The organism is Kluyvera genomosp. 3 (genome assembly GCF_011765685.1).
Taxonomy (GTDB): Bacteria; Pseudomonadota; Gammaproteobacteria; order Enterobacterales; family Enterobacteriaceae; genus Kluyvera; species Kluyvera georgiana_A.
On the sequence record NZ_CP050321.1, the window covers coordinates 3,945,818 to 4,003,488 of the forward strand.

Consider the following 57,671-nt stretch of genomic DNA (forward strand, 5'->3'; position numbering starts at 1 on the left):
TCTTGTCGTCGACCGGATAGGTTTTGCCGTTCATCTGCTGGCACACTTCGGCGAAAAACTCGAAGTTGTGCGACGCGCGGGGGATCAGCACGTTTTTGGTCTGATGAATCGGCAGGCCGGTGTCGGCGGTTTCCATCGCCGCGATTTCCGGCACGTTCTGGTCAATCAGGTCGCCCAGACGACGCATCAGGCGTGCGCGCTCTTTCATCGGCAGATTGGCCCACTTCGGGAAAGCCTCTTTCGCCGCGGCTACCGCCTGATTCACTTCCGCTTCGCCGCCGGAGGCGACTTCCGCCAGCACGTCGCCGGTCGCCGGGTTGGTGGTGTGGAAATAGTCATCGCTGGCAACGCTTTTGCCGTTGATCCAATGGTTAATTTTTTTCATTTTGCAGACTCCTCGCTGACAATCCGGTTCACCAGGCGACCGACGCCTTCCACTTCCACAATCACTTCATCTCCCGGCACCACGTCGGAGAGCCCTTTCGGCGTGCCGGTGGCAATCATGTCGCCCGGTTGCAGCGTCATAAATTGGCTCAGGTAAGAGACCAGGAACGGTACGCTGAAAATCAGATCGGCGGTGGTGCCTTCCTGACGCAGCTCGCCGTTAACGTAAGTGCGCAAGGTGAGGTTATGCGGATCGGGAATCGCCGCTTTTGGCACGATATTGGGGGAAACGGGCGTCAGCCCGTCGCGGCTTTTTACCCGCAGGTTCGGGCGATAGTAGTTTTCCAGGTAGTCGCGAATGGCGTAGTCGTTGCAGACCGTGTACCCCTCGACGTAGTCCATCGCTTCAGCTTCACTGACCTTGCGCGCGGTTTTGCCAATCACCACCACCAGCTCCGATTCGTAGTGCATGTACTCGACGTTGTCCGGGCGCACCGAGGTCTGGTTATCGCCGGTAAGGGTGTTCGGCGCTTTGATAAACACCAGCGGCTCTTCCGGCGGCTTGAAGTCCAGTTCGCTGGCGTGGTCGGCATAGTTCAGCCCCAGCGCAAACAGGGTGCCGTGGTCGTACGGACGTGGCACCGGGCGAGCGTCCGCTTCGGCGACTACCGGGTTTTCCAGCGGCGGGAAACCTTCTGCCAGTACGCGGACCCGATCGCCGGGACGCAGCGCCACGCGGTTGTGCGGGGTGCCCAGCAGAATGGCATCGCCCGGATTCAGCGTGGCGAAATCGCTCAGGGCACTCAGCAGCTCGGCGGCATTGCGCATGAGGTCGGCGGTGCTCCACTGGTCGGCGTGACGACCGTTGATTTCGGTGATGATGGTCAGGTTGTCGACGTTATCAACGCTCACCATTTCCCCCAGCGGGCAGAAGCCGTCACGGCATTTGGCTTTAATCGCCGGGCGATAGAAGCTCTCTTCCGGCAGGCTGACTTCGTTCGCCAGCGCGTATCCGGCGATATAGTCCACCGCGTCTTCAACGCTAACTTTACGCGCCGTTTTGCCCACCACCAGCGCCACCGTTGCCCCGCTGAATATCGCCTCTCCCTCCGGGTACGGGATCGGCTGGCCGCCTTCGGTGACGGTATTGTGCGGTTTGATAAACCAGACGGCGGTTTTAGGCGGTGCCTTATAGGGGGCCTGCTCGAACGCGTCGCGCCAGGCATCAAGCTGGCTGCGATGGTTGAGCGCCACGGCGAAAACGGTACCTTTCATTTACAGCTCCTCAGAGACAGCATTTATTTCGTTAATATATTAATGATCTGTTTTATGCCTCCGCTGCTCATTTAGCAAACACAAGTAATTTTTTTGTGACTCGATTAACAATAATTTTACACAAACTAAAAATAGTTGTTCATAATCAATGAACTAATGAAATTTCATTTCAGCAACGTCGGGTATCATCAAAAATATGCTGTTGATAAAAGCAACATTGCTATATTGTTCATATATTAATGATGAGAAGTGGCAGGAGGCAGAATGCACGATTCTTTAACCATCGCCCTGATGCAGGCGCGGGAAGTGGCGATGACCTATTTTCGGCCGATCGTGAAGCAGCACAATCTGACGGAGCAGCAGTGGCGGATTGTTCGCGTGCTGGTCGACAACCCTTCAATGGACTTCCACGATCTGGCTGCCGCGACCTGTATTCTGCGCCCCAGCCTGACCGGGATTCTGACGCGCATGGAGCGCGATGGGCTGGTGTTACGCCTGAAGCCGGTCAACGATCAGCGCAAACTTTATGTCTCGCTCACCAAAGAGGGGTACGCGCTGTACGAGCGCGCGCAGGCGAAAGTGGAAGAAGCCTACCTGGAAATTGAACAGAAGTTCACGCCGGAGAAGATGAAACAGCTGACGGCGTTGCTACACGAGTTTATTACTCTCAACAAATAGCCCCTTATCTGCCTGTTTTCACAGCAATTCGGGCAGAATGAAACCGCCCTTAACGGTTCATTACCTCATTACTTACCCCGATACACTTAAGTGGTACGCCATCCTAATAATTTTGAATCAGATCACATAATTTTCTGAAACACAGGTTTAATATTCAGAAAAAATGTGACACGGATTCACTAATTCTCATAAAAGGACCGCTGTGTGCCGCCGTATGGCTGGCGATTTATCTTCTCTCTGTATGACCGCAGTTGCGCCTGTTCACCCGCAGGCCGTCTCATATCCTAAGAAGTAAAGGAACGTTTTATGCGCACTACTGGTCATACGCGCTGGTTTATGGTGGCTCTTGTCACGCTTGGCACGATTTTATGCTATTTAACCCGCAATACTATTTCGGCCGCTGCGCCGACGCTTCAGAGCGATCTTCATGTCACTACCCAGCAATATTCCTGGATCGTGGCGACATTTTCCGCCTGCTACACCATTGCCCAGCCCATCGCGGGTTATGTGCTTGATACGCTGGGCACCAAAGTAGGTTATACCCTGTTTGGCGCACTGTGGGGCATCTTCTGCATCGGTGCCGCCTTCACCAACAGCTGGCAAGGCCTGGCGCTGTGTCGTGGCTTAGGGGGTTTTGCCGAGAGCGCGATGATCCCCGCCGGGCTGAAATCGGTCACCGAATGGTTCCCGGATCACGAACGTTCCGTCGCCGTGGGCTACTTCAACGTCGGTTCTTCGATGGGCGCCATCATTGCGCCGCCGATGGTGGCATGGGCCATTTATATTCACAGCTGGCGTCTGGCGTTCGTGATCGTCGGGATTGCCAGTATTGTGTGGGCGCTGGGATGGTACCTGGTCTATAACCGCCCGGGCCAGTACAAGAAACTGAGCAAAGAAGAGTACAACTACATCACCGAAGGCCAGCCAGAGAAAAAAACGGTCGATAAAGTACACATCGGCCAGCTGCTGAAGCAACGTAAATTCTGGGGCATCGCCCTGCCGCGCTTCCTGGCGGAACCGGCGTGGGGGACCTTCAACGCCTGGATCCCGCTGTTTATGGTGCACACCTACGGCTTCAACCTGAAAGATATCGCCATGTTTGCATGGATCCCGATGCTGTTCGCCGATATGGGCTGCGTCATCGGCGGCTATCTGCCGGGGATCTTCCAGCGTGTCTTTGGCGTCAATATTGTGGTTTCACGTAAGCTGGTTGTCACCATGGGCGCAGCGCTGATGATCCTGCCGGGCATGGTCGGTCTGTTCAGCAGCCCGTTCGTGGCTATTGCGCTGCTGTGCGTCGGCGGTTTTGCCCACCAGTCGCTGTCCGGCGCGTTGATTACGCTCTCTTCCGACATGTTCGATCCGGGCGAAGTGGCCACCGCCAACGGTTTTACCGGCATGGCTGCATGGACCGCCAGCACCTTATTCGCCCTGGTGGTTGGCGCGCTGGCGGACACACTGGGCTTTAGCCCACTGTTTGCCGTGCTGGCAGTATTTGATGTGATTGGGGCGATTATTCTGTGGGCGCTGCTGCGTTCGCCAGAGCCTGAGCTGGAAGCGAACCCGGCCAGCTGAGCAAACCTCCCCTGCGGCGCTTCGCCAGGCCGGGCTAACGTTTATGTAGCCCGGCCTGCGCTAGCCGACTCCATGGGAGCCGCTACCCCATAATGGTCGCGACACCCATATGCGTGAAGGAAGATTTCACCGTCTGCCCGCTGACGCTTTTCACCACGGCATAGGCGCCGGTGGTGTCGTAATCCGTGTCGGTGATGCCAATGCCATTGTCGTCGTAGAATGCGCTTTGTGGCGCATTAATGGTAATTGGGTGCCCTACTTCGCTCGCGGTCACTGTGTGGATCGAAGAGGTCCACGTCTGGCTGCGTGGGTTATAGGATGGGCCGCCATCATCGCCGTATACCTGGAAGTGCAGCACAATCTGGTCCCCTTCCTTCATACCCGCATAAGGCGTTATCTGGAAATCAACGCCGCCGCTGGATTCATTGATATTGACGACATCATCCGATCCAATCCCCAGAGGAATCGGCCCATCAACTTGACCAATAGATTCAGCGATAAAGTTCGATGTGAAGCTCATCTGGTGCTCGCCGACTTTCGCCTGCACCTGGACGTCTTCCGCCGCTGTATCCGCGAAGCTGATATACGCATTTCCCTTCGCGTCCGTCACCGTTGTTGAATGTTTAATCTCTGCCTTAGAGGACGGCGATACCAGAGACCAACTCACTGTTTCACCCGCTGCTGGTTCGTGCTGACCATTTTCAACCGAAACCTGCACGATATTCTGGTGAACGCCATCGGCAATGACGCCATTTTTCACTGCGGACATCTCTACGTTAGTAATAATCTGCGAGCCCTGAATAAACGTCACGCTGCCGGAATCGCTAATATCATCCATTTTCGCCGTTACGGTCACTTTCTCCGCAACGGTATCCGTTAAGGCAAAAAGAGCCACGCCGCTATCATTGGTGATGGTTTCCGTTTTATTGCCCTTTGCCGTATCCGAGCTATCGGACCAGGCCACGGTCTGATGGCTCATCGGCTTACCGTTTTCATCGGTGACGACGGCTTTCAGTATTCCGCGATCCTGGCCATCAGCGCTTGCCGCCCCCCTCACCGTGCTGACCACGATGTGCCTGGTCTTATCACCACCACTTCCCTCAACAAACGTGGCTTTCGAGGTCTTCGTCTGCTGCTCTACGGTCGCGGTCACGTCCACTGTTTCTGCGACAGCATCAGTTAAGCCCACGGTAGCAAGACCGTAGCTATCCGTCGTGCTGGACGCTCGTGCCAGCTTCGCAGAACCGCTAACAGACCAGTTAACGGTGACGTTGGCCATCGGCGTACCGTCAGAATCGGTGACCCGCGCCACGGCGAAATCTTTGGTCGTACCGTCAGAATCCACCCCATTACGCACAATTTGTATCGCTAAATCCGTGGTAGGCGCGTCTGGCGTCGGTTTTTCCTGCTTGCGGTAGTCCAGCACGATTTCATTATTACGCTCGACAAGATCGTAACGGCTGCCTGCGAGGCTTCGACGATACGCCACCTGATCGCCCGACAATTGTGATGACAAAGATTGTCCCAGCACATAGTGGAAAGCCAGGGAGAACTGGGTGTCATCCACCGAATCCTGACCGCGTTTATAGTCTATGCCTGCGGTCACCAGCGGAATCGGCGTATAGTTCAGACCCACCGTGACCGCAGAAGGATCTTTTTGCAGGTGGTCGGTATCAAATAGCGCAACATTATCGCCATAATACTGTTCGTACATGACCTTTGCGCCCAATTGCGGATAAGTCGGTAAATAGCCTTCAGCACGAATATCAAAACCATTTGCAGGCTTTTCATCGTAATCATCAAAATCACGTGAACTGTGCCAATCGGTAATACCGACATAGCCGTTTGCCGATAGTTTTAAATCATCGGTCCAGGCTTCGCCGCCAAATCCGGCGCGACGGTTACCACCGGTAAAATCATCATCAATAAAGCTGTTAATACCAAACATCCAGTTCGATGCATTAAATGTTCTGACGCCAAAACCAAGGTTTCCAGTAAAACGATCGTCCGGTGCGCGCATCCCCAATTGAGTGAAGATCACCGTTTTTTTGTTATCGTAAAACGGCAGCAGAAAATCAAAGGAGCTATCGTCCCAGTTGCCGTTGTTATCCACATTTAACTGCACGCGGGCAGTACCGAACTGCGAGAGCCAACCTTCCACGGAGGAAGATGCATAGCTTGATGCGGCGGACGCCGCTGCACCTGCCGCCCCATTTGATTCGGTTGATGCCAGTGTGGAAGCCGTCCTGCTCAGCGTATCACTATAAGGATTAACGTCAGTATTCTCCGTCGCAGATGCGTTTGCCATCGATTGCAGAGGGATCAACAACAGCATCGGAGACAATACGCGCGGGACCTGTTTCAATTGAGCTAAAGAATAAGACACGCCATAACGACACAATAAAGATAATTTATTCATTTTATACAATGTGAATTTTCAGAAATGACAAAAATAGAGTATCAAGAGATACTCCGCGTTTTATTTAATTATTTCCATTTATTTGAAATGCAATGTGTTAACAGAAAGAAATATTGTAGTTACAAACCAGGATATAATAGTTGTTATCGAATAATATTATTTGGCGCAAGGCTTATTTGGTTGGTATTTTATCCAATTAAGAATAAATTGGCTCGATGTTTAGGTATCCGATTTTGGACACCCTATGTAAATATAAAAAAATGTGGCAGAACAGTCGGTAAGGTATAGCAAAAAAAGAAAGGGATGCTTAAGGCGGTAATTGGGAGGATTATTATGTGGGCGCTGCTGCGTTCGCCAGAGCCTGAGCGGGAAGCGTACCCGGTTAGCTGACTGAACCACCCCGGCGGCGCTTCGCCTGACTGAACCGGGATGGTTAGAAAGCCTATCTCTCAAGCAGCTTTCGATGCACTTTCACCACCGCTTTCTTTATCTCGGCGGGCGTCTCTCCCTGAATACCCGGTTTATGCGGCTCACCGGGGAAAAACACCGCAAACATCCCTGCCTGCAACGTAACCGACTGCTGCCCCGCAATCTCATCACACAGTTGGTAATCGTCTTCGTGGTGCCATTCATCACACTGACGGGCACTGTCAGCAAGCCCGAACTCGATGCGCTCTTCTCCCGCAAGCAGGATCTGCACATCAATATATTCCGCGTGCAGCTCGGCCCGCTTAGCGTGCGCAGGTTGCGTCATAAACTGCATCACGTTCATAAAAATATCTTCCCCCTGCAAAGCGTGACGGCCCGGCTCACAGCGTTGCGGGTCCGCCTTCAGGGCCAGGGTCAGCGCCGCGAGCAGCGGTGAAGGTAACCCGGCACGCTCAGGGCAACGAATATCGCCAAAAATCATAAGATGTCCTCTTCTGCCAACATTGCCGCGCCAAGTAACCCCGCGTCATGCTGATGATGGGCGGCGACAAGATGCGTGTGATAGGCCGCCGGCTCTCGCGCCAGATACCCGGCGACCAGGGATAAATAACCGTCCGCCAGACCGACGCTGCCGCCAAGAACCACGCATTCGCAGTCATAGCCAGCTTTCAGATCGGCAATCAGTCGCGCCACGGTTTGGGCCGAGCGCTCAATCAGGCACGTCGCCTGCGGATGCCCCTGCTGGTGTAGCGCATAGATTTCTTTCGCGGTCATGCCGTGGAGAGCGTCAACCGCCTGCGCGCTAATCCCGCGTCCAGAGGCAATCGCTTCCACACAACCGCGACGCCCGCAGCCGCAAAGCGGCCCGTGCGGGTCGGCCAGCGTATGTCCGATATGCCCGGCCATCCCCTGACGGCCGGTGAGCAGCTTGCCATGACTGATGATGCCGCCGCCAACGCCTGTCGACACCGTGATAAACGCCATGTCGCGAACCTCGCCCGGCAGCGCGCGATATTCCGCCCACGCCGCAGCCTGCGCATCATTCACCGCCAGACAGGGCAGCCCGGTCAGCTGAGCGAGGGTATCTACCAGCGGAAACTGCGCCAGGCCGCCAAGGTTATCCGGGTTGAGCGCCGTGAGGATGCCGTGACGGATGATGCCGGTTGAGGCTACCGCCACGCGCTGCGCCTGCCCGGCAAATGGCGCAATCAGCGAGCGCAGCGCCTCACGTAGCGCCTCCGGCGTGCGGCTGGCGGGCGTCGGTAAAATCCGGCGGTCGATAATCTGCTGTCGGGGATCGATAAGCGCCGCAGCGAGCTTGGTGCCGCCGATATCAATCGCCAGCGTGCTCATACCGCTTCCTCCACGATCGCGTCACGATACCACTGACAAATATGCTCAAGGCGCGTAATCGCCGAGCCGACGGTGACCGACCAGGCGCCGTGCCGCATGGCCTGTGCGGCCAGCGCCGGTGAGTTATAGCGGCCTTCAGCAATCACACGGTAGCCTTTAGCGCTTAACGCCGACACCAGCGCCAGATCGGGCTCCTGCGGCACCACATCGGTGGTATAGCCGGAAAGCGTCGTGCCGATAATATCCGCGCCGAGGCGGTGACAGTCAGCGGCGTCCTGCTGCGAGGAACAGTCGGCCATCGCCAGGCGCTGATGATGATGAATCCGGGCAATAATTTCCGCGACCGCCGTCGGACGTACGCGGTCAGTGCCGTCAAAAGCAATGATATCGGCACCGGCCTGTGCCAGCGCGTCTACATCGTCAAGGTAAGGGGTAATACGTACCGGGGAATCCGACAAATCACGTTTCACGATGCCGATAATCGGAACGCTAATCAGCGGGCGTGTCGCTCTCAGATTTTCAATGCCTTCGATGCGGACCGCCACGGCCCCCGCCTGTACCGCCGCCAGCGCCATCGCCGCCACGATATCCGGTTTATCTAACGGGCTGCCGGGGACCGGCTGGCAAGAAACAATAAGCCCACCCTGCTGTTGAATGCTTGTATCCAGATTCTCTAACAACGACATAAGTACATCCTTAACTTCAATTTGCGCCCGGCGCGTCCGGGCGCCTGTAATTAATGCTTACCGCAAACGGGAACCGATTTGTCTGTCTGACGGGTCAGCGCGCCGCTAAACGGCTTACCGTCGATAGCATCATGCGTACGCAGTGCTTCCGGACGAATCCAGCGCTGCACGCGAGACGGCATATCCAGGCCAATCAGTAAAATCACCACGAACGTTAAACCAAAGGAGAGCGACCCCAACGCCGAGCCAAGGCTGAGATGCTGCGCCACCAGCGCGCCAATCACCGGCGCCGCCGCCCCGCCCAGCGCCCCGACGTTGTAGGTAAAGCCGAGGCCTGCCGCACGCTGGTCGGTATCGAAATAGCCGCCGATCAGCTTCGGCAGAATGCCGGCAATGCCCTGGCCTAGCATCTGCTGGAAGAACAGCAGGATACCCAGGCCCCAGATGCTGGAACCGCCGATGGCGAATACCGGGATAATCAGAATCTGCGAGGCTAGCAGGCTGTAAACGTAGGCTTTACGCGTTCCCAGCCAGTCGCCGAGGAAGCCGCCGACAATGCAGCCCACCGCTGCGCCAAAGCCGCTAAAGAACAGCACCTGCGCCACGGTCGCCGGGTTGTATCCCAGCTCGCTTTTGAGGTAGGTCGGCAGCAGCGCCTGAATCGGCCAGGAGTAGAGGAAAGCAAACAGCACTACGACCATCAGCATCACGCCGGTTGGCCAGCGTTTGCCGCTGCTTTGCACCATGAAGCTGACAAAAATCACCGTACACACCAGCGCCAGCAGCAGTACGATCGCCGGGTTATGCAGATTGCCCGCAAAACAGAACCATAGCGCGGCGATAGCGGCGCAGCTCATCGCGATATTCAGCAGCCGCAGCTTGCCGCGATAAAGAATGTCGACCATCGTACGGACCGGTTTTTTATTCGCCTGACGCTCTTTCCAGTCTTCGGTTTCAGGAATATTTTTCCGCAGCCACAGCGCAAAAATAATCGGCAGAATGCCAATGAAAAACAGCGCGCGCCAGCCCCACAGAGGAACGATCAGACTGTAGACCTGCGCCGCCACCACCGCGCCGACGGAAAAACCGGAAATCAGGAAGCCGCTGGCCTTGTTGCGGAGATGTTTTGGCCAGCTTTCAATCACATAAGTTGCGCTGGAGCCGTACTCCCCCGCCATCCCCATACCGATAACCATACGGGCGATAAACATCGAGGTGTAACCCGGCGCCAGGCCGCAGGCCAGCGTACCGACCGAGAAAAGAATAATGCTGGTGACCATCGACAGACGACGACCGTAGCGATCGCCCATCGCCCCCAGCAGCAACCCGCCTAACCAGCGCGAAATAAACGCCGCGGAAATAATACTCGCCGCCTGTACGGTAGTGAGCTGGAACTCGCTCTGTACTTCCGTTAATACCAGGGCAATTAAGACAAAATCAAAACCATCAAGCAAATAGCCAAGCCATGCGGCTGAGAAAGCCCGCCACTGGGATTTATTAAGGTGTTTGTACCATGGAATGGCTTTTGTTATTCCACTCATGTTGCTCTCCTGTGATGAGCAAATTGCAATACCTACGTGCCTAAAGAGTGAGTGCGACACACCCAAATGAAGTAAAACTCCATTTAATAATTTTACAGGAAGCAAAACACCACAAGTGCATAGACTGAAATGTGTGAACACCATCATAGAGGTAAGCATGACGGAGGATAAAAAATCGATCTGCGTCACAACATGCCGTCGTCATCGGTACAGGTGTGCGCAAAATGGCGGCTATTACACGGTTTTTACACCGATTTTCTTGCCTGACCGCAGGCGCTGCCCCATCATTACCCACTCAGTCAGCGTGAAGAGCAGGAAGCAATGGAGAGTCCGAACTCACCGGTTAAGGCCGGAAAAATACTTGATACTCTGGGGGCGATGCAGAGTAGTCTGACCCGTGTGGGGCAGCGTATTGCCAACTACATCATGACGTCACCCCATAAGGTGACGCAGCTTTCCATTGCCGATCTTTCACAGGAGATCAACGCTGGCGAAGCGTCGGTGATCCGTTTCTGCCGCCTGCTGGGCTATAAGGGCTTTCAGAATTTCAAAATGGAGCTGGCCATTGAGCTGGCGATGGTTGACAGCGATGACAGCAGCACGCTGCTGGACGCTGAAGTGGTGGAAAACGATGACGCCCACACGATTGGTCTGAAGCTGCAAGGCGCGATTGCCAACGTGCTGTCCGAAACGCTGAATCTGCTGGATATGCGCCAGGTCGAACAGGTTGTCGATGCGCTGCACGCCTGCAACAGCGCCTATATTTTTGGCGTGGGCGCGTCCGGCGTCACCGCCGAAGATATGAAGCATAAGCTGATGCGTATCGGTATGCGCGTGGATGCGCTCACCAACAATCACTTTATGTACATGCAGGCTTCCCTGCTCAAACCGGGCGATGTCGCCGTCGGCATCAGCCATTCAGGCCACTCCCCGGAAACCACCCATGCGCTGCACCTTGCCAAAGAAGCGGGCGCGACCACCGTCGCGCTGACCCATAACCTGGGCTCACCGCTGAGCAAAGTCGCTGATTTTACGCTGATTAATGGTAATCGACAGGGGCGCCTGCAGGGTGACTCCATCGGAACCAAGACCGCGCAGCTGTTCGTGCTGGATCTCATCTACACCCTGCTGGTGCAGAAAGATCCGGAGCAGGCGAAGGCCAATAAACTGCGCACCATGGACGCCTTAACGGTTCCTCGTCAGGCCTAATTTAGTGCGGCCGATCACACTCTGATACTCTCGTTTTTCTCTATGGGTATCATTTGTCCGCAAAGTGGAGTTATGCTTCATTTTAACTTTCAGTTAAGAAGAAAAACACCACTTGAGGTTTACATGGAAAAGCTAACAGGTCTTATCGCTGCGCCGCACACCCCTTTCGACAGCCACGGTGAAGTAAACTATCCGGTCATTGATCAGATTGCCGAGCATCTTATTGGCCAGGGCGTGAAGGGCGTGTACGTTCTTGGCACCACCGGCGAGGGCATCCACTGCTCCGTTGCTGAACGTAAAAAGATCGCCGAGCGCTGGGTAGCGGCGAGCCACGGTAAGCTCAGCATTACGCTCCATACTGGCGCGCTGAGCATCGCCGACTCGCTGGATCTAAGCCGTCATGCGGAGACGTTAGATATTTTCGCCACCTCGGTGATTGGCCCCTGCTTCTTTAAACCGTCCAGCGTCGACGACCTGGTGGAATATTGCCGGCTTAACGCCGCCGCCGCGCCATCGAAGGGGTTCTACTACTATCACTCGGGCATGTCCGGGCTGAGCCTCGATATGGAACAGTTCCTGATTGCCGCTGCGGATAAAATCCCGAACCTGTCCGGTATGAAGTTTAACTCCAGCGACATGTACGAGTTCCAGCGTTGCCTGCGCGTTAACAACGGCCAGTTCGATATTCCCTTCGGCGTGGACGAATTTTTACCGGCGGGGCTCGCCTGCGGAGCGATTGGCGCAGTTGGCAGTACCTATAACTATGCCGCACCGCTCTATCTTCGCCTGATCGATAGCTTCAATCAGGGCAACCACCAGGACGTGGCGGCCTGCATGGACAAAGTGATCGCCATCATTCGCGTGCTGGTGCAGTACGGCGGCGTGGCGGCCGGGAAGCAGGCCATGCAGCTGCACGGTATCGACGTGGGCGATCCGCGCCGTCCGCTCCGCCCGATGACGGCGGAACAAAAGCAGGACGCGCTGGCGAAATTCCGTGCGGCGGAGTTTATTTAACGGTTACGGTCATCGCCTGTACGGAGGCCGTGCGCGCTGAACCCTCACCCCGGCCCTCTCCCTGAAAGGGAGAGGGAGAAAACCCTGCATTAAGCCCACCAACTCTACCGTACAGTCCCTCTCCCCTTTCAGGAGAGGGCAAAACCCTGCATTAATCCCACCAACCGCACCGTACAGTCCCTCTCCCCTTTCAGGAGAGGGCAAAACCCTGCATTAAACCCACCAACCGCACCGTACAGTCCCCTAGCCCCTTTGGGGAGAGGGTTAGGGTGAGGGGGAGCCCCATCCCAACACCTGAAACCGATTTCATTACTGTACAAATACAAGACAGATCACACTTCTTTACATCTCACTTTGCATCCGACTAAGTGTTTCTATAAAAGAAACACTAACAACAATCATATGACGCCTCTTACCTTTTAAACCTTAAAATGATGAGAACACCTCTATGTCAGAACAACCGATAACAAGATCTGCCGCCCGCTCGACCGGTCGGGTACGCTTCTTTGTGCTAGGCCTGGTGTTTATTAATATTATTATCAACTACATGGACCGAACGAACCTCTCGGTCGCGGCCACGCAGATGTCCGGCGAGCTGCAGTTTACCCCGCTCCAGATGGGGCTTATCTTCTCCGCATTCGGCTGGATCTACGCCGCATTGCAGATCCCCGGCGGCTTTCTGATCGACCGTCTCGGTTCTCGCCTGGTCTACGGCGTGGGGCTGTTTATCTGGTCGTTGATTACCGCGCTGCACGCCGTCGCCAACAGCTTTGGCGCGCTGGTTGGCCTGCGTCTGGGCGTCGGGGCGTTTGAAGCGCCGGTGATGCCGTCAAACAACCGCGTGATCTCCAGCTGGTTCCCGGAGCAGGAACGCGCTACGGCGATCGGTATTTACTCTTCCGCCCAGTTTGTCGGCATGGCGCTGATGACCCCGGTGCTGTTTCATATTCAGGATCTCTTCGGCTGGCGCGGGCTATTTCTGATTACCGGCGTGGTGGGGATGATTTGGGGCGTGTTGTGGTACTGCGTCTACCGCGATCCGCTGGATCACAAAACCGTATCGAAAGCCGAACTGGATCACCTGCGCGACGGCGGCGCGGTCATGGAAAGCCGCGAGAACGCCGCTAAGCGTCCGTTCAGCTGGCAGGATCTGGGGCTGATGTTTAAAAGCCGTAAGCTGATTGGCATCTACTTCGGCCAGTTCACCATCTCGGCCACCTTTTGGTTCTTCCTGACCTGGTTCCCGACCTATCTGGTGCAGTATCGCCATATGGACTTTATTAAGTCCGGCTACGTCGCCTCCGTCCCTTACCTCGCGGCGTTTGTCGGCGTGCTGCTGGCAGGGTTTGTATCAGACCGTCTGATTCGTCGTGGCGTCTCCGCCAGCTTTGCCCGTAAAGCACCGGTCATTCTGGGGATGGCGTTGACGCTGTTTATCCTTGGCGCCAACTACACCGATGACCCCACGCTGATCATCCTGTTTATGTCCATCGCCTTCTTCGGCAACGGTCTGGCGACAATTACCTGGGTGTTTGTGACAGCCCTCGCGCCGCGTCATCTGATTGGTCTGGCGGGCGGCGTCTTCAACTTTACCGGCGCGCTCTCTTCGATCGTCGTGCCAATCGCTATCGGCGCGCTGATCGACGGGCATAACTTCGCCCCAGCGCTCGGTTTTATCGCCGTACTGGCCTGTCTGGGGATCTGCTCTTATCTGTTCGTGGTCGGCAAGATTGACCTCGACAGCGACAAGGCTACGCCGTCAGTCGGTCGCAAAGCGTGATGAGTTCGGCCAGCCGCGCGGCGGTCTGTTCCGGGATGGGATCATACATCCCGGCAAAAGCCAGCGCCGCCTTGTGTGAACCGAACTGAATCGGCCTGGCGAGAGAGACTTCGCCGTCGTCGTGCGGCCAGACCACATGGCCCAGCTGACGCTGCTGCTGAAGGTACGGCGCAATGCGCGCCATCTCTTCCGCGCTAAAGCGTTGGGCCAGCATCTCGTCGTCTTCGGCGGCGAGCAGCGCAATACCGATGACCGACTCGCAGGCCGGCATCATATGAAAACCCGCCAGCGCCTGGCTGATATGGCTGCCGGGGCGGGAGTGGAAGATATAGATAACCTGGTCCTCCCACAGGACGCCCATCGCCACCACGATATCTTTCGGGGCGTAGGTTTCCAGCAGCGGGAGGGCTTTTGAAAACAGCGTTGAACCGCGGATCGCCTGTGCGGCCAGCGCGTGAATACCAGGCCCAGGCAGATAGCGACGCTGCTCGTCCTGGGTGGTCAAGCCGATGGCCGCCATGGTCATCAGCAGACGGTTCACGCGGGTGGGGTTAATGCTCATCAGCCGCGCCAGCTCGCGACAACCGATAGCCCGATCGCTGGACACCAGATACTGCAGGCAGCGAATACCGTCGATAAGGCTTTGATTAGGTTGAGACGACATAGCGGGATCCCGTTTTTTTAAAGACTATTATTTTATCGCCAGAAAGGCAGGAATTACAATTTATGCAAATTTTCCAGCAAACCCATGAACGTGATTTTCCCCACCAGACCCTACGCACCGATCTGCTGGTCGCCGGCGGCGGCCTGGCCGGGCTATGCGCCGCGCTCGCTGCCGCCCGCGACGGTTTGCAGGTCGTGCTGGTGCAGGACCGACCGGTACTTGGGGGCAACGCCTCCAGCGAAGTGCGCCTGTGGGCCAACGGCGCAACGTCGCACATGGGTAACAATAACCGCTGGTCGCGCGAAGGCGGTATTATGGGCGAGATTCTCGAAGAGAACCTGTGGCGCAATAAAGAAGGCAACCCGATGATGTTCGACCTGCTGCTACTGGATTTAGCGCAGCGCGAAAAGAACCTCACCCTATTGCTGAACACCGCCATTTACGCCGTTGAGCGCGAAGGCCAGCGCATTACCGAAGCCACCGGCTTTAACGCCGTCAATGAAACCTTCTATCACATTCAGGCCGCGCAGTTCTGCGACGCTACTGGCGACGGCGTGCTGGGCCATCTGGCGGGCGCAGAGTACCGCGTCGGCGCGGAAGACGCAGAAGAGCTGGGCGAAAAAATGGCCCCCGGCGATAACTTCGGCCACAAGCTCGGCCACTCTATCTATTTCTACACCCGCAAAAGCAACGGGCCGGTGAAGTTCGTGCCGCCCTCTTTCGCGTTGCAGGACATTGAAGCTATTCCGCGCTACAAGCGTCTGACCTCAACGCTGAACGGCTGCGATTTGTGGTGGCTGGAATGGGGCGGACGCCTTGATACCATCCACGACAGCGAGCAGATCAAATGGGAGCTGTGGAAGATTGTCTGGGGCGTGTGGGACTACATTAAAAACTCCGGCGAATTCCCGGAAGCCGAAAACCTGACCATCGAGTGGGTCGGTTCAATTCCCGGCAAACGCGAGAGCCGCCGCTTTATCGGCGACCATCTGCTGTGCCAGCAGGACATCATCGAGCAGCGTGACCACTACGACGCGGTGGGCTACGGCGGCTGGTCTATCGACCTGCACCCGGCGGACGGCGTCTATAGCAAACATGACGGCTGCCGCCAGTTCCACAGCAAAGGCACCTACACCATTCCGTATCGCAGCCTCTACAGCCGGTCGCTGGATAACCTGTTCCTGACCGGCCGCCTGATTTCCGCCTCTCACGTCGCCTTCGGCAGCGCCCGTGTGATGTGTACCTGCGGTCTGCTGGGTGAAGTGGTGGGCCGCGCGGCCGCGCTCTGTCAACAGCATCAGCTCAGCGCGCCGCAGCTGGCGGAAGCCAAACACATCGACAAACTCCAGCAGCATCTCCAGCAAACCGGTTGTTACATTCCGCGTCAGCATCTGCGCGACCCGGCGCGCGGCGCGCGAGTGAGCGCCAGCAGCGAACTAGCGCTGACCGCCCTCCCCGCCAGCGGCCGCTGGATGGCGCTGGAAGAACGCATGGCGCTGCTACTGCCGGTCAAAGCCGGTGAAGCGCTGCCGGCTCTGCGCTTTACCCTGCGCGCCGCCAGCGCACAGCCGGTAAACATCAGCCTGTTGAGCAGCCAGAAGGCCGCCAACTATTGCGCCGATACGTTGCTCGACGAACGGACGTTAACGGTGCAGGAAGCCGGGGAATATCTCGTTGAGTTTGGCAGGCAGAGCGACGTTGACCGCTATCTGTTTATCGCCTTCGAGCGCAACAGCGAGGTGGAGATAGCGCTAAGCGACGTGGCGCTGCCGGGTATCATGACGGTATTCAACAGCCAGAATGCCCGCGTGGCCAAGCACCCGCGTCAGGTGGTGGACGGGGATTACGGTGTCGAGGCGTTTGATTTCTGGGTGCCGCGCCGTCGCCCGCACCAGATCATGCCCGCGATCCAGTTCGCCGCGCCGCTGCGCTGCTACAACGTGCAAAACCTGCTGAACGGCCGTCTGCGCCCGGAACAACAGATTAATGGCTGGGCACCCGCGCTGGACGACGCCGCGCCGCGCCTGACCTGGCAGTGGGACACGCCGCAGACCGTGCAGTCGCTGACGCTGATGCTGGACAACGACTTTGATAACGCGATGGAAACCGTACAGATGGGCCACGCAGAGGCGGTCACGCCGCATTGCACCACCCACTATCAGCTGTGGGCCGACGATACGCTGATTGCCGAAGTGAGCGACAACCGTCACTCGGTGTGCCAGCACACGCTGGAAGCACCGCGCACAGTGTCAAAAATCACCCTTGAGCTGGTGAAATCGGCGGGGGGCGTGCCCGCGGTTTATTCGCTTAACATCATGTAATACCAGCCCCAATTCCAACCGCATTGCGCGGGCTCTCTCCCCTGCGGGGGAGAGGGAATAAGTTGACTCACTAACGCAATACGCTTCTCAATCTCCTCCGCCGTTTCCGCCAGGTTAAACGAGTTCTGCCTTTTATCATTTAACGCCAGAATTCTTTTTTCACTGTCATAACCTGTCAGAGACCTGCTCTACCTTGTGGTATCGCTCCATAAAAGAACACCCGCTTGATCTTAAGTTTTGGGTATTCCGGCCGTTAATAATGTTTAAAGGGCGAGTAAAAGGGCGCGGGCAGGACCGTCTGCGTAATGATTTTCTGAATCACACTTTTCAGGATCATAATGAAAAAGAGCTCCGGAAAAAAGAACAGGCTACTGATAGAAAGAGTATGCGAAACGTTTAGCGCACTTTATCAGGGTTCTATTATTGATAAAGATTGGCTCTGTTCCCATTTTGATATTGCCGAGCGCACGGCCTATCGGGATTTAGCCAGACTATCCCCGCTGCTGGATGATATGGGTAACGGACGTTTTAAGCTTAGCAGTCATCTTATTCCTTCACTCCACTCCGGTCATCTGGCGGAATTTGCCCACTTCGCGGGCGTATCGCAACTTTTCCCGCAGACTGATGGGAAGTCGCTCCGTAATCGAATGAAAAAATCGGATAACATAGAAATCGTCGGAATAAAAAGCAGAGATAATAAATCACTTAGCAAACTATTCGACCATCTTGATAAAGCTATAACCGCACGATGTATAGTCACCTTCAGCTATCGCGAGAAACCACGCCGCGTACAGCCTTATAAACTCATTAATCACTACGGTTTGTGGTATCTGGCAGGCGTTGACGATGGCCGACTTAAAGCCTTTGAGCTGGCGCGCATTGGCGACTTTTCACTGTCGGAGACGAGTTTCAGTCCAACCGATGACGTGATAGCTGAGCTCAATAACGCAAGCGGGATTCGCTTTGGCCAGGGTATCCAGGCGACACTGTGGGTCTCTGCTCATGCCGCGCAGTTTGTCACGCGCCGGCCACTGTTTCCTGAGCAACGCATTGTCGAAAAACACCCAAATAACAGTCTGAATATCACCTGCGTTGTTAACGACAAGGATACCCTATTTCGCTGGCTACGCTATTGGATGCCGGATATCCACATTACAGCACCCGCAGCGCTTAAAGACGATTTTGTTAAAGACTTTCACTCGCGTATCGCCACGGCCAACGTTGCTAACGTTACCGAGGCATCTTCTTAATCGCCTGTTAACCGAATGAGAAACGAACTTATGGTTGATTTAACACAGTCTCAGCACACACAGCTATTACATAAAGCAGATGCTTTACTCGCCCAGAATAGTACTGCGGGTAAGCCCGTGGTTGTCGCATGGGGATTAATGAACGCGGGCAAAAGTTATCTTTTAAATATGTTAACCGATCATCTCCAGAGCGAGTGTTTTCGGACAAATGACGTCCGCGAAACGGCGGAGCTGAAAGAATTCGAAACCAAAGACTTTATATTCCTCGACACGCCAGGGCTGGATGCAAATAGCAGCGACGACTTGATTGCCGGAGAGGGTGCGGCAAAAGCGGACATCGTCCTGTTTGTTCATCAGCCGCAAGGGGAACTGGAGAAAATGGAAATCGATTTTCTTCGCGAAATGAAAGCGTCGTTTGGCGAGTATGCCGAGCAAAATATCATTCTGGTTCTTAGCAAATCAGATGTTGAATCGCCTGAGAAGATTGAAGAGATCAGGCAACGGATGCTCGAACAATGTCGCGATATCCTGGGATTCAATCCCCGATGCTTCGCCCTCTCCGGCTCGCGTTTTCATGCAGGAATGCTGCAGAAGAAAGAAGGCCTGGTGCGCGCCAGCCATCTCAATGACTTAACAACAACGCTGCATACACTAAATCGGGATGCCCACGCCGTGAAACAAGAACGCCAACGCCTGGCGATAGAGACGCTGCTTGAGGAAATAACCAGGGCCCAGCACACCATTCGTAAGCAACGGCTGCAAACGCAAAAAACCATCCGCATTGCGCTTGAGCCATTCGACCTGGCAATGAATGACTTTCGTGAATTAATGGCGACTCAACTCAGTAAATTCCCGGCTGCGTAAGGAGAAAACACATGGCATTACCCTGGTTAATTGGCGCCGCCGTCCTCGGCATTGGTGCAATCATCGCGTCATCCGGCGACGACAGCAGCTCAAACAACAATGGCGATGATGAAGAACGCCGTCGTAGAGAACGGGCCGAACGTGAACGACGAGAGCGAGAAATCAACGAACAGCGCCAAACCATTAAAGAAACACTGCTGAACGAAGGAGAAAAACGATCGGCTGATTTTCAACAGCTGTTATCCGGCTGTTTTAACGCCGAGTATCAGAGCCAGCCGCCGTTTAAGGCGAAAATCCTCGAAACGGGAACGCAATATAAACGCATTATCGCCGAGTACTACACTGACGCTCAGCAACTGTCCCTATTGTATGAAAAAACGCGTGAAAACCTGAACGAGTTTGAAGCCTGCTATGACGTTAAGCTCAGTATGACGGCAGACCTACGTGAGAAAGTTAACGCATACGCCCAGGGTCAACGTCAATTGGATGAATTGCAGCAGTATCGCAGCAAACTGGAAGCACGCCTCCAGAAACTCAAAAGCTAAGCGAGCAGGGATAAAAACATGCACAACGAGATGCTACGTGAGGAACTCCTCGCCTCTTTTCAACAGCTGCAAAATCAGTTCAATTCTTCCCTGGAAGAGGCGAAAGAATTGGATCGCGAATTTGCGAGTCGCTATCAGCAATTTAAACACAACCTCTCCGGCCAATTGGCTGAAGCACGCGCAAAGCTGCCAAAAACCAGCCCGCTGAGCCAGTCGCTCACGGAGTTTATCAGCGGGCTGGAAAAGCAAGATAGCGCATGGAAAGCAAAACTCGAAAGCCAGGATAAGGGGCTGAGTTTCCGCAAAAACTTCGAAGACTCTTTATTGGTCTACGTGTACGGCAAGGTCAAATCAGGTAAAAGTTCGCTGGGCAATTATATGGCCTGGGGATACACCGATCCCACCGAGCAGCAGCAACAGCAGCATGGTCAGAGCCCTCTGGAGTATAAATCCTACGAAAACTCCGACGCGGAAAATGGCGACGCTCGCCATGAAGCCGAACGTCGGGAGAAGTTTCGCGTAGGCGCTACAGAAGCCACCAGCTCGATCCAGAGCTTCCGTCTACCGGGGCTAACGTGGGTCGATTCGCCGGGCCTGCACTCTGTTCGCATGCAAAACGGCGCTCTCGCCAGAGAACATGCCGATCATGCGGATCTTATCCTCTATACGATGAAATCCGACGCGCCCGGCCGGGCCAGCGATCTGGCAGAGATCCGCACGCTGTGCAGCAAAGAAAAAAATATCATGCTGTTGCTGACCGGTAGCGACAAAAAAGAACACGACTGGGATGAGGAAAATGATGTATTTCTCGACCGTCTGGTAATGAAACCGGCGAGCGATCGCCAACTGCAATGTGAATACGTCAAAAAAGAACTTATTGCCGCCGAACTGGATGCTGACAACATCGAAATTCTCTCTGTGTCTGCACGCTATGCCGAGCATAACGCGAATGATGCTGCCAGCATTCGTGAAAGCGGCATGGGACAATTGTTCTCCACCCTGTACCGTATTTCGCAAGAGAAAGGGGTACGGATGAAGCGGGCTGTTCCAATCCGTAACTTCACCCACTTCCTCAACAGTTGTATCAAAGAGGTTGAACAATACCGTACGCTGACGGGCAAATTCAGCCTGCTTGTTGCGGAGATGAAAACCCGAACCGACCAACAAATGCGACCGGCCATTCTTGAAGCACAGTCCACGATGCGCAGGAATATTGAGGCGCAATTCAATGCGTTGACCGCGCATCGTGACAGCAAGGATCGGATCAACAACGCGCTGACAGCAGCTAAACACACGTGGGATGACGAAGCGGAGACGCTGATTACGCAAGCGCTGGATCGCATTTTAAGCGATGTGATGACCAACTTTAAATCGAAAGTGGTAGCAACCTGGACCGCATCTGAACTCAAGCTACCTGAGTTTTCCGTCCAGACGATCACCGAGAACATTCCGGATGGCTACATCAAAAGTACCCGGGGCCGTCGAAGCGGCATTGGCGCAGCACTCGGCGGTATTGCCGGTAGCTTCCTGGGGCCACTGGGCACCGTTGCCGGAGCAAGCCTTGGAGGGGCGCTCGGCGCCGCGGCGGGAAGCAGCGCCAGAGTCAGCACGCGTTCAATTGAGATTGCTATAGGCGATAACCTGAACGCTCTGCATGTCCAGGTTCAGAGTCTGTATAACGATGTCGTTGGCAAAGAAATTGAACATCGCGTTAATACGCTGCTCAGCACACTACTCATCGATATGAGTGATGCCTGCACAGAAATCAATAATGAAATCAGTAACTTCAAAGCTGCACTGGTGAAGCTCCAGGCAACCGCAAAAGATAAATTAATCAGCGAAGAGGGCTAACGCTATGGAAATCACCGCCTCTGCACTATTCAACGCCTATGACCGCACCGTTGAGCTGGTCAAGCAGCATCCCGCATTGGCCGCCGATTTTGCCAACGTACAGCGTCAGTTTGACGACAAACGCCGCCAGCCGGATGCTAGCATTATGGTGTATGGCGTTTACAACGCGGGTAAAAGCACGCTCATCAATGCGCTTATCGGCGATAACGTGGCGAAAACCGGCGATATTCCACTCACCGACAGCGTCGACGCTTACTCCTGGGGCAATATCCGGATTTTCGATACCCCAGGCGTTGATGCGCCCCTGGCGCATGAACAAGTGACGCGCGAGCAAATGCTCGCTGCCGATGCGATTATTTTTGTCGTTAATCCCTCCGGGGCCGCGGAAGAAGAGAAAACCCTTCAGGTGTTGGTCAATATCTTACAGGCCAAAAAAAAGCTGTTTCTGGTGCTGAACGACAAAGACAATATGGATATTGAGGTCCTGACGCGGCTCAAAAATGATATCCGTATTCGTCTACAAACGTTAGCGGAAGCACGCGGTATGCAGGAAGTCTTGCATGATATTCCGATCCTGCGCGTGAATGCAGAAATGGCGCTTAAGGCAAAGCTCGCCAACAAGTCGGGGTTACTCCAGGTGAGCGAATTTCCTGCCTTTGAAACGGCACTGACGACATTTATCGCAGGGATCGATACGCAGCATATCAATCGCCGCCTGGCCGCCACGCTATACCAGTTTCTGGACGGCGTACTCCAATCTCTTGATAAACAAACCACTAGCGAAACCGTGCGCAGCTTTGATGCCTTAATCAAAAGCATCGTAGAGCAGCAATATACGTGTAGAAAAACCCTGATGGCTGAAATCAAGCGCCAGAGCGAAGAAATGTACTACGGCAGTAAAGCCGCCCTGCGTCAGGGAGCGGGAAATGCGCAGCAGAAGATTGAAGCCATCTTTAATCAGGCCTGCGAGCGCATCGACACGTTACAGCGACAGGAGATCGAGTATCTGGTGACGCGCTTCAAACGCGATCTGGATCATCTCGAAACAGTTATCTGGGAGCAGGCGAAAACGCATCAGGATGTTCCACACATGCCAGAGGAGCAGGTCTATAAGGACACTGAACGTACGGATGAGCCCAACGCCATTAACGCCGATATGGTTAGCAATGCGGTCACAACGCTGGGATCGCTGGCCAAACCGGAGCACATCGTATCAGGCCTGAAGCTGGTAAAAGAGTGGGCCCCCTCGCTGATGAAAGGCATTGGGACCAAAACCATGGAAAAATGGGGCGCTGCTGTCATTGGCAAATGGATTCCTTACGTTGGGCCAGCGGTCACCGTGATCGGCTCACTCTGGGATATTTTCGCTGAGGATAGCGAAACCAAAAGAGCGCGTGAGCAGAGCGAGCAGTATCGACGGGAATGGGAACGCTATCAGCAGGAAGTTGAAGATTTTGCCCGTACCACGGCGGCACAGTTTGAATCTTCGGCCATCAAGCAAATGAACAGCTCGCTCGACCCCTGGTTTAAAACGCTGCTGGAGGAGCTCAACGCATCGCGTGATATCGCCAGCCAGCAAGACCGGGCCATCAGCGACACCGTACTCGCCACCCAACAGCTTGCCTCAGAGCTGAAGGCTTACGCGTGACGCTCTCGCCATTTCCCTGTAACGCCTGCGGAAAATGTTGTCGCAGGGTTCATGCCAGCGAGCAAACCGCATTCCTCGATCGCGGGGATGGGGTTTGCCGCCACTTTGTCGAAGAGACGCACCTGTGCGCTATCTACGACATCCGTCCACTGGTGTGCCGTGTGGAAGATTACTACCGCGCTAATTTACAGGACGTCATCGAGTGGGATGCGTTCGTCAAGCTGAACGTGGCGATTTGCGAGAAGCTCTAAATCGCGACCAGTTGTCTGACGCCCTGCGCCTCCATGTCTTCACCGCGCCCACGTTGAATAATTGTGCCGCGCGACATCACCAGATAATTGTCCGCCAGTTCGGCGGCAAAATCATAAAATTGCTCAACCAGCAGAATCGCCATATCACCGCGATTGGCGAGACTGCGGATCACGGCGCCAATTTCTTTTATCACGGAAGGCTGAATACCTTCCGTCGGCTCATCGAGAATAAGTAATGACGGCTGACAGGCCAACGCACGGCCAATGGCTAACTGCTGCTGCTGGCCGCCGGAGAGATCGCCGCCGCGTCGCTGCTTCATTTCGCGCAGCACCGGAAACAGCGCGTAGATCTCTTCCGGTACGCCTTTCGCCTGGCTTCCAGAGAAGCGTGATAACCCCATCAGCAGGTTCTCTTCGACCGTCAGACGCGGGAAAATCTCGCGCCCCTGCGGCACGTAGGCAATCCCCTGCTGCACCCGCTGATGCGGTTTACTGGCGTTAATCAGCTTACCTTGCCAGTGGATGGTGCCGGACTTTGCCGGAATCAGCCCCATCAGGCATTTCAGCAGCGTGGTTTTCCCCACGCCGTTGCGCCCCAACAGGCAGGTGATTTCACCGGGCGTGGTGTCAAAAGAGAGGCCGCGCAAAATGTGGCTGCCGCCGTAATACTGATTTAAATCATTAACCTGTAACATATCAGCGCCCCAGATAAACGTCGATGACCTGCTCGTTAGCCTGCACTTCACGCAGCGAGCCTTCCGCCAGCACCTGCCCCTGATGCAGAACGGTGACGTGGTCGGCAATGGTTTCCACAAAGCCCATGTCGTGCTCCACCACCATCAGCGAGTGCTTACCGGCCAGCGTGCGGAATAGCTCGGCGATATAGTCGGTTTCCGCATCGGTCAGCCCGGCGGCAGGCTCGTCCAGCAGCAGCAGATGCGGCTCCTGCACCAGCAGCATGCCGATTTCTAAAAACTGTTTTTGCCCATGAGAAAGCAGCCCGGACGGGCGATGACGATGCGCGGTCAGCCGCAGCAGCTCCAGCACTTCGTCAATGCGATCCCGCTGGACGCCGGTGAGTTTGGCCCGCAGGCAGGTCCACACTGACTTATCCATCTTCAGGGCGATTTCGAGGTTTTCCGTCACGCTCAGCGCTTCAAATACCGTCGGCTTCTGGAATTTACGCCCAATCCCGGCGCGGGCAATCTCCACCGATGACATCCCCATCAGGTCGATATTCTGGTCGTAGGTCACCGTGCCGCTGTCGGGCCGCGTTTTACCGGTAATCACGTCCATCAGCGTGGTTTTTCCCGCACCGTTTGGGCCAATCACGCAGCGCAGCTCGCCGACGCCAATCTTCAGCGACAGGTTGGTCAGCGCGCGAAAAGCGTCAAAAGTGACATTGATGTTGTTCAGCTCCAGCACCGGATCGGTGGTATCGCGATAGCGATCCTGAAGATGCGGTTGGGTAAACAGTGAATCAGTCATGCTTCCTCCGTTTAAGCAGGCCAATCACGCCGCGCGGCAGGAACAGCGTGACGAGGATAAACATCAGGCCGAGGAAAAAGAGCCAGAAATCCGGGAAGGCGACGGTGAAATAGCTTTTGGCGCCGTTGACGATCCCCGCGCCGAGAATCGGGCCAATCAGCGTGCCGCGCCCACCGAGCGCCACCCAGATAGCGGCTTCAATCGAGTTGGTCGGCGACATTTCACTGGGGTTGATAATCCCCACCTGCGGCACGTACAGCGCCCCCGCCAGCCCGCACAGCACGGCGGAAAGGGTCCAGATAAACAGCTTGAAGCCTTTCGGGTCGTAACCGCAGAACATCAGGCGGTTTTCCGCATCGCGCACGGCGGTGAGCACGCGGCCAAACTTGCTGCGGGTGAGCAACAGGCCGATGGCCAGCGAAGCGGCCAGCAGCAGAACCGTGGCGACAAACAGCGCGATTCGCGTACCGGTGGCGGAGACCGGGAAGCCCAATAGCGTGGTAAAACCGGTAAAGCCGTTGTTGCCGCCAAACCCGGTTTCGTTGCGGAAAAACAGCAGCATCCCGGCGTAGGTCAGCGCCTGCGTCATGATGGAGAAGTAGACATCTTTAATCCGCGAGCGAAACGCAAAGTAGCCAAATACCAGCGCCAGCAGACCCGGCACGAGAATAATCAGGCACAGCGCCCACGCGAAATGCTGGGTGCCCGCCCAGAACCAGGGTAGCTCGCTCCACGACAGAAAGGACATAAAGGCTGGCAGGCCATCGCCCGCCGCCTGTCGCATCAGGTACATCCCCATTGCATAGCCGCCCAGCGCGAAGAACAGACCATGACCCAGCGACAGCAATCCGGCGTAGCCCCATACCAGGTCGAGCGCCACCGCCACCACCGCGTAGCAAAGGATCTTTCCAATGAGCGTCAGCGTGTAGGTTGAGATAGCCAGCGGATGTGCCGCAGGCAGTAGCGCGAAGAAAGGCAGCACCAGCAGCGCCGCCAGTACCAGCGCCGCCAGCGAGCCGGTAAGACGCGGCGCGCGACGGGCGATCGTTAACGTAATAGGTTGGCTCATCAGTCAATTACCCGCCCTTTGAATGCGAACAATCCTTGCGGCCGTTTCTGAATAAACAGCACGATCAAGACCAGAATGGCTATTTTGCCCAGCACTGCGCCAATCTGCGGCTCCAGCACTTTGTTGAGTACGCCAAGCCCCAGCGCCGCCGCCACGGTGCCCGCCAGTTGCCCCACGCCGCCGGTCACCACCACCAGGAAAGAGTCGATGATGTATCCCTGCCCCAGCTCCGGGCCGACGTTGCCCAGCTGCGACAGCGCCACACCGCCGAGCCCGGCGATGCCGGACCCCAGACCAAAAGCCAGCATATCGACGCGACCGGTCGGCACGCCGCAACAGTCGGCCATGCGACGATTTTGCGTGACCGCGCGTACGTTCATCCCCAGGCGGGTTTTATTGAGCAGCAGCCAGGTCAGCGCCAGCACGCCAGCCACAAACACAATCACCGCAATACGGTTGTACGGCAGCACCAGATTTGGCAACGCGTTCCAGCCGCCCGACAGCCAGGCCGGGTTCGCCACTTCCAGGTTCTGGGTGCCAAACAACACGCGCACCAGTTGGATCAGCATCAGGCTGATGCCCCAGGTGGCCAGCAGCGTCTCCAGAGGACGCCCGTAAAGGTGACGAATAATGGTGCGCTCCAGCGCCATTCCCACCGCCGCGGTGATAAAAAACGCGACCGGCAGCGCCACCAGCGGGTAAAACGCCAGCCACTCCGGGGCCAGGCGCTGGAAGGCGTCTTGCACCAACCACGTGGAATACGCGCCCAGCATCAGCATTTCGCCGTGAGCCATATTGATAACGCCCAGCAGGCCGTAGGTGATCGCCAGCCCCAGCGCGGCGAGCAGCAGAATTGAGCCCAGAGAAATGCCGCTAAACGCCTGTCCCAACCAATCGCCCCACTTCAGGCGCTGCTGCACGTGCTTGAGGCTGTCCGCCGCCGCCGCGCGCACCGCCGCATCCGGTTCGTTTTGCGGCTGCGTCAGGCGACTGAGGCTAGACTGCACCTGTGGATCGCTGGCCTCGCCCAGCAGTTTTACCGCCTGCAGGCGCTGCTCGGCGCGGCTATCAGAGAGCTGGAGGTTGGCGACAGCAATGGCCAGCGCGGTATGAACGCGGCTGTCATGTTCGGCGGCCAGACGCTGTGTCAGCATCGGCAACTGATCCTGCCGGGCGCTGTTTTGCAGCGTCTTCGCTGCGTTCAGACGGACTTTATCGTCCTCGCTCACCAGTTGATGTGAGGCCAGAGCACTGGCTACCAGTCCTCGGATGCGGTTGTTCATAAACACTTTTTTGGTATTGTCCGCCGGTACGGCCTCGCCTTCGAGCGGCATCAGCTTGCCGCCCTGTTCATTGAACAAATGGCCCTGCGCGTCGCTCACCACCGATTCATGGCTAAGGGCTTCCAGCAGCGGCAAACGCGAAGGCTGCGGATCCACAGCCCAATGCTGGAGCAGTAGCGCCTGCTCGCTGCGGCTGGCCTGCCCGTAATCGGCTGCCGCGCCAGCCCGCGCCGGGGAGCTGAGCATGGCGGCGCAGAAAAAGAGAATGGCTAAAGCCGACCATCGCGCCGCCCGCGATGTGCTGATGCGAAATGTCATCGTTGAATTCCTGTTGGTATACAAGATGGAATTCATTTAGCAAGGCATGTGCCAAAAATTTAACAGACTGTTTATAAAAGGCTTAACGGTAAATCCACTTGTAGAGGTCGTCAGCGCGCGCACCGAAACGGCACATTCGCGCACGTTATTAGCGCAATCCGTCACAGGGAAAGAATATCACCGCCTTTTCCTTCCAGATGGCTGGCTTATGGCTACCCATCTCAGCGTCATGGCAGCGGTTCATAACACCCGGTAAAGCATAAAAATATTTTAACAAAACTCGAAACAATTATTGATAATAAGAAACATTCTCCGCACAATTCGCATTCGCGGCTCTGCGCTGCTTTTCACTCACTTAACGCATTTTTGGGCTGGCCTTTGTCAGCCCGTGCACAGGAATGATGATGATGACTAAAAAGCCTACCCTCTGGGCGCTCAACCCTCTGCTTCTCGCCATGATGGCTCCCGCCGTGGCGCAAACCACCGATGACGAAAACATGGTGATCTCCGCCAACCGCAGCAACCGCACCGTGGCGGAGATGGCGCAAACCACCTGGGTTATCGAAAACGCCGAACTGGAACAGCAGATTCAGGGCGGCAAAGAGCTCAAAGATGCGCTGGCGCAGTTAATTCCCGGTCTTGATGTCAGCAGCCAGAGCCGCACCAACTACGGCATGAACGTGCGCGGTCGTCCACTGGTGGTCCTCATTGACGGCGTGCGCCTCAACTCATCGCGTACCGACTCTCGCCAGCTTGATTCTATCGACCCATTTAATATCGAACACATTGAGGTTATCTCCGGCGCGACGTCACTGTACGGCGGCGGCAGTACCGGCGGTCTTATCAATATCGTGACCAAAAAAGGCCAGCCGGAAACCCAGGTGGAATTTGAAGCGGGGACAAAAAGCGGCTTTAACAGCAGCAAAGATCACGATGAGCGCATCGCCAGCGCCGTCTCCGGCGGCAATGATCATATCGCCGGGCGTCTGTCGGTGGCTTATCAGAAATTCGGCGGCTGGTATGACGGTAACGGCGATGCCACGCTGCTCGACAACACCCAGACCGGGTTGCAGTACTCCGACCGCCTCGATGTGATGGGCACTGGCACGCTGAATATCGATGAAACCCAGCAGCTACAGCTGGTGACGCAATACTACAAGAGCCAGGGCGACGATGACTACGGGCTAAACCTGGGCAAAAATTTCTCAGCCATTTCCGGTAGCAGCAAACCGTACGTCAGCAGCGGGCTGAACTCCGACCGTATTCCAGGCACCGAGCGTCATCTGATCAGCCTGCAATATTCCAACAGCGACTTCCTCGGCCAGGAGATGGTTGGCCAGGTTTACTATCGCGATGAGTCTCTGCTGTTTTACCCCTTCCCAAGCGTAAACAAGCAGCAGAAAGTGACCGCCTTATCGTCCTCACAGCAGGACACGAACCAGTATGGCGCCAAATTAACGCTGAACAGTACGCCGCTGGACGGCTGGCAGTTAACCTACGGCCTCGACGCCGATCATGAACGCTTTACCTCCAACCAGATGTTCTTCGACCTGCCTAAAGCCAGCGCGTCAGGCGGGATGAATAACCAGCAAATTTACACCACCGGTCGCTATCCGGATTACGACATCAGCAACCTGGCCGCCTTCCTGCAGTCCAGCTACGACATCAACGACATCTTTACCCTGAGCGGCGGCGTGCGCTATCAGTACACCGAGAACAAAGTCGATGATTTTGTTGGCTATGCTGTGCAGCAGCAGATCGCCGCCGGAACGGTGAAATCCGCGGACGCCATCCCGGGAGGCTCCACTGACTACGACAACTTCCTGTTTAACGCCGGGCTACTTATGCACCTCACCGAGCGTCAGCAGACGTGGTTTAACTTCTCTCAGGGCGTGGAACTGCCCGATCCGGGGAAATACTACGGCCGCGGTGATTATGCGACAGCCGTTAACGGCCATCGCGCGTTGACCAACAGCGTCAGCGTCGACGGCAGCAAACTGGAAGGGATCAAGGTCAACTCGTATGAGCTCGGCTGGCGTTACACCGGCGACAATCTGCGGACGCAGGTTGCTGCCTATTATTCCCTGTCCGATAAGAACGTCGTGGTTAATGACGATCTGACCATCAGCGTGGTGGACGACAAACGCCGCATTTATGGCGTGGAAGGCGCGGTGGATTACTTTATTCCTGATACCGACTGGAGCGCCGGGGGTAACTTCAACGTGCTGAAAACCGAGTCGAAGGTGAACGGTAACTGGGAGAAGTACGACGTGAAGGTCGCCAGCCCGTCCAAAGCCACCGCCTATATTGGCTGGGCACCGGAGCCATGGAGCCTGCGCGTACAGAGCACGACGTCATTTAAACTGCGCGACGAAGCCGGAAATGAGATTGAGGGTTATACCACCGTCGACCTGCTCGGCAGCTACGCGTTACCGGTGGGCAAGCTGAGCTTCAGCATTGAAAACCTCTTCGATCGCGACTACACCACGGTGTGGGGACAGCGCGCGCCAATGTACTACAGCCCAGGCTACGGCCCGGCGTCACTGTATGACTACAAAGGTCGTGGACGGACGTTTGGGTTGAATTATTCGGTGCTGTTCTGATAGTCAAATCCCAGGGGGAAGGCGTTAGCTGGAGAAAGCAGAAATATCTTTAATTACTGTGCGTTAACCCTCACCCCAACCCTCTCCCTTAAAAAGGGAGAGGGAGTAGATTGTGCCAATACGCAAGAACATTCACCGTAAGGAAAAGTGTCGCCGTGCGGTTCCCTCTCCCCCTTGGGGAGAGGGCCAGGGTGAGGGGGCAGGCACTCAGCCCCCTTTACCCGCGAGCGAACCTTACTTCCCACCCGTTTTCACCGGCGTATCCGGCTTCTTATCATTCCCCGGAATGTACGGGCTCCACGGCTGCGCGCGCACCAGCTTATCCGTGTTCCACACCACGTTAAACTGCCCGTTATCTTCAATTTCACCAATCATCACCGGTTTGTGCAGGTGGTGGTTGGTCGCATCCATAGTCAGCGTAAAGCCGTCTGGCGCGTTGAAGGTTTGTCCCGCCATCGCGGCACGCACTTTATCCACGTCGGTGGTCCCCGCTTTCTCGACCGCCTGGGCCCACATATGAATGCCCACGTAAGTGGCTTCCATTGGGTCGTTGGTCACCACGCTATCGGCGTTCGGCAGCTTGTGCGCCTTGGCGTAAGCGCGATAGTCAGCGACAAACTTCTCGTTCACCGGGTTGCTGACGGACTCAAAGTAGTTCCACGCCGCCAGATGACCCACCAGCGGTTTAGTATCAATACCGCGCAGCTCCTCTTCACCTACGGAGAACGCCACCACCGGCACGTCGGTTGCCTTAATGCCCTGATTCGCCAGCTCTTTGTAGAACGGCACGTTGGAGTCGCCGTTGATGGTGGAGATCACCGCCGTTTTGCCGCCTGCGGAGAATTTCTTGATGTTGGCGACGATGGTCTGATAGTCGCTGTAGCCAAACGGGGTGTAAACCTCTTCGATGTCTTTATCCTGAACGCCTTTGGAATGCAGGAAGGCACGCAGAATTTTGTTGGTGGTGCGCGGATAAACGTAGTCGGTGCCGAGCAGGAAAAAGCGCTTCGCGCTGCCGCCGTCTTCACTCATCATATATTCCACCGCCGGGATCGCCTGCTGGTTTGGCGCCGCGCCGGTATAGAAGACGTTCGGCGACATCTCTTCACCTTCATACTGTACCGGGTAGAACAGCAGACCGTTCAGCTCTTCAAACACCGGCAGCACCGATTTACGCGACACCGATGTCCAGCAGCCAAACACCACTGCGGCCTTGTCCTGGCTTAACAGTTGTCGCGCCTTTTCGGCAAACAGCGGCCAGTTGGAGGCCGGATCCACCACCACCGGTTCCAGCTTTTTGCCCAGCACGCCGCCTTTGGCGTTAATTTCATCAATGGTCATCAACGCCACGTCTTTCAGCGGCGTTTCCGAAATCGCCATGGTCCCCGACAGGGAGTGCATGATCCCCACTTTAATGGTGTCTGCTGCGTATGCCTGCAAAGAGAAGCCCATGCTCAAAAAGGTGGCTGACAGGGCAAATGCTTTCAGTAAAGAACGTCTTTTCATGACCAAAACCCCTAAATGATATTGAGTGATAAATGTTGCCCGCCACTACGGTGAAACGGGTTGTAAACGTGCCTGCTGCAGCCGGTGTAAGGTTATTTTTCGGACCTCGGCTTTACTCTGGGAAATATGCGCAGTGAGGATCCGCTGCGCCTCTTCCGTCTGTTGTTGCGAAATTGCCTGGAGCACCAGCGCGTGCTCGCTGTAGGTCGCCTCCACCCGATCCTCGCGGGTAAAATCGAGGTGGCGGATGATGCGCATTTTCTCGCTCAGCTCGACATGGACGCGAGCCATCTCGCTGTTGCCGGTGGCGCGTACCAGCGCGGTGTGGAAGGCTTCATCCTGCAGCGACAGCGCCTTACCCGGCGCCATACGCGGCGCTTCGCACCAGAAAGCCAGCAGCGGCGCCAGATGCTCGCGGCGGGCCTCGGCAGGCAGAGCGCACAGGCGTTTCACCGCCTCCATTTCCAGCACGATGCGAAAGTCGTACAGCGCCTCGAAGTAGGTGAAATCGAACGGTTTCACCTGCCAGCCGCTGCGCGAGTACACCTGCACATAGCCTTCATGCTCCAGCCAGAACAGCGCCTGACGTACCGGCGTACGGCTGGCCGCCATCCGCTCGGAAATTTCGTTTTCGCTGAAGTGCTCGCCGGGCATAAGCCGGAAATCAAAAATATCGTTTTTCAGCGCCTGGTAGATGCGCTCCGCCAGCCCGGCCTGGCGCTTTTTGCCGTTGCTTTCCGTCATGCGGCGCTCCTCTCTTCCAGCCACAGCAGCACATCGCCGGGGCTAACCGGGCGGCCCGGCTGGCAGCCGATGTGTTTCACCCTCCCCGCCTGCGGCGCGTGAATCGCCAGCTCCATCTTCATGGCCTCGACGATGATTAAGGTCTGCCCCGCTTCCACCGTATCGCCCGGGTTAACCAGCACTTTCCAGATATTGCCGTTCATATCGGCGGTGACAGGTAGCGCTTCCTCGTCAACAACCACCTCGTCGGTCGGCATCAGGCTTTCACTGACGGGCTGTTGCTCATCGCGCTGCCAGCGCTCAACCTCGGCGTCAAACGCCGTCGACTGGTGCTGACGGAAGCGGGCGATATCATCGGCATGTTCTTCGAGGAAACGCAGGTGCGCCGGGAAGTCGAAGACCGTCTCTTCAATGCGAATCGCGGCGCGGCCTTCGCGGAAATCTTCGCGCAGGCTGTCCAGTTCACTCTCGCTGACTGGATAGAAGCGCACCTGATCGAAGAAACGCAGCAGCCAGGGTTCGCCCGCGCTGAACTGGTCGTTTTTGAGAAACTTGTTCCAAATAGGCAGCGTTCGCCCCACCAGTTGGTAGCCGCCGGGAGAGTCCATGCCGTAGATGCACATGTACATACCGCCGATGCCGACGGTGCCTTCGGCGGTGAAGGTGCGCGCCGGGTTGTATTTGGAACTGAGCAAACGGTGGCGTGGATCCACCGGCACCGCACAGGGCGCGCCAAGATAAACATCTCCCAGCCCCAGGATCAGGTAACTGGCGTCGAATATCGTCTCTTTTACCGCTTCGCGGTTCGGCAACCCGTTGATGCGCTGAATAAAATCAACATTGTTCGGCAGCCAGGGGGCGCTAGCACGAACGGTATCGGCGTAGCGGCTGACGGCATCGAGCGTGGCGCTGTCTTCAAAGGCCATCGGCAAGTGCACGATGCGTGACGGCACCGTCATCTGACTGACGTCGCCAATACGCGTTTCCAGCTCCAGCAGCAGCGTCACCAGCGCCTGCTGACTGATGTCGCGGCTGTCGTAACGCACCTGTAGCGAACGTACGCCGGGTGATAGCTCTTTAATACCGGGGTGAGCCCGTTCGCGCAGATGGGCCATCAGCACGTGAACGCGCAGGCGTAGCGCCAGATCCAGCACATTTTCGCCATACTCAATCAGGATGTAATTGTCCCCCGCCTGGCGGTAAACGATAGCGGGGGTATTGCAGGTGGCCGGCAGTGACACCAGACTTGCGGCGGACACACCGTCGCGGTCGGCCAGCGACGGCATAGCAAAGGTCGGCAGCGCGCTGGTTTGCAGCGTCTCAATGCTGCGATCCATTGCCTTCTCACGCGCCACCGCGTCTTCCACGCTCATCGGGTAGAAGCGAATGCGGTCGCCCGGCTTCACCTGCCCCACTTTCCATAATTCGGCTTTGGCGATCGTCACCGGGCAGACAAACCCGCCGAGGCTGGGGCCGTCGCGGGTGAGGATGACCGGGAAGTCGCCGGTAAAGTTAATCGCGCCAATGGCATATTCACAGTCATGAACGTTGGACGGATGCAGCCCCGCCTCACCGCCGTTTGGCCGCGTCCAGCTTGGTTTTGGACCTACCAGCCGCACGCCGAGGCGGTTAGAGTTATAGTGCACCTGCCAATCGCTGGCGAAGAATTCGTCGATGGATTCCGGGGTGAAGAAATCCGGCGCGCCATGCGGCCCGTAAAGCACGCCGATGCGCCAGACTTCACCGTAGGCAGGAATCAGCGCAGGCGACAGCGCTTTAGCCTCGCTAATGGGCGCAGGCGTGGTGCAGGCCGCCAGTTCCGGGCGCGAGATCGGCAGCTGATCGGCTACCCTGAGCGTCCGCCCGGCGTGACCACCGAACTGCCCCAGGGCGAAGGTGGAACGGCTACCAAGGTACTCCGGCACGTCAAAGCCGTTACGTACCGCCAGATAGGCGCGGCATCCGGTCTGCGCGCGACCCAGCGCCAGCGTTTGCCCGGCCTTGACCGACACCGGTTGCCACATCGCGACCGCGTCGCCATCGAGCAGCGCCTGGCAATCAGCTCCGGTAAGTGCAATCAGCGCATCGCTGTGAAATTGCAGCACCGGCCCTTGCAAGGTGAATTCCAGCCCCGCCGCCGATTCGTGGTTGCCGACAATACGGTTCGCCAGGCGGAAAGCAAAATCGTCCATCGGCCCGGACGGCGGTACGCCGATATCCCAGTAGCCCTGGCGGCCAGGATAATCCTGCACGCTGCTCCAGGTGCCGGGCTGAAGCACCTCAATCACCGATGAGCGCGCGACCACGCTATCGAGCATTCGCGTCCACGCGGTGCCGCTGATAAAGGCTTCGCTGGCGGTTATCTGGCGCAGGTAGTCAAGGTTGGTGGCGATGCCGTGCAGACGCGTGGCGTTCAGCGCGGCATGCAGTTTGCTCAGCGCGGCTTCGCGGGTGTCGGCGTGGACGATCAGTTTGGCGATCATCGGGTCATAAAATGCCGACACTTCACTGCCGGTGGCCACGCCGGTATCAATGCGTACGTTGTCCGGGAAGACCACTTCCGTCAGCACGCCGGGGCTTGGCTGGAAGTTTTTCAGCGGGTTTTCGGCATAGATACGCACCTCGATGGCAGCCCCCTGTGGCGCTTTCGCCAGGCGCGCCCAGTCGATCGTTTCCCCCGCCGCCACGCGCAGCATGCACTCCACCAGATCCAGCCCGGTCACACATTCGGTCACCGGATGTTCAACCTGCAAACGGGTATTCACTTCGAGGAAGTAGAAAGCGTCTTGCCCGGCATCGTAGATAAACTCCACCGTCCCGGCGCTGCGGTAGTTAACCAGCTTGCCGAGCTGCACGGCGGCATCAAGCAGCGCCGCACGGGTGGCGGCAGGCAGATTCGGCGCGGGCGTCTCTTCAACAACCTTCTGGTTGCGCCGCTGCAGCGAACAGTCGCGCTCGCCAAGCGCTACCACGTTGCCGTTGCCGTCACCAAAAATCTGCACCTCGATATGGCGCGCACGGTCAATGCAGCGTTCAACAAACACGCCCGCGTCGCTGAAGAACTGCTCGCCCAGACGGCGCACGCTCTCCCAGCCCTGCGCCAGCGCTTCGGCATCGGCGCAGCGCGTCAGGCCAATCCCCCCGCCGCCTGCCGTGCTTTTTAACATTACCGGGTAGCCTATCCGCTGTGCCGCCTCCAGCGCGTCATCGAGCGAATTCAGCAGCCCGGTGCCCGGCGTCATCGGCACGCCGGCTTGCGCCGCCAGCTCACGGGCGCGGTGTTTTAGGCCAAACTCGCCAATCTGCTGCGCGGTGGGGCCAATAAAGACAATGCCGGCTTGTTCGCAGGCGTCGGCGAACGGCAGGCTTTCAGAGAGAAAGCCATAGCCTGGCCAGATAGCCTGCGCGCCGCTTTCGCGCGCCGCCTGGATAATGCTGTCGATTTTCAGGTAGCTGTCGCTCGCTTTCTCGCCGCCCAGCGCCAGCGCGATATCGGCCTGCCTGACGTGCTCGGCGTTTTTATCAGCGTCGGAGTAAACCGCTACGCTGGTGATCCCCAGGCGTTTCAAAGTGCGGATAGCGCGGCAGGCGATTTCGCCACGGTTAGCAATCAGGACGGTGTTAAACATGGGGGGTCTCCTTGCGGGCAATCCAGTGGCGCCAGCCCTTAAATTCGGTAATGTCCGTGGCATCGTTAAGCGCCGCCGGTTCACAGATAAAGCCTTTCACCCAACGACCATCGCTTAGCTCCAGCGAGCCGATGCCCAGCGGGGCCGGAATTTCAGCGACAAACTCCCCGAATCGCGCCAGTGGGATATCCCACAGTTCCACCTCGATCGCCGCGCCGCTGGTCGCGCGGGCAATGCCCGGTTTTTGCGGCTGGGTATTGGCCAGCGCATACAGGCGGTAGCGCGGTGCGGTATGGGTTGCTTCGACAAATACCGCCCGGCGAGTGGTGAGCTGGAAGTTGAGCGGCATGCCGCGCAGATGCGCGCCGACCACGGCCACGCGCACGTGCCGGGAAGAGACCGGCAGCGTGCCAGCCTCCGCAGCCAGCGGCTGTCCGGTGGCACCCAGCGGCAGCGCCAGCTGTTGCTGCCAGCGCAGGCCAAAATCCGCCAGCGCGCGGTCGTGCCACGCGGGGGCAATCAGCGTGATGCCCGCAGGCAGGCCGTCGGCGCGGAAAGGCGCGGGTAGCGCCAGCGCGCTGAGATCCGCCAGATTGGTGAAATTGGTGTAGGTGCCAAACTGCGAGTTGAAACGCACGGGCTCCTGCTTCATCTCTTCGAGGGTATGGATCGTCGGCGACGTGGGGACCACCAGCGCATCCACCTCGCCTAACGCGCGTTGAATTTTTTGCGCCAGTTCGGCACGCAGGTATTCCGCTCTGAAGGCATCCACCGCGCTGTAGTTCAGCCCGGCGGCGATAATCGCGTGGACGGTCGGATCCATCTGTTCGGGGTGTTGTAGCATCTCGCCGACGGCCGCCGTGCGTTCGGCCACCCACGGCCCCTGATACAACTGTTCCGCCAGTTGAGAAAAGGCGCTGAAGTCGATCGGTTTAAGGGTGGCGCCGCTGTCATGCAGGGCATCCAGCGCCAGCTCCCAGGCCGTTTGCGCGTCGATATCGCCAAAGAAATTCAGCACTTCCGGGATAGCGAACACCGGACTGGACGGCATGGCGGCGGGCGTGGTCGCCGGATGTGTACGGGAATAGGCATCCTGAGCATCGTCACCGCCCGCCAGCGTGGCGATGGCGAATGCATCCTCCACCGTCAAGGCAAACACCGACAGCGTATCGTTCAGGCGGCAGGCAGGTACCACGCCCTTCGCCGATAGCCAGCCTTTGGTCGGCTTTAGTCCAACGATGTTGTTGAAGCCGGCCGGTACGCGCCCGGAACCCGCGGTATCGGTACCGAAGGCAAACGGCACCAGACCGCGCGCCACCACGGAAGCGGAGCCGGAACTGGACCCACCGCTGACGTAGTCGGCGTTAAAACTGTTCACCACCGCGCCGTATGGTGAACGCGTGCCCACCAGCCCGGTAGCAAACTGGTCAAGATTGGTTTTGCCAATCACGATGGCCCCGGCGGCTTTCAGGCGAGCCACCGCGGTGGCATCCTCCTCTGCCACATAGGCAAACGCCGGGCAAGCGGCGGTGGTGGGCCAGCCTGCGACATCGACGTTATCTTTAACCGCAAAAGGAATGCCGAATAACGGTAACGCTTCAGGATTGTTGCGGTAAACAGGCGTTAATGCGTCTAACTGCGCACGTAGCTGGGCGTCGTTGGCAATCATTAACCATGCGTTATCGTCGGTCGCCAGCGACTGAATATGCGCCTGTAATAATGCGAACACCGCATCGCTATTTTGCCTGATATGCTGACGCCAGCCGGCCAGCGTTTTTCCGGTCATAAAAGCCATCGTTGAATCCCTGTTGGTATACAAGATGGAATTCAATTAGCAAGGCCTATGCCAGAAATTTAATGCATTGTTTTATATTGAATTAAAATAAAACCCGGAAATTCACCTGATATTTCAACGCACCGTAAAGGCGCATTTTTGTACATTATCGGTGCAATGGTCATAGCAAAAACAAATAGTAAAATAAACAGCTAAAATAATTAGTTATGAAATAACTGACCCGGGATTAACAGCAGGTTCTGGCGTCTGCTTGCAATATAAAAAATCATCGCCTAACCGAAAATGCCTGTTTCAGAGTAAACTGTCGGCCAATAACAACGGGAGTGGAGAATGATAATGAAGCGTTTTTTTCCTTGTGCAGTGCTGTTTTTCACCTGTGCCAGCGCCAGTGCGGAATGCTGGGTTGTCACTAACGTGCAGGGAACAGGTGCTTATCAGTATAACCAGTACACTATCGAGAACGATGGTTTTACCGGAAAAGTGTTTGCGATCAATATCGATAAAAAATCGCCATCCGTGACCGACAGCCTGATGACCTATACGGTAATAAGCCCCACCGCTATGGTTGGAGAATATGCCACCGAGTTGGGCCTGACTCTCCAGACATGGCAAATTTCAACGGATCGGACCAAAGCGTTTATGACCATCAATCGGACCAACACCAACAACATCATGCAGGATGCTGTGGCTGCATTTGTCGGAGATGTGAAGGGAAAGTGTGCCGCCGTACAATAATTAAGATTAAGAAAATCTATTAAAATAATGTCTTCTGGGGGATATTTATTTTTTGTGTTTAACACATTTAGCTAAATATTATTAGAACAAGAAGTTAAAAATCTGCCATAACATGACAGATTTTTAATTTAAAATTAGAGATTTGCAACGTTATGATATACTTTCTGAACATCATCGTCATCTTCAAGGGCATCAACCAGTCCTTCAAAGATTTCTAAATCTTCCGGCGAGAGCTCAATTTCTGATTGGGCAATCATTTCTAATTCTGTCGTTGAGAATTCAGTAATCCCAGCGGCTTTTAACGCTGCAATACCTTTATGAAGGTCTGTAGACTCAGTATAAATAACGATGTTACCTTCTTCTTCGGTTACATCGCGAACATCAACTTCCGCCTCAAGCAGAATTTCAAAAATACGGTCAGGGTCTGTTCCTTTAAATACAATCACGCCGGTATTGTCAAACATATAGCTGACAGCACCTGCCGCTCCGATATTCCCGCCTTTTTTATTGAAAATTGTGCGGACGTTGGCAATCGTGCGGTTAACATTGGACGTCAGCGTCTCAGCGATGATCATCGAACCACTTGGACCAAAGCCTTCATAACGCCCTTGTACGAAGGTTTCATCACCGCCGCCCTTGGCTTTATCAATTGCTTTATCAATAACGTGTTTCGGAACTTGAGCTTGTTTCGCACGTTCAATAACGAACTTTAAAGATGAGTTTGATTCTGGATCAGGTTCACCTTGTTTAGCAGCGGCATAGATTTCCACACCGAATTTTGCATATACTTTAGACGTTGCACCGTCTTTAGCCGTTTTTTTAGCAACAATATTTGCCCACTTACGTCCCACTGGAATGGTCTCCTGGAAGATTTATTTACATTGCTGCCAGAATAATAACCTGACAACTTTATCCAGCATATTATATCATGAGATATAAATTCTCGTCCATGAGAATTAAAAACACCCTGACTTACGCAATGTTACTTTAAATTTATCAATAGTTAACAAAGTGGAAAACTATTGATGAATACATCTGCGGCTCTTTTATTTTTATTATTAATAATCAAACCACAGCAATAATACATAAGAAGAAGAGACAAATTTGATAATCCTGATGAGGAAGGGCTGATGGGAACGAGCACCGCGCTTCTCAGAGTGGAAGCTCACCTCTTCCATGGTAAATCCGTCATTGTGTTTACGGTTGCCCTACTGGCGTTTATAAACCTGGGGTGAGCTTCTTATTTTTTAACGACGTGTCAGAACGATCCTACGATGGGCATATAACGTTTCTACTGATAGCTGAAACTGATATTCCCCGGCGATGAGTTTGCGTGATTTTAGCATCTTCATCGTCACGCCACTTATCTGCCCCGCATCAACCCTTCGCTGAATTTCAGCCGCGCTCAGCATGAGCTGCTGTCGTAAAATAGACAGCAGGCTAACCTGAAAAGAACGGGTAATTCTGACGCTGACCCGAACCCAACGGCGAGGGAAGATGCTGACAGACCATCGTTCCTGCACACAAAAATCAGGCCGCCCCGATAGCTCAGCGTTGTTTCGCTTCAGCGTCGCGATGTCATAGGCAAAGTGCTGTACCGTGGTGGCATCGTTGGTCATCAGCCGGTGATGAAGCTGACGATCAATTTTGCTGACGTGCAGACGAGAAAACAGGGAGATATTCCAGGTGTAATCGCAGTGAGTACATTTATAAATACTCCAGATATCCAGCAACTTCTTTTGCGAATTTACCCGAATCGTCCCCGAAGGTATAAATTCACGTTTTACACAGCATGAAGGGCAGCGTTTCGCAATGCGCTGGTACCCCACGGGGGCGACGCTCCATGTAACTTTCATAACGTACCTTTTTTAACCCATACAAAACCGGGCCCGTATTGAACGGACCATAAATGTTTATGTATGAAAAATATTTATGAGATATTTTTCAGTGGGTTAGAAAAAGATTTCCAACGTTACAATCCTGTTGTATCGCCCAAAATATGGGCAGAGACTAGCAAAATGACATTCACCAGGTAAATGAGTTGAGTCAACATTTATAATGCTACCGACAGGATCTCTTGATCTGAGCCGCTAAATACCGCGCACCAAGTCTGTATATTTAATAAACAATCACACGACAGAAGGAGCGCTTTATGACACAGCACGAACAGTTTTGTCAGGCCTGCGGAATGCCGATGTCCGCCCCTGATGCACAAGGGAGCAGCGATAAATATTGTGTTTACTGCAGCGACGACGACGGTAACCTCAAACCGTGGGAAGAGGCCGTTTCCGGTCTGGCGAGCTTTCTTGATTCCTGGCAAAAGGTCGGCGAAGAGGAGGCACGCAAGCGGGCAAAACGCTACCTGACGGCAATGCCCGCCTGGGCGCACAAAGCGGACGAGTGAATCTCAATTCAGTGGTTCACCCCAGATTAAAGTGGATTCCGTGAGCTCGTATCGGGCACAACACTCAACCAGCCAGGTCACTGGCTGGTCATAAACCGACGGTCACGCAATCAAAAGACGCGTTACGCTTGCAGCATTCATCACCGGCAGGTCGTCAACAAGAGGGAGTGAGGAGAGTTTATGTTTTCTTACATGATGCTGGGGACTAACGATCTAGCGCGAGCCATCAGGTTCTACGACCCGCTGATGGAACTGCTTGGGCACCCAAAGGCAGGTCGTAACGAAGAAGGCGCCTCCTGGGGGACATTCAATAGCAACACCACCACCGGACTTTGTGTTGGAAGGCCCTTTGACAGACAGCGTGCCGGAGTGGGAAATGGCACGATGGTGGCGCTGAATGCGCGCTCGTTGGAACAGATACAGCAACTGCACGCGCTGGCGCTCAGTCTTGGGGGCACGGATGAAGGCGCACCGGGGCACAGGCCGCAATACGGGCAAGGATTTTATAGCGCTTATGTTCGCGATCCGGATGGGAATAAGCTCGCGTTTGTCTATTACGATCCTGCGCGCTGACACGTTCATTTCACGGCTATATGAATTCAGTACGACGCGACTTTAGCCCGGTGTTTCGATAGGGGCGCTCTCACAGGCTCCTGTCGGGATCACACTTTTCATACCAGGATATTCACTTATAAAAAACAGGTGTTATCATTCACCCCGTAAATACCTATCAACTCAACCCGAGGCTTTGATGCTGGAGAATGTAATCATCCGATAATCAGTTTCCCGACCTTTTCAGGCCGGACTGATTATCAATGCGCCGAAATCGAATGCGGACACCGCTGTGTGTTTGCACGTTTTGCACATGATGATTAAACAGGTTCTTCAGTATGAATTTATCCCGTCAGGAACAACGTACCTTACACGTTCTCGCCAAAGGTGGTCGTATCGCGCACGTCCGCGATGCATCAGGCCGCGTCACATCCGTTGAATGCTACAGCCGTGAAGGGCTGCTGCTGGCTGACTGTACGCTCGCCGTCTTCAAAAAACTCAAAACCAAAAAGCTGATCAAGTCCGTCAACGGTCAGCCCTACCGCATTAATACCACCGGGCTGAACAATGTTCGCGCACAGCCCGATAATCGTTAAGGAGAGCGTTATGGATATCAGCACTCTTATTTTTTCATCCGGTCGCCCGCAACTGTCAGCCGATGAACACAAAATCCCCTGGGACGATCCAGCCTTCAGCCAACGTATGCTGGAAAACCATTTGTCGCAGGATCACGACTGGGCCAGCCGTAGACAAAACGTGATTGAACAGCAGGTCGCGTGGATTGCCCGCCAGATACCGGCGGGTGCACGCATTCTGGATCTCGGCTGCGGCCCCGGCTTTTATACCCGTCGGTTAGCAGAGCGCGGATTCCGCTGTACGGGGGTGGATTTCTCCCCCGCATCTATTGAGTGGGCCCGCCAACAGGCACAAAACGCAGGTCTGAAAATTGATTACATTCATCAGGATATCCGTACTTACAACCCAGAACTCCCCTTCGATTTCATCATGATGACGTTCGGAGAGCTGAATGTTTTCAGTGCAACAGATGCTCAGACTCTTATCAGCCGCTGCGCGCGGTGGCTGGTACCTGGTGGCAGGCTGCTCGCTGAAGTTCATACTTTTGATGAAGTTAAACGTCAGGGCACAGCGCCGGCAAGCTGGCAACGCTGCCCGCACGGGCTGTTCCTTGAGGTCCCCCATCTTCTGTTAACGGAAAACGCCTGGGATGAAGAGGCAAAAACCAGCTCAACGCAGTTCTGGGCAATAGACGAAAGCGGATGCACTACGCGCTTCGGGAGCGTGATGACGGCCTGGCTGGATGACGAATATCCCCGCCTTTTCAGCAACGCGGGCCTTACAGTCGTGCAACGCCCTGACAATACCGAATGGCCGGTCAGCGAGACTTTTGAGGGCAAACTCTTTGCTCTGCTGACTGAAAAATCAAAATCCCCGGAAGGGAGCCACCTGAACATGCAATTCAAAAAAGGAATTAATTAATGGATATCCCACGCATTTTTACCATTAGTGAAAGTGAACACCGCATTCATAACCCGTTCACACCAGCAAAATACGCCACGCTGGGCCATGTACTGCGCATGAAGCCGGGGACCAGAATTCTCGATTTGGGCAGCGGCTCGGGCGAGATGCTCTGCACCTGGGCTCGCGATCACGGCATTACCGGTACGGGCATCGACATGAGTCCGCTCTTCACCTCGCAGGCAAAGCAGCGGGGAGAAGAACTCGGTGTCAGCGATCGCGTGCACTTTATTCATAATGATGCGGCAGGTTACGTCGCCGACGAAAAATATGACGTGGCGGCCTGCATCGGTGCAACCTGGATTGCAGGGGGGTTTGCCGGAACGATCGCGCTGCTGGCAAAAAGCCTTAAGCCCGGCGGAATCATCCTTATCGGTGAACCCTACTGGCGTCAGGTGCCCGCCAGCGAAGAGGTTGCCCAGGCCTGCGGCGTCTCGTCCGTGGCTGACTTTCTCACCCTCCCCGCGCTTGTCGACGCTTTCGGCGAACAAGACTATGACGTGGTGGAAATGGTGCTGGCAGACCAAGAAGGCTGGGACCGATACGAAGCCGCAAAATGGATGACCATGCGTCGCTGGCTGGAAGAAAACCCTGATGATGACTTTGCCTCTGAAGTCAGGAAAGAACTGACGATAGCGCCCAAGCGCCACGTCACGTTCACGCGGGAATACTTTGGCTGGGGTGTATTCGCGTTAATGGCGCGATAGCTTGACGCAGGCGGCACAGCCAGGAAACTGTGCCGCCGTTCAGTCAGAAAGTGCGTGGAACGACAACGGGCGTGCTTACATCGGTGTCCGCATTATTGCTGGATCATCGATTATCAAATTCCAAATACCTGCAATACAAATGCAAATATCATATTTGCGCCCTGTTCATCGCCTCTGTAATTTGTGTTTGATATAAACGCAATAATTTCAGGGTGCTATTGTTTCATATGATAAGACTTGAAAACATAAACAAAACGTACCCTGGTAGTACGCATGCCGCGATCGGAAAATTAAATATCGTTATCAATGAAGGTGAATTTTGCACATTCGTTGGCCCTAGCGGCTGCGGGAAAACCACTATATTACGTATGATTAATCAACTGGATATCCCGGATGCCGGTTCGGTATATGTTCAGGATATTAAAATAGCCGATGCCGATATTATTCAGGTACGGCGAAAAATTGGTTTTGTCATGCAAAGTGCAGCCTTATTCCCGCACCGGACCGTTTCTCAGAATATCGCCACGGTTCCGCGTCTGCTTGGCTGGAAAAAAAAGCATATTCAGGCACGTATTGATGAACTGGTTGAGCTCATGTCCCTCGACCCGAGCCTGCTTACGCGCTACCCCCACCAGCTTTCAGGCGGGCAGCAAGGGCGGGTGGCGATTGCCCGCGCGCTGGCGGCCGATCCCCCGATTCTGTTAATGGATGAACCCTTTGCGGCCATCGACCCGGTGGTGCGGGAAAAGCTCCAGGACGAGCTGTTGCAACTCCAGCAGCGCCTGCACAAAACTATCGTGCTCGTCACCCATGACATCAATGAAGCCATTCGCCTGGGCGATAAAATGGCCATCTTTCAGGAAGGCGGAGTCCTGGCTCAGTTTGATACGCCCGATAGTATCCTCGCCCAGCCGGCCAGCGAGTTCGTGGCGCGATTCATCGGGCCTGAGCCCAACTTAAAACGCCTTGCCAGACTTCAGGTTGGGCAGCTTCCGCGTCACGATGTTCCCCTGGTGGACGAGGAATTAACCCCCATTTCCAGCCAGCATCCGCTGGTTGCCAGCCCGCTGCGGCTGGTGCTCGATAAACAGCTGCGCCCGCTGTACTGGCTTGACCCTGAGCGGCGCACCACCCTGCCCGTATCACTGACCCTGAAGGCGCTTCACTCCCTGCGTTTCGCCTACAGCGCACTGCTGGATGCGCCGGGGGGAGTGCTGGTGCACGTCAACGGAGACGGTCAGTATCAGGGCAGTATTTCCCACGGGCTGCTGCAGCGCGTACTGGACGGGCATGTGGATGTTCGCCGTTATGATTGACTGGCAATGGATTGCGGACAATCAGGGCCCGATTGCCGCCCTGTTCTGGCAGCACACGCAGCTGGTGGCGGTATCGCTCTTTTTCGGTACGGCACTCACCGGGGTATTGATTGGCCTGACCCTGCGCTGGCCCGCATCGGCGCCGGTACTGCTCGGTCTGTGCGGGGTGCTGTTTACCATCCCCTCGCTGGCGCTGTTTATTCTGTTGATCCCGTTTACCGGCCTGTCGCTCACCACGTCAGTGATTGGCTTAACGCTCTATTCACTGCTGATCCTGCTACGCAACGTGGTCGCCGGGATAGAAAAGCTGCCGTCCGACGTGCTCGAATCCGCCCGCGCGCTAGGCTACACGCGCTGGTACCGGTTTGTTGACGTTGAGCTGCACCTGATTCTCCCGTCTTTGTTTGCCGGGCTGCGTATTGCCTCAGTCACACTCGTGGGGCTGGTCACGGTTACGGCGCTGATTGGTCAGGGCGGTCTTGGCCAACTGCTGCTGTCGGGCTTTAACCAGGATTTCCTGACGCCGATTGTGGTGAGTGTGGTGCTAAGCCTGGTGCTGTCGTTTATTTTTGACTCTCTGATAGCGCGTCTGGGCTATTGGGTTACGCCGTGGGCACGCTAATGGACATCTTAACCGCAACCTGGCACTGGTTAATTCAGCCGGACCACTGGCTTAGCGATACGGGGATCCTGCTGCGCTTACGCGAGCATCTCTGGTATGTGCTGGTGAGCATGATCATCGCCTCGGCCATTGCGTTACCTCTGGGGGTGGCGCTGGGCTACTGGCGCAAAGGAGCTTTCCTGGTCATCAATATGTTCAACATTGGCCGGGCGATCCCGTCTCTTGGCCTGATTTTATTGTGCATTATTCTTTTTGGTTTCAATGATGTGCCAGTGTTTCTTGCGCTGGTCGCGTTGTCTGTCCCGCCGATCCTGACCAACACCTGGGTCGGGATTTACCACGCCGACCGCACCCTTTGCGACGCCGCCACCGCGCTTGGCATGACGCCCGTGCAAAGCCTGTGGCAGTTGCGCATCCCGCTGGCGATGCCGTTGATCTTTGCCGGAATTCGCACCGCGATGTTGCAGCTTATCGCCACGGCGGTGGTCGCCGCCTATGCCGGGCTGGGTGGGCTGGGCCGCTTCCTGATTGATGGTCTTGGGCAGCGCGATATACCGCAGGTTATTGCCGGCTCCCTTGTGGTGACGCTGCTGGCACTGGCCTGCGAGGGGATATTTTCACTTATCAACAACGTGTTATTTCAGTCAAAGCTCGCATCTGCAATAACGGAATCATGATAAAAACCACCTGCAAAAAAGAGGCTCTATGAAGCAATCATTATGGCAAGCGTTTAACCGCCGTGGATTTAAATTATCCCTTCTGGCGGCAGGATTATTCAGCTTAAGTTTTACCTCCTTGGCGGAAACCGTCACCATTGGCGGGGCGAACTTTACCGAAAGCTCCATTCTTGCCAATATTTACGCCAGCGCATTAAAGAAAAATAATATTGATGTGAAAACGCGGCTTAATCTGGGTAACCGCGAAATTATTATTCCGGCCCTGAAAAGCGGTGAAATAGATATTGTCCCGGAATATCTCGGCGCACTGTTGAATTACTATGACACCAAAACCCTCGCGACCACCCAGAGTGACGTCAGCGCCGGGCTGGCAAAAGTGCTGCCGGCAGAATTCACGCTGCTCACCCCCTCTTCCGCAAGCTCCGTCACGGCCTGGGCTGTCCGCGCCGAAACGGCCAAAAAATACGGCTTAACCAAACTCTCCGATCTGACGCCTGTTGCACACGAGCTGGTGATCGGCGGCCCGCCGGAGTTTCCGGTTCGCGCCCTCGGTTTGCCGGGTCTGAAGCGCGTCTACGGCCTGGAGTTTAAAGAGGTGAAATCCCTCGACATGGGCGGGCCGCTGTCCCGTCTGGCGCTGAACTCCGGCAAAATTGACGTGGCAACGGTGGTATCCACCCAAGGCTCGCTCGCCAAAGAGGACTGGGTGGTGCTGGAAGATGATAAACACGAACAGCCAAGCCAAAACGTTGTCCCGCTGGTTCGCAAAGCGGCGCTGACGCCAAAAATCGACGACATCCTCAATCAGGTGTCTCACAAGCTGGATAACACCGCTCTTGTCGAGCTGAACAAGCAGGTCGACCTCCAGCACAAGGATCCTGCTGCCGTGGCAGAACAATGGGTCAATACCAACCTTTAACGCATTTAATTATCCAATGGCCAGGGATCGGCCACAACCTGACACGGGCCCCACAATGTCGCACAACACCATGATCCTGAACCTGTTCTTTTTCAATCCACAGGGTGATTACCGGTTCTCATGGCGTCACCCGGACGCCCCCGAGCACGAGATTTTCACCCTCAACTACTACACCGCCCTTGCCCGCAAGGCCGAAGCCGCCACGCTTGATGCCCTGTTCATTGCCGACCATACCGGGATCTGGGACAGCGGCCTTGCCCATTACGCCAATGCCCGCCTTGAACCGCTGACGCTACTCTCGGCGCTGGCCGCCGTGACGGACAATATTGGCCTGATGGCAACCGCTTCAACGTCTTACACCGAACCCTATAACCTGGCGCGCTACTTCGCCTCGCTCGATTTCCTGAGTAATGGGCGCGCAAGCTGGAATATCGTGACCTCCTGGCTGGAAGAGGAAGCCGCCAACTTCGGTCTGGATCAGATCCCGCAGCACGGTAATCGTTACCAGCGCGCCGGGGAGTTTATCGATGTGGTCACCCATCTGTGGGACTCATGGGAAGATGGCGCGCTCCTGTTTGATAAGCCGCGCGGTCTGTTTGCCGATGCCGACAAAGTGCATCATCTTAATCATCACGGCGATTTCTTTAAGGTGCGTGGCCCGCTTAACGTGCCACGTCCGCCGCAGGGGCATCCTGTTCTTGTGCAGGCAGGCTCTTCCGAAGCCGGTAAGCAACTCGCCGCCAGCAAGGCGGATATGCACTTTGTGTTTATCAAGTCCATCGAGCAGGGAAAAGCCTACCGCGAAGAGATGAATCAGCGCCTGAAAGCGCTCGGACGTTCGCCTGAAGCCTTTAAAATCATCACCGGAGTACTGCCGGTGGTGGTGAATTCCGAAGCCGAAAAAGCCGAGCGCCAGCAGCTTAACGCGCAGCTGATGAGCGATCGGATGGCTATCGATCTGCTGTCGGCTTATCTAAAGCTGGATCTGAGCCCTTATCCCTACGATAAACCGCTGCCGCCGCTGCCAGACGAAGCTAACTTCGACGGTATTCGCACCGTACTGCAACTCATCCGGGACTACGACCCCGCACTGACCATTCTGGAGCTGGGTCGTCTGTTGCTGCAAAGCTCCGACAGCTGGCTGGTTATTGGCAGTGCGCAGGACGTTGCCGACACGCTGGCGGAAATCTATCTTTCCGGGGCAGCAGACGGCTTTAACCTGATGTTCCCGCTGCTGCCGGGGGATTTTGATCGCTTCGCGGAACAGGTTGTCCCTATTCTCAAAGCCAAAGGGGTGATGAAAGCCGAATATGCGCCGGGCACCCTGCGGGAAAAGCTGGGCCTTCCGCTGGCCAGAAACCACTTTGCCTGAAGAGCTACAGCCGGGTAACACCGGCTGTTTGCGCCGCCTTGCGCCAGTCCAGTAATAACGAATAAGGCTCGCGCGTCACCTCGCTAAACCCGCCTATCAGCAGCGCGGCACAAATTTCCCGGTATTCCGGCGCAATCACCAGCGTATGAAGCGCCTCACGCAGCGCAGCAAGCGTGTCGGCAGAGGTTTGTGCCGCAGTGATGAGCGGCAATCCAGGCGCCAGCGGACTTTGGTCGATAACCGCCAGCCCGTCCAGCAACGCGGGTTCATGGCGTTGTAATAGCGCCCAGGTCACGCAGTCGATGGCCGCGATATCCCCTTCACCGTGTTTTACATCGTGAAGCGACTGACGATGGCTGCCGCTCAGGACAACGCGCGAGAAAAAGCGCCCGTTCACCGCCAGTGGCGTCACCATTTTCATGAGTACGTTGTAACCTGACTGCGAATCAGTGGAATTGCACACCACCGCTCGGCCGCGAAAATCAGCAAAGGTTTGCTGTTTATCCTCTTCGCGCGCCACCAGCACGCTGCGGTAATAGATGTTCTCGCAGCCCGGTGCGGTGTAGTGAAAACAGCCGACTACCTGAACGTCCAAAAGCTGCGTCACCAGAGGGTAACCGCAGGTTTGGCTCAGGATCAGCTGCGGATTTTGCCAGTGTGTCACCAGCGCCTCCTGCGGCAACGCTGGCGTGAGGCTCCCTACCGGCACACCCCGGTCAACCAGCAGTTTCTGAACTGCCAGCCACAGGGCATCCGTATCGCGGCGGTTAACGGCGTACATCGGGAATGCCAGCGGATCACTCATGACCGTCTCCTTTATGAATACCCGGATGGACCGTCACATCCACCGGTTTCCCCCAGAAATGGCGTAACCATTCACCGTATCCCTTCACCAGAAAACCGTGGTTGCGCCGCTGATAGGCATCGCGATTGTGCAGATAAACCGCCTTCAGCCCATACCAGGGCACGCCTGGCAGATCGTGATGTACAGAATGATAGTTAAGATTCAAAAACAGGACTCGCCAGAACAGCCCGGCCTCGTTGATGACCGAACGCGCCAGCGGATCGTCCGCCGCCCGATGCTCAAAAAAAGATCGCACTTTGGTCAGCGCCAGCGCGGGGTAACTCACCGCCAGAACAAACCACACAGGGGAGAAGCCGAGGTGCGACATCCAGCCAAAGAGCACAGCGAGTAAGACCCCGTGGGTGATCCACATCAGCATGGCCGCTACCTGCATGCGGCGAAAGGCTGACACGGCACTGCCCAGCGTCTGCACGATATCTATCAGCGGCGCCAGCAACAGCCGTCCGATAAAGGTGTTACGCAGATGAATCACCCGCTTCTGCCACGGGCGAAACCGCGCCCAGCTTTCATCGCTGAAGTAATAAGACTCAGGATCGTCCACGGGGACGGTAAGGTGGTCGTTACGGTGATGCGCCAGATGGGAGTCGCGGTACAGGCCATACGGATACCAGACCGCCAACGGCAGCGTGCCGAAAAGCTGGTTCAGCCGGGGAAATCGGGTGGGATGTCCGTGGATCAACTCATGCTGTAGCGACATATACCAGGCGGTAAACCCGATAAGCAGCACGGTGGCGGGATATAAACCCAACGTCTGCCAGTTCGCCAGGGTCGCAAACCAGCCGCCATAAATGGCCATCATGATTATCCAGGTCGGGAGTTCGCTGCGCCACAGGATGCTGGTTGAAAGCTGGTGAATATGTTCTCGTTGTTGTTGGTGCAAATAGAGGGAGTTTCGTTTACCCATTCCTTCAGACGCCCTTTCCGCCAGTGCATATATGGCATGAAGATCGGGGATAACGCCTGAAATAACAAAGAACTTAAATCGCTATGCTTTGCCAGAAAAACAGGGGGCTGCACCACGCAACATCGGGTTAGCCGCCGGACGATAATAGACTCTGAAATTACGACGTTAAAGAAGCGCCAGGCGAACGTCTTCAGCGTCGCCGGGCATTGGCGAAGGATATGTTGTACTCTGCACCTGCTCTAAGCAGCGCTGATTTTGAGGACATTTTAAAAGGGACATATGTACTCAATTTTCGCACGACAAAAAGATGCTTATGCCCATTTAAAAGCCAATATCTGCTGCTGACCACCTCAATAAGAGGTGGTGTTAATCCAGGGATAAAAACCCGCCGCAGCGGGTTTGAGGTTTACCAGTAATATTCCAGGGGACGATTATTCGGCAACCAAAGCAGACTATCAGGATCTGCGCCAATGACTACAGCATGCGCCAGGGCGCGATCATCAGCGCGACGTCGGCGGGTCGTATATAAGTTGTTCCAGTAACCCGGATTCTTGCTGTAGTTTACTCTGGGCGCATTGTCTCCATAACGATCGGCGTAGTGAATATGCTTTACACGACAGCGAGTAGCGTACTGCACGCGCCAGTGTGGCAATGGTTTACCGTGGCAATCACGGTCTTTACGGTTATTGAAAGTAGACATTAGTAAGCTCCAATTAAGGTACCTACAAATGTTCTCCGGTGGTGTCATGGTGCATTTATCCTCCTGCTAATCGGTATGCCGCAAGCGGTCGTTAATCTCCTGCCAGCTCATACCGTGGTGCTCACGCTGATTTCCACACAGAGGGCAAGAGCAAGTTGTTGGGGTGCGTGCAATAATTCCGACCATACGTGGCGACATGACGACAAAAACATGAAAATACTGGCGACGCTTCTGCTTTATACGGCGCTCATGGTGGCGGCGCTCCGCTCGTGTACGTGACATTTTGAAACTCCATGATGCAGGGGCTCATTGCCCCTGCTTATGAGTTCCGAATGGGTAATCGGGCGAAAATTAATCACAGTTGTCCTTCTCTCCTGGCAAACATGCCACCAGCCTTCGTTATTGACTCAACCAGTGCACCAATTGACGGTTCATAGGCCATTCCGCCGCCTGGATGTGTGATGCCACACCATTCTACCGGGTATTCTGGCGGAATATTAGTCTCCTTATCCCATAGACGGTTACCCAGCAACCCACATTCTCAAGCTGTCATAGCGATATTGTTCAGTCGCTGGAATATCTCCCAACGGCCAACAAGGTACGGCGGGTTAATCGGCTAGCGGTCATCACCTCTTTATCCTGCCGCTTAGCTTTCACAGGATGCGCAAGAAGCCAAAATCTTTCAGGCATTGCCATTCTTTACTGTCAAAAATATGGCACAAGAGAAAACGGTGGCTGACTTAAAAGTGAGATAACTGATTGATTTAAATGGTGATAATAGGAATAAAACAACAACATAACACCATGTTTTTATTATAATTTATACCCACTAATATTGAAATGCCCCCACTGGGTTGCTGCTTAGTGGTATTTTGATCAAGTATGGTCTCTCTTATAGTTGCGTGTGAACTCAACAAACATATTGTGAGCAGCCTGCTCATCTCCTAACGCAACTTCGCGCATAACCTGTAAGAGAAGTACGGTCATAGGCATTACTTCATCAAGATCCAGATCTGCGGGATAGCTATCTGGGTCAATGGCCATATCAAGATTATAAAACCACCACAATTCAATCTTTCGTGTGAAAGAAATTATTGTATTAATTTCATCGGTTACATTAAGTAAATCAGCTTCAGGAATTAAATCAAACATTTCATGAGAGAGTTTATTCCTAATTTTTTTTAAGCGTTCAAATGTTTCGATATCACTCTGTTCTAAAGCGTTATGTTCCGTTAACCAGCTTATAGATGCATAAAGCCTACTTTTATTTCTATCTAAAACTTTTTTCCTGTACTCTACGAATTCATCTTCGCTCCCAAAACTTAAGTAAAAGCGTTCTAACTTTCCAATCATTATTTCCTTTAGCAGTTCAAAGGAAGCAATAAAAATAGAATAAGAAATAACCCTTTCCTTTAACGCTTTTGGCTCTAATATTCTCGCCCATTTTTTATAATTCTCATCACCATTCATTAATCAATCCCTTTTAAATAAATCAACATATTCAATCAACATGATTTCATTAAGGTCTTTAGGTTTTTTAAATAATGTACATTTGTCATCGATGAATATGAGCCTGTTATTAACAAGGCACTGGTAAAACTTGTTGCTATTGATAAGATCGCTTTCAACATACTTAGATACATCACCTATTCCGAATTGCCTGAATTTAGTAAAAAACACCAACCAAAGAACATCAAAAACAGAATCTTTGGCTGAAGAACGTTTAACATCATCAACAATAACACTTTGAATAAAGCCTTTTAATTCGGGGTGCGCTTTTTTGTACTCAAGAAAAATCAGATCAATAATAGCAAGAACATTACCCATTACTTTCTCAGACTCTCTTTTTATCATGAAAAGCAGGCTTATTAATTTTTTAATTTCCTTGAGTTGCTTGACCTTGTCTTTGGAAAAAATGACCTTCAGTCTATCTTTTTTAGTTAATTCAGAAATAAATTTATTTAGAATACTTGTGCCAGGATACTCATAATGAATATCCAACGCCTTGAGTGCAGCCTGCTCAAACTCTCTAAATGAAAAAGATTCTGCTCCTGACAATGAATACGGGTGATATTTTTTAGAATGCTCTCTATACAATCCATTCGGTAGCTTATTTACTTTAGTTTTAGCTTCATTGATATTTAAATTATATTCATTCAGTTCATCAGAAATTACTTTTAAAACTTTCTTAGCATCAGACTCACTATTGCAAAGTATTCTATAATCATCCTTAAATCTAACACCAACAAATTCTATATCTTTGAGTTTTAATGATACATCTTTATCAACCTTGGAAAGAATTATTTCAGCAATCAAATCACTTAAAGCAGATCCAACTGATATACCATTTGTTTTTTTATCATTTGAATATTGTAGCAATCTATCAAGCTTATTACCTAACAGAGCGTATTCTTTATCGTCACGCGACTTATTCTTCTCATGTAATGCCCAAGGAATGCTGTGAGTATATATTGAGGCATAAAAATTGGTAATATCAGTTCTAACTAAGTAACTATAGTTCACAGCATCAACAATCAGATCCCTTTCAGCCATCTCAATCCACTCATATATCATTCTCCCAGAACGTATAGGCGATAAAGATAACCCCTCAGTTTTAGTAACAGGAATAGGCAAACTGTATGTAAAGATTTTAGTTTCATCATTAAAAAGGTGGTTAACTACTAACTGCCAATCATTGACAAGCCAATAAACCATATCATGATAAAATTTGGGGTGCTGTATACCAAAAATACGATGAGTGAGTGATGTTTTAGGATATGACACATTAACAATCTCTTTCTCTTTGAGATTATTTAGATTATCAAAAAATGGTTCTCGATTTAATTTAATGCCTCCAGCCTTGAAGCTAGGGGGTAAAACGTACTCCTCAGGAAAATAGCCATCATTCAATAACCATTTACCAACTGCTCTTGGCTTAATATTATTGAGAAGTTTTTTAGTTTCTTGATAGTGCTCCCTAACTAGCATGCAACCCTCGCTTACTCAAACATTATTGTTTTACCATGAAAATGGTAGTTTTATTCTATAACACTTTTCAAGTGAAGCATCACCATAGTTACCGACTGACATTGATTTTCTTAACCAACGCATTGAGAGTATGCAATGCGGCAGACTGACAAAAATACTTCCCTGACCAACATCACACTACACCGTACCCGCCTGCGGTTTTCAGATCTCAGAAATTTTCAGTTTTGATTTTGTTCAGACCGACAGGCCAGGCCGCGCGGCAGTTGGCGATGAAAGAGAGAGCTCACTGAAAAAATTGAAAGGAATTTTAGTTTTTTTCAGTTCTGAGCAGCACCGGACTCACGCCACTTAACCATAACCTATTGATTAATAATAAATTAAAAAATTTAAGTCAGAGCGAATTGAAGAATACGTGATGAGGTGAATATACAACTCATTGAATATAAATACTATTATCCTTCCATCTACTGAAAAATATATACCGCAGACAGTAATAAGGCATGTAAAGGAGCACTAAAGCGAGCAGACATTGCAACTTCCGATTTCATGACCTAAGACATACCCAAGTAACCTAGCTTGTACAGTCAGGCGTTTCACTTCTTGCATTGAAGGAAATGGGCGGGAGAGAGACACAGGAAATGGTTCAAAGATACGCATACCTGGCAGCAGGGCATCTGACCGAACACGTGAGAAAAATTGATGCGATTATAAGTCGCAATGTCACAAATACGGCACAAAAGGAAAAGGTGCTTTACTTAAAAGCGAGGTAACCATTTGATTTAGATGGTGCCGATAATAGGAGTCGAACCTACGACCTTCGCATTACGAATGCGCTGCTCTACCAACTGAGCTATATCGGCCCTGCAAGAGGTGTTCACGAGCGTGAATCACGGGGTAAAAGGTTAAGACTAACCGGGCGATGCGTCAATAGTCAGATTAATCAACCGCCTATTTTTGCATCGCCCGTTTTCAATTACGCACGAATGGTATCTTCGCCGAAGCCGATCCACTTGTAGGTGGTCAGTGCTTCAAGGCCCATTGGGCCGCGCGCGTGGAGTTTCTGGGTGCTCACCGCCACTTCTGCACCCAGGCCGAACTGGCCGCCATCGGTGAAACGGGTGGAGGCGTTGACGTACACCGCGGAGGAGTCCACTTCGTTGATAAAACGGTTGGCGTTGCTCAGGGTGCGGGTCAGGATCGCATCGGAGTGCTGGGTACCGTGTTGACGGATGTGTGTAATGGCGCTGTCAATATCCGGCACCAGCACCACGTTGAGATGCAGCGACAGGTACTCGTTATCAAGCTCTTCCGGCTTCAGCGGCACCAGCGTTGCCGGGCCTTTCAGCTCGCGCATCACCGTCTCATCGCCGTGCAGCGTAATGCCGCTTTCAGCCATCTGCTGACTCAGCGCTGGCAGGAAGCGATCGGCGATGGATTGATTCACCAGCAGCGTTTCCACGCTATTACAGGCGCTCGGGCGCTGGGCTTTCGCATTGACGATAATCTTCAGCGCCGCTTCAATCTCTGCGCTGTCATCAATATAAATATGACAAACGCCGATACCACCGGTGATAACCGGAATCGTCGACTGCTCACGGCACAGCTTGTGCAGACCCGCACCGCCGCGAGGGATCAGCATATCGATATACTTATCCATACGCAGCATCTCGCTCACCAGCGCGCGATCCGGATTGTCGATGGCCTGAATGGCTGCTTCTGGCAGACCGCACTCTTTCAGCGCGCGTTGGATAACGCCAACGGTGGCGGCGTTGGTGCGATACGTCTCTTTACCGCCGCGCAGAATCGCGGCGTTGCCGGTTTTCAGGCACAGCGCCGCCACGTCAACGGTGACGTTCGGGCGGGCTTCATAAATCACGCCAATCACGCCCAGCGGGACGCGGCGGCGTTCGATGCGTAAGCCGCTGTCGAGCAGCCCGCCGTCAATCACCTGCCCTACCGGGTCGGCCAGCACGCAGACCTGGCGGACGTCGTTGGCAATCGCCGTCAGACGAGCTGGCGTCAACGCCAGGCGATCGAGCATGGCTTCGCTCAGGCCGTTTTCGCGCGCCTGGGCTAAATCTTCGGCGTTAGCCACAAGAATCTCTTCACTTTGAGATTCCAGATGATCGGCAATAGTTTCCAGAACCCGGTTTTTCTCACGGCAGGATAACTGCGCCAGCGTATAGGAGGCCTGCCTGGCGGCAATGCCCATTTGTTCCAGCATGTCGAACTCCTTAGCGGGTAATCATGTCGTCGCGATGCACGGCAACCGGGCCATACTCGTAGCCGAGAATGTCGTCAATTTCCTGCGAGTGGTGCCCGGCGATAAGGCGCAACGCATCGCTGTTGTAACGGCTTACGCCGTGAGCGATGTCGCGGCCTGCAAGGCTACGAATACGGATCACTTCACCACGAGAGAAGTTGCCTGTCACGTTTTTAATGCCTTTTGGAAGTAATGAACTTCCACGCTCCAGAATGGCGGAGGTCGCGCCTTCATCCACAATCAGTTCACCGGCTGGCGGTGCGCCGAAGATCCAGCGTTTGCGGTTTTCCAGCGGGGTATCCTGGGCGTGGAAACGCGTGCCGACGGAGATATTCGCCATCACGTCGCCAATCACGCCCGGTAGGCTGCCAGCGGCAATAATGGTGTCGATACCCGCGCGGCAGGCGACATCTGCGGCCTGCAGCTTGGTGCCCATGCCGCCCGTCCCCAGGCCGGAGACGCTGTCGCCGGCAATGGCGCGCAGCGCGTCATCCACACCGTAAACATCTTTAATCAGCTCAGCGTCAGGATTGCTGCGCGGATCGGCGGTGAACAGCCCCTGCTGATCGGTCAGCAACAGCAGTTTATCCGCGCCCGCCAGAATCGCCGCCAGCGCGGAGAGATTATCGTTGTCGCCCACTTTAATTTCCGCTGTCGCGACGGCGTCGTTCTCGTTAATTACCGGAACAATGTTGTTGTCCAGCAGCGCGCGCAGGGTATCGCGCGCGTTAAGGAAACGTTCGCGGTCTTCCATATCGGCGCGAGTCAGCAGCATCTGACCAACGTGAATGCCATAAATGGAGAAGAGCTGTTCCCACAGCTGAATTAAGCGGCTCTGGCCAACGGCAGCAAGCAGCTGTTTAGAAGCGATAGTCGCGGGCAGTTCAGGGTAACCCAGATGCTCACGCCCGGCGGCAATCGCTCCTGACGTTACAATGA

General features: G+C 54.6%; 47 protein-coding genes, 1 tRNA gene and 2 pseudogenes (2 of these 50 running past the window's edge). 24 read left to right on the forward strand and 26 right to left on the reverse strand.

The window, feature by feature from the left end; all coding sequences use genetic code 11:
* Positions 1-385, reverse strand: partial view of a 5-carboxymethyl-2-hydroxymuconate semialdehyde dehydrogenase gene (gene hpaE / locus GY169_RS18535; RefSeq protein WP_167576597.1) — the start only. The gene continues 1,082 nt to the left of window position 1, outside the view; the window shows 385 of its 1,467 coding nt (coding positions 1-385); the start codon lies at positions 383-385; its stop codon lies beyond the left edge, outside the window.
* Positions 382-1,659, reverse strand: coding sequence for a 4-hydroxyphenylacetate degradation bifunctional isomerase/decarboxylase (hpaG, locus tag GY169_RS18540; protein ID WP_167576599.1), 1,278 nt, complete (start codon positions 1,657-1,659; stop codon positions 382-384). The genes hpaE and hpaG overlap by 4 nt, the downstream gene beginning before the upstream one ends.
* A 264-nt stretch (positions 1,660-1,923) precedes the next feature.
* On the opposite strand from hpaG, the gene hpaR reads away from it, so the two are divergent.
* Positions 1,924-2,337: a homoprotocatechuate degradation operon regulator HpaR gene (gene hpaR, locus GY169_RS18545; RefSeq protein WP_064547751.1), complete on the forward strand. Its 414-nt coding sequence runs from the start codon at positions 1,924-1,926 to the stop codon at positions 2,335-2,337.
* Positions 2,338-2,643: 306 nt separating this feature from the next.
* Positions 2,644-3,912, forward strand: coding sequence for an MFS transporter (locus GY169_RS18550; RefSeq protein WP_163447191.1), 1,269 nt, complete (start codon positions 2,644-2,646; stop codon positions 3,910-3,912).
* Positions 3,913-3,994: 82 nt separating this feature from the next.
* On the opposite strand, the gene GY169_RS18555 is transcribed toward GY169_RS18550, so the two are convergent.
* The 5 genes from GY169_RS18555 to GY169_RS18575 all read right to left on the reverse strand — a co-directional run bounded on the left by GY169_RS18555 (position 3,995) and on the right by GY169_RS18575 (position 10,340).
* Complete coding sequence (locus GY169_RS18555; RefSeq protein WP_167576601.1) at positions 3,995-6,220, reverse strand: inverse autotransporter beta domain-containing protein; 2,226 nt, start codon at positions 6,218-6,220, stop codon at positions 3,995-3,997.
* A 553-nt stretch (positions 6,221-6,773) separates the two neighbouring features.
* Complete coding sequence (nanQ, locus tag GY169_RS18560; RefSeq protein WP_167576603.1) at positions 6,774-7,241, reverse strand: N-acetylneuraminate anomerase; 468 nt, start codon at positions 7,239-7,241, stop codon at positions 6,774-6,776.
* Entirely contained in the window at positions 7,238-8,113 is an 876-nt protein-coding gene (nanK, locus tag GY169_RS18565) for an N-acetylmannosamine kinase (protein ID WP_167576605.1), read from the reverse strand. The genes nanQ and nanK overlap by 4 nt, the downstream gene beginning before the upstream one ends.
* Positions 8,110-8,799 (reverse strand): N-acetylmannosamine-6-phosphate 2-epimerase, encoded by a 690-nt coding sequence (locus GY169_RS18570; RefSeq protein WP_167576607.1) that lies wholly within the window; start codon positions 8,797-8,799, stop codon positions 8,110-8,112. Before GY169_RS18570 ends, nanK begins: the two co-directional genes overlap by 4 nt.
* 50 nt (positions 8,800-8,849) lie before the next feature.
* Positions 8,850-10,340 (reverse strand): MFS transporter, encoded by a 1,491-nt coding sequence (locus GY169_RS18575; protein WP_167576609.1) that lies wholly within the window; start codon positions 10,338-10,340, stop codon positions 8,850-8,852.
* 321 nt (positions 10,341-10,661) lie between these two features.
* Between GY169_RS18575 and GY169_RS18580 the strand changes: the two genes are divergently transcribed.
* From GY169_RS18580 to GY169_RS18590, 3 genes are all read left to right on the forward strand, one after another.
* Positions 10,662-11,549, forward strand: coding sequence for a MurR/RpiR family transcriptional regulator (locus GY169_RS18580; protein ID WP_163447182.1), 888 nt, complete (start codon positions 10,662-10,664; stop codon positions 11,547-11,549).
* Positions 11,550-11,672: 123 nt separating this feature from the next.
* Complete coding sequence (locus tag GY169_RS18585) at positions 11,673-12,563, forward strand: dihydrodipicolinate synthase family protein (RefSeq protein WP_167576611.1); 891 nt, start codon at positions 11,673-11,675, stop codon at positions 12,561-12,563.
* Between the two features lie 448 nt (positions 12,564-13,011).
* Positions 13,012-14,343: an MFS transporter gene (locus GY169_RS18590; protein WP_167576613.1), complete on the forward strand. Its 1,332-nt coding sequence runs from the start codon at positions 13,012-13,014 to the stop codon at positions 14,341-14,343.
* On the opposite strand, the gene GY169_RS18595 is transcribed toward GY169_RS18590, so the two are convergent.
* Positions 14,315-15,007 carry an IclR family transcriptional regulator gene (locus GY169_RS18595; RefSeq protein ID WP_167576615.1) on the reverse strand — a complete coding sequence of 231 codons (693 nt, stop codon included), beginning with the start codon at positions 15,005-15,007 and terminating at the stop codon, positions 14,315-14,317. The genes GY169_RS18590 and GY169_RS18595 overlap by 29 nt on opposite strands.
* Positions 15,008-15,069: 62 nt before the next feature.
* Between GY169_RS18595 and GY169_RS18600 the strand changes: the two genes are divergently transcribed.
* From GY169_RS18600 to GY169_RS18630, 7 genes are all read left to right on the forward strand, one after another.
* Complete coding sequence (locus tag GY169_RS18600; RefSeq protein ID WP_167576617.1) at positions 15,070-17,328, forward strand: FAD-dependent oxidoreductase; 2,259 nt, start codon at positions 15,070-15,072, stop codon at positions 17,326-17,328.
* A gap of 338 nt (positions 17,329-17,666) precedes the next feature.
* Entirely contained in the window at positions 17,667-18,578 is a 912-nt protein-coding gene (locus GY169_RS18605) for a WYL domain-containing protein (protein ID WP_163447175.1), read from the forward strand.
* A gap of 30 nt (positions 18,579-18,608) precedes the next feature.
* Positions 18,609-19,442, forward strand: coding sequence for a GTPase (locus tag GY169_RS18610; RefSeq protein ID WP_163447173.1), 834 nt, complete (start codon positions 18,609-18,611; stop codon positions 19,440-19,442).
* Between the two features lie 11 nt (positions 19,443-19,453).
* Entirely contained in the window at positions 19,454-19,987 is a 534-nt protein-coding gene (locus tag GY169_RS18615) for a hypothetical protein (RefSeq protein WP_163447171.1), read from the forward strand.
* An 18-nt stretch (positions 19,988-20,005) separates the two neighbouring features.
* The gene (locus GY169_RS18620; RefSeq protein WP_167576619.1) at positions 20,006-21,838 is read left to right on the forward strand and encodes a dynamin family protein; all 1,833 of its coding nucleotides are present in this window, start codon (positions 20,006-20,008) and stop codon (positions 21,836-21,838) included.
* Between the two features lie 4 nt (positions 21,839-21,842).
* Positions 21,843-23,486, forward strand: coding sequence for a GTPase (locus GY169_RS18625; RefSeq protein WP_163447167.1), 1,644 nt, complete (start codon positions 21,843-21,845; stop codon positions 23,484-23,486).
* Positions 23,483-23,737: a YkgJ family cysteine cluster protein gene (locus GY169_RS18630; protein WP_163447165.1), complete on the forward strand. Its 255-nt coding sequence runs from the start codon at positions 23,483-23,485 to the stop codon at positions 23,735-23,737. Before GY169_RS18625 ends, GY169_RS18630 begins: the two co-directional genes overlap by 4 nt.
* On the opposite strand, the gene urtE is transcribed toward GY169_RS18630, so the two are convergent.
* The 4 genes from urtE to urtB are packed head-to-tail and all read right to left on the reverse strand — an operon-like array spanning position 23,734 to position 27,823.
* Positions 23,734-24,432 (reverse strand): urea ABC transporter ATP-binding subunit UrtE, encoded by a 699-nt coding sequence (gene urtE / locus GY169_RS18635; protein WP_167576621.1) that lies wholly within the window; start codon positions 24,430-24,432, stop codon positions 23,734-23,736. The two genes, GY169_RS18630 and urtE, sit on opposite strands and share 4 nt — an antisense overlap.
* Position 24,433: 1 nt before the next feature.
* A complete protein-coding gene (gene urtD / locus GY169_RS18640) occupies positions 24,434-25,225 on the reverse strand; it encodes an urea ABC transporter ATP-binding protein UrtD (RefSeq protein ID WP_163447161.1) in 792 nt (263 codons plus the stop codon).
* Complete coding sequence (urtC, locus tag GY169_RS18645) at positions 25,218-26,294, reverse strand: urea ABC transporter permease subunit UrtC (RefSeq protein ID WP_167576623.1); 1,077 nt, start codon at positions 26,292-26,294, stop codon at positions 25,218-25,220. Before urtC ends, urtD begins: the two co-directional genes overlap by 8 nt.
* Positions 26,294-27,823 (reverse strand): urea ABC transporter permease subunit UrtB, encoded by a 1,530-nt coding sequence (urtB, locus tag GY169_RS18650; protein WP_167577340.1) that lies wholly within the window; start codon positions 27,821-27,823, stop codon positions 26,294-26,296. The genes urtC and urtB overlap by 1 nt, the downstream gene beginning before the upstream one ends.
* 473 nt (positions 27,824-28,296) lie before the next feature.
* On the opposite strand from urtB, the gene iutA reads away from it, so the two are divergent.
* Positions 28,297-30,498 carry a ferric aerobactin receptor IutA gene (gene iutA / locus GY169_RS18655; protein WP_167577341.1) on the forward strand — a complete coding sequence of 734 codons (2,202 nt, stop codon included), beginning with the start codon at positions 28,297-28,299 and terminating at the stop codon, positions 30,496-30,498.
* A 234-nt stretch (positions 30,499-30,732) separates the two neighbouring features.
* Here the strand turns inward: iutA and urtA are convergent, their stop codons facing one another.
* Genes urtA through atzF form a run of 4 tightly spaced genes read right to left on the reverse strand, consistent with a single transcriptional unit; the run spans position 30,733 to position 38,172 of the window.
* A complete protein-coding gene (urtA, locus tag GY169_RS18660) occupies positions 30,733-32,004 on the reverse strand; it encodes an urea ABC transporter substrate-binding protein (RefSeq protein ID WP_167576625.1) in 1,272 nt (423 codons plus the stop codon).
* A gap of 45 nt (positions 32,005-32,049) precedes the next feature.
* Positions 32,050-32,748 (reverse strand): GntR family transcriptional regulator, encoded by a 699-nt coding sequence (locus GY169_RS18665; protein WP_167576627.1) that lies wholly within the window; start codon positions 32,746-32,748, stop codon positions 32,050-32,052.
* A complete protein-coding gene (uca, locus tag GY169_RS18670) occupies positions 32,745-36,377 on the reverse strand; it encodes an urea carboxylase (RefSeq protein WP_167576629.1) in 3,633 nt (1,210 codons plus the stop codon). The genes GY169_RS18665 and uca overlap by 4 nt, the downstream gene beginning before the upstream one ends.
* The gene (atzF, locus tag GY169_RS18675; protein WP_163447149.1) at positions 36,370-38,172 is read right to left on the reverse strand and encodes an allophanate hydrolase; all 1,803 of its coding nucleotides are present in this window, start codon (positions 38,170-38,172) and stop codon (positions 36,370-36,372) included. Before atzF ends, uca begins: the two co-directional genes overlap by 8 nt.
* 336 nt (positions 38,173-38,508) lie before the next feature.
* Here atzF and GY169_RS18680 point away from each other — a divergent pair, with 336 nt between their 5' ends.
* On the forward strand, positions 38,509-38,907 hold the full coding sequence (locus GY169_RS18680) for a hypothetical protein (RefSeq protein ID WP_167576630.1): 399 nt from the start codon (positions 38,509-38,511) through the stop codon (positions 38,905-38,907).
* A gap of 134 nt (positions 38,908-39,041) precedes the next feature.
* On the opposite strand, the gene GY169_RS18685 is transcribed toward GY169_RS18680, so the two are convergent.
* Positions 39,042-39,758 carry a YebC/PmpR family DNA-binding transcriptional regulator gene (locus GY169_RS18685; protein ID WP_163447145.1) on the reverse strand — a complete coding sequence of 239 codons (717 nt, stop codon included), beginning with the start codon at positions 39,756-39,758 and terminating at the stop codon, positions 39,042-39,044.
* A gap of 396 nt (positions 39,759-40,154) precedes the next feature.
* Positions 40,155-40,763 (reverse strand): DUF1062 domain-containing protein, encoded by a 609-nt coding sequence (locus GY169_RS18690; protein WP_167576632.1) that lies wholly within the window; start codon positions 40,761-40,763, stop codon positions 40,155-40,157.
* 296 nt (positions 40,764-41,059) lie between these two features.
* Between GY169_RS18690 and GY169_RS18695 the strand changes: the two genes are divergently transcribed.
* The 9 genes and pseudogenes from GY169_RS18695 (at position 41,060) to GY169_RS18740 (ending at position 49,012) form a co-directional block, all read left to right on the forward strand.
* The gene (locus GY169_RS18695; protein ID WP_163447141.1) at positions 41,060-41,311 is read left to right on the forward strand and encodes a zinc ribbon domain-containing protein; all 252 of its coding nucleotides are present in this window, start codon (positions 41,060-41,062) and stop codon (positions 41,309-41,311) included.
* Between the two features lie 180 nt (positions 41,312-41,491).
* Positions 41,492-41,884, forward strand: coding sequence for a VOC family protein (locus GY169_RS18700; RefSeq protein ID WP_163447139.1), 393 nt, complete (start codon positions 41,492-41,494; stop codon positions 41,882-41,884).
* Positions 41,885-42,201: 317 nt separating this feature from the next.
* Positions 42,202-42,459, forward strand: a complete 258-nt coding sequence (locus tag GY169_RS18705; RefSeq protein ID WP_163447137.1) for a YjhX family toxin — start codon at positions 42,202-42,204, stop codon at positions 42,457-42,459.
* Positions 42,460-42,469: 10 nt separating this feature from the next.
* Positions 42,470-44,106 (forward strand): annotated as a pseudogene (locus GY169_RS23470) (methyltransferase domain-containing protein).
* 227 nt (positions 44,107-44,333) lie between these two features.
* On the forward strand, positions 44,334-45,422 hold the full coding sequence (locus GY169_RS18720) for an ABC transporter ATP-binding protein (protein ID WP_163447133.1): 1,089 nt from the start codon (positions 44,334-44,336) through the stop codon (positions 45,420-45,422).
* On the forward strand, positions 45,415-46,044 hold the full coding sequence (locus GY169_RS18725; protein ID WP_163447131.1) for an ABC transporter permease: 630 nt from the start codon (positions 45,415-45,417) through the stop codon (positions 46,042-46,044). The genes GY169_RS18720 and GY169_RS18725 overlap by 8 nt, the downstream gene beginning before the upstream one ends.
* Positions 46,044-46,721, forward strand: a complete 678-nt coding sequence (locus tag GY169_RS18730) for an ABC transporter permease (protein WP_167576637.1) — start codon at positions 46,044-46,046, stop codon at positions 46,719-46,721. Before GY169_RS18725 ends, GY169_RS18730 begins: the two co-directional genes overlap by 1 nt.
* 28 nt (positions 46,722-46,749) lie before the next feature.
* Entirely contained in the window at positions 46,750-47,640 is an 891-nt protein-coding gene (locus GY169_RS18735) for an ABC transporter substrate-binding protein (RefSeq protein ID WP_167576639.1), read from the forward strand.
* A gap of 55 nt (positions 47,641-47,695) precedes the next feature.
* Positions 47,696-49,012, forward strand: a complete 1,317-nt coding sequence (locus GY169_RS18740) for an LLM class flavin-dependent oxidoreductase (protein WP_167576641.1) — start codon at positions 47,696-47,698, stop codon at positions 49,010-49,012.
* Positions 49,013-49,016: 4 nt separating this feature from the next.
* Here GY169_RS18740 and GY169_RS18745 read toward each other — a convergent pair whose 3' ends face one another.
* The 5 genes from GY169_RS18745 to GY169_RS18765 all read right to left on the reverse strand — a co-directional run bounded on the left by GY169_RS18745 (position 49,017) and on the right by GY169_RS18765 (position 54,469).
* Complete coding sequence (locus tag GY169_RS18745) at positions 49,017-49,817, reverse strand: phosphate/phosphite/phosphonate ABC transporter substrate-binding protein (RefSeq protein WP_167576643.1); 801 nt, start codon at positions 49,815-49,817, stop codon at positions 49,017-49,019.
* Positions 49,810-50,781 (reverse strand): fatty acid desaturase, encoded by a 972-nt coding sequence (locus GY169_RS18750; protein WP_167576645.1) that lies wholly within the window; start codon positions 50,779-50,781, stop codon positions 49,810-49,812. Before GY169_RS18750 ends, GY169_RS18745 begins: the two co-directional genes overlap by 8 nt.
* 406 nt (positions 50,782-51,187) lie before the next feature.
* A complete protein-coding gene (locus GY169_RS18755) occupies positions 51,188-51,481 on the reverse strand; it encodes a hypothetical protein (protein WP_167576647.1) in 294 nt (97 codons plus the stop codon).
* Between the two features lie 876 nt (positions 51,482-52,357).
* Positions 52,358-52,951: a hypothetical protein gene (locus GY169_RS18760; protein WP_167576648.1), complete on the reverse strand. Its 594-nt coding sequence runs from the start codon at positions 52,949-52,951 to the stop codon at positions 52,358-52,360.
* A 3-nt stretch (positions 52,952-52,954) separates the two neighbouring features.
* On the reverse strand, positions 52,955-54,469 hold the full coding sequence (locus GY169_RS18765) for an RNA-directed DNA polymerase (protein WP_167576650.1): 1,515 nt from the start codon (positions 54,467-54,469) through the stop codon (positions 52,955-52,957).
* Positions 54,470-54,955: 486 nt separating this feature from the next.
* On the opposite strand from GY169_RS18765, the pseudogene GY169_RS23475 reads away from it, so the two are divergent.
* Positions 54,956-55,239 (forward strand): annotated as a pseudogene (locus GY169_RS23475) (tyrosine-type recombinase/integrase); the annotation flags it as partial.
* Positions 55,240-55,253: 14 nt separating this feature from the next.
* Here GY169_RS23475 and GY169_RS18770 read toward each other — a convergent pair.
* The 3 genes from GY169_RS18770 to proB form a co-directional block, all read right to left on the reverse strand.
* Positions 55,254-55,329: transfer RNA gene (locus tag GY169_RS18770), tRNA-Thr, on the reverse strand.
* A 113-nt stretch (positions 55,330-55,442) separates the two neighbouring features.
* A complete protein-coding gene (gene proA, locus GY169_RS18775) occupies positions 55,443-56,693 on the reverse strand; it encodes a glutamate-5-semialdehyde dehydrogenase (RefSeq protein WP_167576652.1) in 1,251 nt (416 codons plus the stop codon).
* A gap of 10 nt (positions 56,694-56,703) precedes the next feature.
* A protein-coding gene (proB, locus tag GY169_RS18780) for a glutamate 5-kinase (protein ID WP_163449475.1) crosses the window boundary here: on the reverse strand, positions 56,704-57,671 show its 3' portion. It continues 136 nt past the right edge of the window; only the last 968 of its 1,104 coding nucleotides appear in the window; the start codon falls outside the window, past its right edge — the gene reads right to left on this strand; the stop codon is at positions 56,704-56,706.

Coding starts and splice junctions, on each gene's coding strand:
- atzF (WP_163447149.1), bottom strand. CDS start 38,172: ATGGCTTTTATGACCGGAAAAACGCTGGCCGGCTGGCGTCAGCATATC.
- iutA (WP_167577341.1), top strand. CDS start 28,297: ATGATGATGACTAAAAAGCCTACCCTCTGGGCGCTCAACCCTCTGCTT.
- urtB (WP_167577340.1), bottom strand. CDS start 27,823: ATGCTCAGCTCCCCGGCGCGGGCTGGCGCGGCAGCCGATTACGGGCAG.
- GY169_RS18680 (WP_167576630.1), top strand. CDS start 38,509: ATGAAGCGTTTTTTTCCTTGTGCAGTGCTGTTTTTCACCTGTGCCAGC.
- GY169_RS18735 (WP_167576639.1), top strand. CDS start 46,750: ATGAAGCAATCATTATGGCAAGCGTTTAACCGCCGTGGATTTAAATTA.
- GY169_RS18605 (WP_163447175.1), top strand. CDS start 17,667: ATGAAAAAGAGCTCCGGAAAAAAGAACAGGCTACTGATAGAAAGAGTA.
- GY169_RS18750 (WP_167576645.1), bottom strand. CDS start 50,781: ATGGGTAAACGAAACTCCCTCTATTTGCACCAACAACAACGAGAACAT.
- GY169_RS18745 (WP_167576643.1), bottom strand. CDS start 49,817: ATGAGTGATCCGCTGGCATTCCCGATGTACGCCGTTAACCGCCGCGAT.
- GY169_RS18725 (WP_163447131.1), top strand. CDS start 45,415: ATGATTGACTGGCAATGGATTGCGGACAATCAGGGCCCGATTGCCGCC.
- GY169_RS18690 (WP_167576632.1), bottom strand. CDS start 40,763: ATGAAAGTTACATGGAGCGTCGCCCCCGTGGGGTACCAGCGCATTGCG.
- nanQ (WP_167576603.1), bottom strand. CDS start 7,241: ATGATTTTTGGCGATATTCGTTGCCCTGAGCGTGCCGGGTTACCTTCA.
- GY169_RS18730 (WP_167576637.1), top strand. CDS start 46,044: ATGGACATCTTAACCGCAACCTGGCACTGGTTAATTCAGCCGGACCAC.
- urtA (WP_167576625.1), bottom strand. CDS start 32,004: ATGAAAAGACGTTCTTTACTGAAAGCATTTGCCCTGTCAGCCACCTTT.
- GY169_RS18615 (WP_163447171.1), top strand. CDS start 19,454: ATGGCATTACCCTGGTTAATTGGCGCCGCCGTCCTCGGCATTGGTGCA.
- GY169_RS18550 (WP_163447191.1), top strand. CDS start 2,644: ATGCGCACTACTGGTCATACGCGCTGGTTTATGGTGGCTCTTGTCACG.
- GY169_RS18595 (WP_167576615.1), bottom strand. CDS start 15,007: ATGTCGTCTCAACCTAATCAAAGCCTTATCGACGGTATTCGCTGCCTG.
- urtC (WP_167576623.1), bottom strand. CDS start 26,294: ATGAGCCAACCTATTACGTTAACGATCGCCCGTCGCGCGCCGCGTCTT.
- GY169_RS18625 (WP_163447167.1), top strand. CDS start 21,843: ATGGAAATCACCGCCTCTGCACTATTCAACGCCTATGACCGCACCGTT.
- urtD (WP_163447161.1), bottom strand. CDS start 25,225: ATGACTGATTCACTGTTTACCCAACCGCATCTTCAGGATCGCTATCGC.
- GY169_RS18555 (WP_167576601.1), bottom strand. CDS start 6,220: ATGGCAAACGCATCTGCGACGGAGAATACTGACGTTAATCCTTATAGT.
- hpaG (WP_167576599.1), bottom strand. CDS start 1,659: ATGAAAGGTACCGTTTTCGCCGTGGCGCTCAACCATCGCAGCCAGCTT.
- GY169_RS18740 (WP_167576641.1), top strand. CDS start 47,696: ATGTCGCACAACACCATGATCCTGAACCTGTTCTTTTTCAATCCACAG.
- GY169_RS18700 (WP_163447139.1), top strand. CDS start 41,492: ATGTTTTCTTACATGATGCTGGGGACTAACGATCTAGCGCGAGCCATC.
- GY169_RS18720 (WP_163447133.1), top strand. CDS start 44,334: ATGATAAGACTTGAAAACATAAACAAAACGTACCCTGGTAGTACGCAT.
- GY169_RS18575 (WP_167576609.1), bottom strand. CDS start 10,340: ATGAGTGGAATAACAAAAGCCATTCCATGGTACAAACACCTTAATAAA.
- GY169_RS18765 (WP_167576650.1), bottom strand. CDS start 54,469: ATGCTAGTTAGGGAGCACTATCAAGAAACTAAAAAACTTCTCAATAAT.
- GY169_RS18580 (WP_163447182.1), top strand. CDS start 10,662: ATGGAGAGTCCGAACTCACCGGTTAAGGCCGGAAAAATACTTGATACT.
- GY169_RS18665 (WP_167576627.1), bottom strand. CDS start 32,748: ATGACGGAAAGCAACGGCAAAAAGCGCCAGGCCGGGCTGGCGGAGCGC.
- GY169_RS18760 (WP_167576648.1), bottom strand. CDS start 52,951: ATGAATGGTGATGAGAATTATAAAAAATGGGCGAGAATATTAGAGCCA.
- hpaR (WP_064547751.1), top strand. CDS start 1,924: ATGCACGATTCTTTAACCATCGCCCTGATGCAGGCGCGGGAAGTGGCG.
- uca (WP_167576629.1), bottom strand. CDS start 36,377: ATGTTTAACACCGTCCTGATTGCTAACCGTGGCGAAATCGCCTGCCGC.
- GY169_RS18620 (WP_167576619.1), top strand. CDS start 20,006: ATGCACAACGAGATGCTACGTGAGGAACTCCTCGCCTCTTTTCAACAG.
- GY169_RS18585 (WP_167576611.1), top strand. CDS start 11,673: ATGGAAAAGCTAACAGGTCTTATCGCTGCGCCGCACACCCCTTTCGAC.
- GY169_RS18600 (WP_167576617.1), top strand. CDS start 15,070: ATGCAAATTTTCCAGCAAACCCATGAACGTGATTTTCCCCACCAGACC.
- GY169_RS18705 (WP_163447137.1), top strand. CDS start 42,202: ATGAATTTATCCCGTCAGGAACAACGTACCTTACACGTTCTCGCCAAA.
- urtE (WP_167576621.1), bottom strand. CDS start 24,432: ATGTTACAGGTTAATGATTTAAATCAGTATTACGGCGGCAGCCACATT.
- GY169_RS18755 (WP_167576647.1), bottom strand. CDS start 51,481: ATGTCTACTTTCAATAACCGTAAAGACCGTGATTGCCACGGTAAACCA.
- GY169_RS18570 (WP_167576607.1), bottom strand. CDS start 8,799: ATGTCGTTGTTAGAGAATCTGGATACAAGCATTCAACAGCAGGGTGGG.
- nanK (WP_167576605.1), bottom strand. CDS start 8,113: ATGAGCACGCTGGCGATTGATATCGGCGGCACCAAGCTCGCTGCGGCG.
- GY169_RS18610 (WP_163447173.1), top strand. CDS start 18,609: ATGGTTGATTTAACACAGTCTCAGCACACACAGCTATTACATAAAGCA.
- proA (WP_167576652.1), bottom strand. CDS start 56,693: ATGCTGGAACAAATGGGCATTGCCGCCAGGCAGGCCTCCTATACGCTG.
- GY169_RS18590 (WP_167576613.1), top strand. CDS start 13,012: ATGTCAGAACAACCGATAACAAGATCTGCCGCCCGCTCGACCGGTCGG.
- GY169_RS18695 (WP_163447141.1), top strand. CDS start 41,060: ATGACACAGCACGAACAGTTTTGTCAGGCCTGCGGAATGCCGATGTCC.